Source organism: Lentibacillus songyuanensis (assembly GCF_039548255.1).
GTDB classification, from domain to species: Bacteria; Bacillota; Bacilli; order Bacillales; family Amphibacillaceae; genus Lentibacillus_C; species Lentibacillus_C songyuanensis.
The window spans coordinates 1-57,671 of the sequence record NZ_JBCLVH010000024.1 but is presented as its reverse complement, the minus strand read 5'-3'; the positions used below and the strand labels follow the sequence as shown (position 1 = coordinate 57,671).

Genomic DNA, 57,671 nt, shown 5'->3' with positions numbered 1-57,671 from the left:
ACAATGTCGTTTATTTAGAATAAACCTATGCTTAAAGACATAGAAAATGTGCTATATATCACAAGTTAATGTAAAAAGAACCAGTAATAAATACCCGTATAAAATAAATTATCGGATACTTTTACCGAGAATGAAGCAATCAAGTAAAATCAACAATATTTAATGTTTTTAGAAAGATACTGAGAACAAGGGATTTATGTTGAAATTACCCGCTCGTATTCCTATCTTGGTGGTAACCTCATGCCAGAAGCAGGTGCAGGCACTATTTTTGCTTAAAGTAAAGTTTTCGAATACGCTAATGGTGTAGGATTTCTATTTCCTTAAACAGATAACGTGAATGCTGTTTGTAGGTATAAAGTATGATATCCTATCTTTAAATGAACAACAATGAGGCATTTAACAAAAAAACAAATTCGTTGTAACAAATGAGTCAATTTCATAAATTCAAAAGCGGTATGTAATCCCGAACAACCCGAATATGTGCTAGGTCCGTTGATTTCCACTACAGGCGGACGCTTTTTAGCGGGCATGGCTTGAGCCTCCTCATTCGCTACGCTCACTGCGGGGTCTCAAGGCTCATGCTATTCGAGGCCACTGAAAAAGTGCCTTTCGTAATCGTTTGGAAGAAAACGGGATGGAACGTGCGGGAACGTCCTTGAAACGTGCGAGATCAGGGCTGATACGTGCGAGATCCGGCCCGAAACGTGCGGGAACCGACCCAAAACGTGCGAGATCCGGCCCGAAACGTGCGGGAACCGACCCAAAACGTGCGAGATCCGGCCCGAAACGTGCGACAACAAGTCCAATATGCGAGATGCATAGGTTTTCAAAACGAATCGATTTCACTTTTTCAGCAGCCTCCATGCTATTCCCGCAGGAGTCGCCGCCTTTTAGTTCCAATCAACAATGTTGTGCATGTAACGAACAAACATGAAAGCGATAATATGCTTTATTGTTCGGATTACAAATAAATTAAAGTACTTATGAAATTGACTCAAATAGCATAATAAAAAGAAAAGTTGGTGACAAAAAATGATATTTACACTCTCTGGAAAGAAAGAATCGATAGCCGCATTGGATAACCACGTGTATACCATTGAAGGTGTCAGTAATCGAGTCAATGAACTATTAAAGATGCTGCAAATTACGGATAAAGATTTCGAAAATGTGCAGAAGATCGATTCCATTATGGAGGAGCATGCATTTGAAATCGCGAAACGTCAATATGAGATGATCATGAACATCCCAGAAATTAAACAAATTATGGAACATAACTCAAACTTTGAACGGTACACCACGGCCATCACAACATACTTTAAGGAATTATCCAAGCCAAAGTTCTCCGCGGATTATGTCGAATACAGGAAAAAGATTGGCCGCATACATAGCAGAATAGGGTTAACGGATGAATGGTATATTGGTTCATATTTGCGAGTGTATGAGTATTTACTTCCGATTATTGTGAAGAAGTTTCGGCATTCAGCCAGTACCGTCTCGGAAATTGTTCTTTCACTGATTCGGATCATTACCTTTGATACATTGGTCGTTATTGGCTCCACACAGGATGCAAATGATTATTACCTCGTTCGAAATATAAGTAAGGTGATGGAATATGTGATCAGTGCCGATAAAATGAAGTTGTTATTGGATAGTGTCGATGCAACGATTACGGAAGCATCGGGTGTCAGTGCTGCTTCACAGGAGTTAAGTGCATCGATCGAACAAGTAACGGAAAATGCTATTCATGTTGCCGATAATTCCAAGAAAATGATCGTGGAAGCAGAAGAAGGGCAACAGGTCATTGAAGGAACACTAAATGGATTTTTGGAAATGGCGAACGAATTTTCAACGACAAAAGAAAAAATAGATACGTTAATCGATCATATGTCCAGCACAACACAAGTCATTGAATTTATTAAAACGATCGCCGATGAGACAAATCTATTAGCCTTGAACGCTAGCATTGAAGCGGCACGGGCTGGCGAACATGGAAGAGGATTCGCGGTGGTTGCCGAAGAGGTTCGAAAATTAGCAGAACAAACGAAAACTTCGGTGGAGGAAATTTCCACAACCATTCATCAAATCCAGGGAAACTCCAATGAGGTTGCCAGCGATGTGCAACGAATGTCGGGAGCATTACAGGATCGTGTCGGGTATGCCAGACAGTCGATTGAAAAGATGGATGTCATCACGAAGCAAATCAATCATGTGGGAGATGCCATCGAAAATATTGCCGCCATTACCCAAGAACAGGCATCAGCAACACAAGATATTACGAATCGCATGGGAACGGCCCATCAATATACCGAAAATATTCGACACCATGCGGAAGAAACCGGAGAATCCATTTACCGGGTAAGTACCGAAGTCAATGCTTTAAGGGAAGAAACCATCCGCAGTATACCAGAATTAACTCCAGAAGAAGTGATTCGGATTGTGCAAACGGAACACGCCCTTTATCAATGGTGGACCTATAATGCGTTATTAGGGTATCAATCTATTGAAGATATTCAGGACATCGATCATGATACGTGTCGATTTGGAAACTGGTATGACCAGATGAAACAAACGTCCATTGGTTCATTATCAACTTTTAAAGCGATGGAAAAACCCCATCGGGAATTTCATGAACTCGTTGCTGATGTGAAGCGATCGATTGTTCAGGGGGATAATGATGATGCAAATGAGATGCTTGGTCGTTTGAATGGGCAGACGAACGAGATTATTCAGTTGTTGAGGAAACTGCAGGAGGATGTTGTGTTATGACAAATGAAGGGAAGCTCAGCCTACTGCTTTAAAAATACCGGCAATCCCTGATTGATGTGGCAATAATGCTTGAAAAAAGTAAACCGCTGATAAATCTGATATTTTACCTATAAAGTAGAAGAAGAAACGTACAGATTTATAACAAACACCATGTTATAAATACCGGGGAACTTACATATGAGGCTTAATCACAACACTAGCGGTCTAAATACACTTAATAAAATGCGTACAAATAATGTAAAGGTTAATAGTGCGATGGGGAAATTAGCATCCGGAATGGGTATTATTAAAGCAACGGATGATTCTGTAGGATTAGCTATTTCGGAAAAATGAGGGCGCAAATTCGTGGGTTAGAGCGGGATGAAGGAAATATTTAGGACGGAATTTCACTTGTAAACACGGCAGAGTATGGTCTAGGTGAAATTGAGAGCCCCAATTTAATTCGCTTGCGTGAGTTAGCCAGTCAGGCTGCAAATGATACGCTTAGTTTCGATGACAGAGAAAAAATCCAAGAAGAAGTAAATAGGTTTTAAACAGTATTGATGATATCGCAAACGGAACTGAATTTAATACCATTCACCTGTTAAATGGGACGAATCCTTATCAAGCAACTAGTACTCGGGGAAATTATTCTTTTAATTAGGAAAATGCACTAAAGCTTCCACCGGTCAGTAGCAATGGATCTTTTATCTTCTGGACAAATGAAGGTTATTCAACGACAGATGCAGGTGATAATCAGACATTAGTTTATGGGGGCGGGGAAACATCGAAACCATCCGTGCGAATTAAAGTTATTATTTACAAGAAATAATGATGTACGTATTAGCCCTACTGTTGAAGAAAATGGGGGTTATAAAACTGTTTATACAATTCCCTCCAAGGACAATTTATCGAGCGTTGTAAAAGATAAGTATGAGATTAAGTATTCGATGAGAAATACTGAGATGCCCATTCTATTGGGTTCCAGTGAAAACGCAAACGGTGTATCGTACAAGTGATATCCCAGATAATTTCACAGTTCATAATCAAGGTACCGGAAAAGGCGTTAATGCTGAATTTCAGGCACAGGGTGTTATAAAAGGAGCAGGTATCATAGAAGAGCCAGATCAATTTGCAATTGGAAATTATAATGCATTAGCCGATTGGAATTTCAATTCAAATGTGGGCTCAGTTGGGGACAGCGGCTATAGCCTTAAGTGGAATCCAAGGACAACTGAAAGTGGTGGTTCTTTTTCGGCAAATACGTTCTACGGGTAATCCGTTCCACCAACAATAGATAATCCATCAGAGGTTGAAAAAGAAGCAGGTCTATATGATCTTATATTACAAGTTGGTGTCAATGCACAGCAACAATTTAAGGTGCAGTTATCCGACGTCAGAACAACCGCGTTAGGAATTGATGATTTAAATGTTCTTACACGCAATAGTGCTGAACAGGCAATTGCCAAAGCTGAACAAGCACGAGCGCTTGTAACAGCAGAAAGGACAAAATACGGCTCCTATAACAATGCATTAGAGCATATCCATAATAATGTATCAAATTACAAAGGTAATCTTACATCTGCATTATCACAGTTAAGAGATTTAATGTACTAAAAGAAATTACCAGGTTGACGAATGATACGATCCTCCTTCAAGCATCACAGGCAATGCTCGCCCAAACGGGACAGATGTCGCAGTCTGTTTTTGAGTTTGTGAAGTAGGTTGGTAGAGGTGTTGGGTTGTTTAATTTAACAAAGCAATAATTGGATGGGGAAGTGAGCTGCTGAAGAAGTTTTTCGGCGGCTTTTTACGTAATATAAGTTTCAAGATAAAATGTGTTTTTTATACGCCCTTGGACTAGATCAACTTTTAGACAAACGCGCTCAACTATGTGACTTGTTATGATCAACTTGGAACCAATTTAATTTTCGGTGTACCGCAGTCAAACTAGTCAATGTATATCCTAAGGAATTCTTTCAGCTGAATAATGTTCGTTCTCGTACTGGAAAATGTGCAGAGATTCATTTTGATAGGATAACATTTATTTATAAAACTTTAAAATTTACTTTAGATCGTATAAATATACAATTAAAGTCAGTAACAAGCGGCAGTATTGCCTTATTATACCGTTTTTCATTAATTTAACAATTGGTTTCTGTTTTATTTACAAATCTCCAATTTCATCTTTAAAAAAGTTTAATTCGTTCCATGGAGTAGGGTTTTCAACGAAATATTTGGTATATAAATAATTATTGTCTTTTAACTTTGATAGATTACCATTACGGTTTACCTTCCAAGGGTTACCATAACTATCAGTGAATGCTATCTCCAAACCAAAGGATAGATTCATTCCCCCCTCCAAAAAACCAAGTTCCTTTACAAATCTACCAGGTGGAACCTGTTTGAAAACTAAGTAGGGATATATAGGACGATAAGGTTTTTTGGAATTAGAATTCATATGATAATCGCTCTGGGCATCGTTATTCATTCTTATTGCTTCTTCACCATCTCCAGTTGCAGCCCCGGTTATTGCAACTGCTATTAAAAACACATTATATATTGGTGTTTTTGAATTGTTCTGTAAAACGATTAGGTTTCCTAGTCGTCCTTCAACTAACCAAGCGGAAATCTTTCTGGCTTGGTTCTCCTTTTTTATTTTTTTATCTTGGTTATTCTTTTGGGTTAATTGCCATACGCTCCAAGCAGCAATGATTGCTGAAATAAAAGCCGAAAATGCAGAAATATATGCTGGAATTGAATCTGTTATGGAATCTGAACAGAAAAAATTTATCATATCAAGAATCCCCTTATATTTTGAATGGGTGTTTTTTGTTTCGCTAATGGATAATTTGTACCCTATTATATTGACACCTTCAGTAAGAGTTGTAAAGATAGATCATAACTTGAATAAATTTGGCAGGTGTTTTGGTTTGATTTACATTCAAATAGAATAAGAAAATTATTAGGTTGCAAGCTGGTATTTTTTGAATGGGCGTTGTATATAATTTAAGTTAATAAATCTAGGTAAAAAGATTTAAACATTTCCTAATCCTGCCGATATAATGAGTGAATCATCAGGGAGGATGATTAGCCATGGCGTTGACGTTAGGAAGAAGACCAGGTGAAAACGTGTTTATTATCGATGAACGCGGCAGAGAAATTGAAGTAGAAGTGATGAAGGACAAGAGCAGCAGTATCAAAAATGCACTTAAACTCCGGATCACAGCTCCGCGGGAATTTAAAGTAGTTCGTGGAGAGATTTATGACGGTAATAACTCCTAATATGGGAGATATTATATAACTAGCATTTCAAATGGATAGGTCTTGCTAGTAAAAAACAAAACATGGAGGTAGATTTAGTTATGATTATTAATCACAACATTTCGGCACTTAACACACATCGTCAGTTAGGTGCGAACAACAATGCAACACAAAGTTCATTGGAGAAGCTTTCTTCGGGGTTAAAAATTAACAAGGCTGGCGATGACGCTGCGGGGCTTGCAATTTCTGAGAAAATGCGTGGGCAGATTCGTGGGTTGGATATGGCTTCTAAGAATGCGCAGGATGCAAATTCGTTAATTCAAACTGCTGAAGGTGCATTGAATGAGACGCATGATATTTTGCAGCGTATGCGGGAGTTGGCTACACAAGCATCCAATGATACAAACACTAAAACAGACCGCGGTGAAATCCAAAAGGAAATTAACGCATTAACTTCTGAAATTAATCGGATTGGTAATACTACCGAGTTTAATACGCAGAAGCTGTTAGATGGTGGAGGAAAGACAGCTGTTGAGGTTACTAGCACGGTTGATGGAAAAGCACCTACAAGTCCGGCGACTTCCGGATACTTGACTGCTGAAAACGTTACTAATACTTCAATTGATTTTTCATCAGAAATGACCGGTTTGGAAAACGATAATGAAATCTCGGTAAAAATTGATGATGATGTCAGTTATAAAGTAAATAATGATGCGTTAAAAGCATTAGGTAGTAGTTATTCAAAAGATGACCTTGTAGATGCTCTTAAAGCTGCAGAGGATGGAAGTGGAAATAAGTTATCAGATGTAGCAACAGTTGAACTAGATGAAAATGATAAAATTGTTATTACTTCAAATACAAAAGGTATTGAATCGAAAGTTGCAGTTACCGTTAGTGGTGAAGATAATTCAAATGTTAACAGTACATTTGGTTTTGGTTCAGATGTTTCAAACACTGGTAGTGCTGCATCAGGTGGAATACAAGGCCAATACACATTTGAGACAACAGTTCCTAAAGAAGGACAAACCTTTTTTGTTGATGATAAAGAACTTACTTTATCACTTGCCGATGGTGCGGATGAAGATGCAGTGGCCACTGCATTGAAGGGGGCAATTGAAGGAGACACAAATCTAAACGATAAATATACAGTCACAATTTCAAATGGTAATGAAGTAACCATAGAACAGAAAAGTGGTTACGAATCACCAGAAGAAGCGAAAGTTGAAATGGGTAGAGTGGGGGCGTCGAATGATGGCTTCACTGCTAACTTCCAAGTTGGTGCTAATGAAGGGCAAAGCATGTCAATTGAAATCAGTGATATGAGAGCATCAGCACTTGGATTGACTGGTAAGGCTGGTACTGGTAATTTTGCAGAATCCAATAATGTTACAGATGGTACAAACAATAAATCTGTTGAAGCAGGTCTTGATGTATCATCACATGAAAGTGCTGCAAAGGCAATTACTGCAATTAACGATGCAATCGAGAAAGTATCTGCACAACGCTCTGATCTTGGTGCTTACCAAAATCGTTTAGATCATACAATTAATAACTTAGGAACATCATCAGAAAACCTAACTGCTGCGGAATCTCGTATCAGAGACGTAGACATGGCGAAAGAAATGATGAACTTCACTAAGAACAACATCCTTTCTCAAGCGGCACAATCAATGTTAGCTCAATCCCAACAAATGCCTCAAGGAGTGTTACAACTTCTACAGTAATTTGATGGGAAGGGCGTCTAGTCTGGTAACGGATTAGAGGATAACTGGGTGAATTGCTGGAACTTCCTAAAGTGCTTCGTACCACAACGCAGCTGGAAACGGCAAACGTGAAGGTTGGAAAAACAAAGCAATAAGAGCAATGGATAATCAGCAGCCAAGCGCCTGTGGTGAAAACCTGGCGAAGGTTCAACGACTAGAATGTACTGCCTAAAGCTGCATGTCGGCTACGGCAATGAGATTCGTAGAGTGATGAAACATATCATTCGAAGTGCCCAGCCCCTAAGGATATTAGGGTGAAGATATAGTCTATTCTGTGATTGAAAAACACAGTGGCAAAGCAAGCCAACCAACAACCACAAGGAGTATTGCAACTTCTACAATAATTATGTATTATTTGGATGAGGCTCTAGTTATACTAGGGTCTCTTCTTATAAACGTATATATGGTTATTAGTAGGGAGGGAGAAAAGTGAATAAACCGATTATTTTAGATAGTGCTGTCTGTAGAATTGGTGAAGATACGAAAATATTTAATTATGACTATAGTTTAGATATGAATGTCGTAAAGACGGGTTCAGTTATAACCCCCTTTATTGACTATGGTGGAATCTCCAACGAGATGGTTACCAAAACGAAAGTAGAAAGAGAACGAGATGATGAAGATTTTAATTATAACGAATTATTCTCCAAAACTGAGGTGCATAGGGAAAGGGACGATGAGAACAACTTATTTTTGGAATTAGAATCAAAAACATTCGTAGAAAGAGAACGAGACGATGATAGTTTTAATTATAACGAATAAAGATGATGTGACGGTTGATTTTGTAGTTAAAGAACTTCAAAGAAGGAATTTGATCTATTATAGATTGAATACCGAGGACATACCCAATAAAGTTAGTATATCCTTTGACTTTGATAATAATAAGTTTGAAATATTTGATAAGGCAAAGAAACAAAGATACTCGCTATTAAATTTTAATTCTGTATATTATAGGAGACCCCAATTAAATAACTTTGATTTTATTGAAAAGCTAAGTACTTATGAGATTAATTATTTAAAGGGTGAGCTAAATTTTATTCTCGAAGGTATATATAAATTGCTTGAAGATAAATATTGGCTGAATAATGTTTATAGAGTTAGAGAGGCAGAGAATAAAATTTATCAGCTTCAATTGGCCAAAGAAATTGGTTTCTGTATCCCAAATTCACTAATTTCTAATCAATATAATACTTTAGTTAAATTTTATGAGAAAAGCGATAATAATTGTATTATTAAACCTATAAAGAGTGGATATATGCCAAACGATAGGGGTTCACAAGCTATATTTACAACAAAGGTTGAAGAAAGTATTTTTAATAATCCCGTTAGGGTTGAATCCTTTCCTTTGTACTCACAAAGGAACATTCCAAAGAAATTTGATATAAGGGTGACGGTAATTGGTCAAAAAGCATTTGCTGCTGAAATACATTCACAGATAAACGAAGATTCATCGATTGATTGGAGGAGGGGACTAAAGCCACTCGAACATTATGAACACAAATTGCCAATTGACATTAAAAGAAAATGTATTGAACTTACTCATAAGTTGGAACTAAACTATTCAGCCATAGATTTAATTTATACCGATGAGGATGAGTATATTTTTCTGGAGGTAAATCCCAACGGACAATGGGCATGGATTGAAAAAAGGTTACATTTCCCATTAAGTATGGAAATAGTAAATCTACTAGAAAATGGTGGTTAGGTTTGTGTTATAAGTGATTAAAGAGTTAGTTAAAAATATACGTGAAATTATATGGCCATTGTTAGAACCTATTGAAGAGCATGATATTTTACAAATAGGAGAGGAAGACTATGACTGGGAAGAAGAGGATTTGGACTTAATGTTGGAGTACGCTAACAAATACTATGAAAGTGAAGAAGAAAGGAAGAAGGATGTAGAATCAAAATCCACAATTTTTATTGGTACATTTGGAGTTACTGCAACCATTTTAATATATTTGTCGAAAGATCTGGTTTTAAATAATTCTGTTATTCAATCTCCTTTTATGATAATATTAGTCTTCCTTATGACTTTATCTATAATTTATTTGTGCAGAGCTATATGGTTTTCTATAAAAGCATTACAACGCCAAAATTATGATAGACTCTCTTTTCCACAGTTTATGTTGGAAAACAATGTGAATAAAAAGAAAAGGTTAATAGTAAAACTTTATAACTGCACAAAAAATAATTCTGAGACGATTAACTTAAAAGTAGATTTTATGACGATGGCTCAAGAATATTTTAAAAGGGTAGTAGTCCTCGTTGCGTTATTCTCTATTTTGGTTTTCGGAAGGTATCTCCTTTTATATAAAACAGTACCAAATAATATTTTTAGTACACTGAGCGATATTACTATAGGACAATATATATTTACTGCAATATTAGGTGCAATTATATTATTGTATCTCCTGATTATTATAATGTTCTATAAACTTTTTAAAAGATAAAATTAATGATCAGTAAATGGGACGGTGGGACAGGTTCATCGACTCCCTTAGTTTTCTATTTGTTAAATTTAAAACCGAAAGTGTTACCCAATGTTTTTTTAAAGGGTCAGACCCCCACTGCTTTCGCCATAATAACAAATATCGGCTTAAGCTGCCAAAAAATATTTTGACAGCTTAAAAGCTCCTTATCAATTATTAAACAGTGTGTTATCACGTGTCAAAAGGGAGTCAGCAAATGCAACGACACTTTTGGCGATTGCCTTCACATCGTAAAAAGTTTCAGGGCCATTAGGGTTTATCTCCATCAAGTGCAATTCCTTGTTATAATCAATCCCTATCACAAGCGCTACCTCTGATACTTTACCATATATCTTTTTCAAAGCCGAAGCAGCTCTTTTTGACAAATTTTTTATTTCCGTTTCAAGTTCCGCAGCAGCTTCCTCATAATTAATCTGTAGGAATGTTGTAAGTTCTTCCCGATTTTTCTCCTTTGCCCCATCGTGCGTTTCTGAATAACAGCTAACATAATCCCATTCATGATCTTTATTTAGCATATGATGCATATGAATGACAAAGGGTGCGCCGGTTGAATCGAACGATCTGTCATCTTCTTGTACAATAAAACGTTTCTTTTTTATCAGGTCCTTTAGTGTGTTCAATAAAGGAAATTCGTTGTATTCTCGTACAGTTTTACCTTTTGTTACAACATACTTTCCATCCGGGCGTTTTTCAATATACTGTGTTTCGTTTATCAAAGAACCTATTTCCGGTTTTAATAGAACTTTTTCATACTGCTCGATGAATCGAAATATGTCTCTTGTTCGAGCAACCTTTTGAAAAGGGGATAGAAGATCTTGCATGTCCTCTACGGCTTGAAGCCTCTCGTATATTTCAGAACGAGTGTGTGAATGGGTTGCCCATTCATTTGTAAATGGAATTTCTTCTAACTCTTCATATATCCATTTCGCATTTGCGTCACCTCGAAGCTTGATTCTGTCAAATATGACATCCGGATACGCTACTATTTTTGGTATCCATTCTCCCTCTTCGTAAAAATAACCCTTGATTAACATTTCGTCGTAATCAATATCCTGAGGTGTGAAGGAATAAAGTTGTATATTTTCCTTTTCAGCCGCTTGTGCCAACTCAATTGCAAGTTTGTCACTTACTATTTGTCCAGTCAGTATCCCAATCGTTGGTCGGTTCGTTGTCTCGCGAAAAGGCACTGTTGAATTTTTTGCTTGGAACATGTTAGTACTAGCTTTTCTAACGTTCTCAGTATGGACGATGCCATTCTTTGCGATGTATTTAGCATATGCAATGGTGTTTACCGCTCTTTTTTCTTCGTGATATGCCGTTTGTGGTCCATTGTTCGCTTCGTGCATCCAGTATCTTCCGTTCTCATCAATTGCAAAGTCGAGGCCAAGTTCATCTAGAGCAAGATCATGTAGCTTATCAAGATGTTGAGCGACTTCTATCGATAAACGAAGGATGTCTTGCTCGTATGTTGCACCGGTCTTGCCATATTCCTGTTCCAAAAAGGTGTGGAAGTCTTCAACTTTACCACCAGTTGAAACATTACTTAAGTTACTATTTTTATTTCCTACACTAGGGTAAATGTGCGTTAATACCCATTTACCTTCACCGTTTTTTTGCACATGGGCTCTGATATGATAGGGTTCATTGTCCTTTGTTCTCGTATGAATGTATCGCTGGACAATGTAGCTCCCACTATTTCTTAATATAACTGTCTGTAACCATTTATGGAAAGCCTCTTGATTAAAAACATGTTCTTTTTTATGTTCCAGTATCACATACCGGTTTCCCTTTTTCGTGACAAAAAAGATATTCTCGCCCCGGTTACTTGACAGTGCTTTAAAGACAACCTTGTTATTATTTTCTAGAAAGTCATGTATTTCTGTTGTATTACGACAAAGCCGGAAAGGAACGAGAAGCTTGGCGTACTTACGGTATTGTACCATTCGTTTTGGTAGGTAAAATTTATTTCCTACATGAAAGTTAGTAAACGGGATGATTCTTCGTAGTTTTCTCTCAATATGCGAACGTTTTCCTGCGCCTACATTATTAATGACATCAGGAAAAGGTGCGGTAATTCGTTGCCATTTCCCATTCACGCATACATCAGCGGCGACTTCATTTTTATCAAAATCCACGTCATTGGATGTTAAGAACAGTAGTTGCACATTCTGCTTTTCGCTTTCCTGGACTAGTGCATTTACACGCGGTTCTGGGTAAAAATCACGTGGATTGGCAAAGGATGCAAATACACCAATAGAGTATCTTTTGTTTTTGTTTTGATCGCCAAAATCCCTGTCTATCACGTTACACATTTTCTGTATAAGTGGTTGAAAAGAAAACTGAAGTATTTCACTGATCTTGATAAGATTTCCCTTTTCAAGTAGTTGGGCGATTTCAAGTAAATATGTCTCCATCCTGTTTTTCTGTTCGGGAAACGTTGTATTATTTAACGTTGGGATCAGATTACTAACCGACCCAAAGCCGTCAACGATGGAGCTGAAGATAAATACACTTTGTTTTATTTCCTTGTCTTTAATAAGTTTATGAAAATGTTCTGTAGCTTCAAGCAATGTATGAAAAATATTCGTTACTTGTATAAGTTCTTTGTCAGATAATGTGGTCATATGTAAATTCTCCTAAATATGATGTTGTCTATATAGTTATTATCGGTTATCAGGCGGGCAGATTGAAGTGGTTAGAGGAAAATGGCGACAGTTAGGATAATGGGCCAGCACTCCATTAATTTCGACAACCGGAAATAAAATTACAGCTGGAAGGATACATACTATTGATTATTAACCAATGGTATGTTACCATTGGTGATGAAATTAAGAAGAGGTGATTAATAATTATGGCAAGAGTATTTAAACCAAAGAAAGCTATTTTTGTGCCTGCTTCAGGTGGACACCCTAAAAACGCCGAATATCGAATTGCATGGGGAACTGAGCAATGGAATAAGCAAGTAAATGTTTCCAAAGTGCAAATGGTCTACAATGGAACGGTGGCAGGAATGTTGAGTCCCTCATTTCCAGATGAAACGTTAGATGAACAGGCTGTAATTTTTGCTTTACATCTATTAAAAGATAACAAATATGGGACAAACTCTAATACCATAAAAGATGTTTTGATTTTAAAACATATTGAAAGCAAGGATAACATCAACTCAGTAATTGATAAGGTGGAAGATGATATTAATGATATGACAATTGATATCTTTGGTTCAAAGAGAAACCCAATCCCAGTGATTGTCCACACTGAGTTACGCAAACAATTCAAATGTGAGGATTCAACTTATGCTTTTCTATTCAGAGTAGAGGTTACTCCAACCCGTTAAGTCAACAGGGTGAGAGGTGTTCCTTTTTTTAGAGCGAAAAAGGGGGATATCCAGCATTGCGGGTGACTACGGGTCGAATCCCATAGCTAAGGGTGTTTAGTCTGATAACTAATTGAAAGAAAACCGGGTCAATTGCTTGAACGGTAGTCATTTATTTAAGAAGTAGTCAGTATTTATTAATATAATTGACTAATATGATGACAAATACTATCGGACAGGAACAAGAATGAAGTAATGATTCCATCGTTTTGAAAATAAAGGAGAGAAAAGATGATATATCGTGGTAGGATTCTTATAGCAGATGAAGCAATAGAGTTTTACAAGAAAACGAATTTATCTTTAGCCTGGAAAGTAAAGGCTAGTTGGAATAGTGAAAGCCAATCGCTCATAGTCGATTGTGAACCATCAAATTTAAGTTTTAATTGGTCTTGGCGAGAAATTAATAGAATTCTAAATCTGGGGACTGATGTTAAGCCATCTTTTGCTTCTGAAGTTAGAAAAAAGGAGCTCAAGTTATAAGTTGGGTTCCTTTTGTTAAATTATAGGGGTTCTTTAACATATGGTTTAATTTAATGTTACATGGAAAGGTGAGATTTTGCAAAACTCCCTTTTTTTAGTAAAGTCTGTATTGCGGCTACCCCCGTTTCAACAACTGTCCGTCCAAATTATGATAATTTTCTTCACCAAATTTGTTACTTATGTAGTTTTCGATTTCAGCAAAACTACTGTCTGTACTTCTGTTGTCTGATAAATGTTAGAATTTGATGGATCGGGATGCGTATTTTTAGCATTAAGAATAGCGGATTTTGCAATTGCTTCCATTAAAACTTCCGCATTATTCGTGGTGATGTCAGTTACGTTCCCTTGTGTTGGTGTACCCATTTATCAAAGGAAGAAGGCGTTAAATCATATTCCTTGATGATTTCAGCTCGTGGCTTTCCAGATTCATGTAGCTGTACGATTTGTTCTTTCAATTCGTGTGAAAAAGTTCTTCTTTGCCTTTTGGTCATTTTCGATTCTCCTCCGACTACGTTGAATCAAGTCTATATGACCTTAACTAATCTGTCCAACTAAGTGTAACCGATTCAAGAGTGTTCGATTAGGTAGATTAATAACTTAAGTAACCTTACAACTGCACATTAACCGGTATCTGCTTTCAAATGGAATTCCCGACAAAAAGAATGATCACGATTTCGGACACCCACTCATACTTTATCCCTAGATCAATAGGTTCATTGTCATTATAAGAATTTAGAATTATCATTTACCTAATGACAATGGACTTTTTTCGTGTGCAAAGAAATGGGGTGATATGGTGGATACGGTAATTAAAGTGGAAAAGGATCCGATTAAGCAAGCGGTTTCAACTTTGAAACAATCTACCCAAGCTGTTGAGTCCTCCTTTCCTGAGGAGATGGAAGGCAAAAATCAGCTTGATCTGTTGAAGCAGCTGATGGAATTGAATGAAACGTATGCGGATATCTTGAAGTCATATCAAACTTTATTACTGCAGCATATTCAGATAACAGAGGATTCAGTTGCCTCATTCATTGAAATGGATGAAACGCTCGCAAACTATCTGTCCTTTTTGGAGTAACTGTTAAGAAATGGAATGTTCATTGAAGCAAATCGTTCACATTCGGGAGGGATGGAATGAAAACGTTAGATGTTGCCAGTTTGCACGACGTTATCGAAGCAACGAAAAAAGAGATAACGAATGTCACTGACAAGCTGACTGATGTGCAAACGGGTGTGCAGGGCATTATTGATCTGCAATACAGTTTAAAAGGAAAGACAGGGGATTCCATTCGATCCTTTTACGAATCCATCCATGAACCTTTTCTTATTTATTTGTGTGAATCACTAAGCAGTTATGCGGAAATCTTAGATCAGGTACAATCCGCTGTATCTGACTATGAAGGAAATGATCAAGGATTTGTAGAAGAGGAATTTTTGGATGTTGATGTGCAAAATGGCTTCGATAAGGTGGAAAAAATAGCGGGGGAGCTGGTTGATGAAGCAAATGCGATCCTCAGCAGCATTTCGGATCTGGTCTCGATTCCGGCTATTGACATGGAAGAGCTCGGGTCAGCCGTACAACAAGGAAAAAATAAAGGGAAAAACCAAATTGACCAGCTTCATGAACTGGATAACGACCAAATAAAGACATTAAGCCAGGTGGGTGAGGATCAACAGGTATTGAAGCAATAATAAATGAGATGTCTCGCACCTTTAAACAAGGCCCCTCCATCACAACCTTTGATGCCCTAACCGCATTGAAGCTGCCGACGCTCTCCACTATTTTAAAAGAAGTATACGGAGAGCCTAAGCCACTGGAAGAAGCAGATGATAGCTGGTGGGATAAGACAAAGGAAGGCACGGCCAATGCCGCGAAAGGTGTCTACCATCAGGCAAAAGGCACTGTAACTGGGTATGTCGATGTGGGAGTAGATACAGTGGGAGGGCTGTGGAATACAGTCAGGCATCCGATTGATACGGGAGAATCGATGGTGCGCATGGCAATTCACCCCATCGACACTTCCAAATATATTGGAGGTGCGATAAAAGATTCCTTCGTGCGCGATATGATTAATGGGGATGCCGAAAGCCGTGCGCACTGGACAGCATACGCAAAAGGAACGATTCTCACAACGGTATTTGGTACAAAAGGCACTGGAGCGGTAACCAAGACTGGGGTAGCAACCACGAAAGCAGGGGCAAAAACGGTTGCAGAAACGGCTGCTAAAAGTACAGACTTATCTCGGTTTTTACCTTATGCACCGCAACATCAGTTGGCAACGAATGGGGTTCATGTGCCGTATAATGTGTTTGACGGGTGGAATTTGCGGGATCAGGTGGTATTGAAGGCGGAAAGGGCGGAAGGGTTAGGGAAAAGTTTAAGTAGTGGTAAAATTGATTACGATTTAGCTAAGGATTATATTAGAGTTGTAGAGTATAAAACAGGATTAAATCTCGATAAAAGACAAATAAAGCTATTAAAAGCTGCTTTAAGGGAAAATAAGTATAAAAAAATGACGCCTTTAGAAACGTTAAAACATAGAAGTAAATTTAACAGTATGAAAAATAAACTGATTAGTGAATGGGAAGTACAAACAGGGCAAAAATGGCCAAGATATACTGAGGAAGTTTATGATAAAAGAGGTAGAGTAGTAAGGGATATTGGGCAACCTTATGATGCGCATCATATTATAGAGAATAATTTTGGTGGTCCTCATGAATGGTGGAATATACATCCTGCTAGATTCCCTGATGAACACCAATTGGGGATTCATGGTAAAGAGTCACCATCAAATAAATTATTTCCAAGGAGGTAGTTTTAATGGCTACATTTGATTTTATAAAAAAGAGCCCTCATACGTTTTATAAACTACAAGAAAATGAACTTATTAATGCGGAGGAGAGACTTGGATATTCATTTCCTAATGAACTTAGAGATTTTTACTTGGAAGTTGGCTATGGTTTTATAAAAGGAAATAATGTGGATGCAATAAATAGAATAATGGATCCAGATACAATAGCAGATATTACATTAAGAGAAGGTATTTACGAGTTTGACCCAGATTTAGAGGGGATATACGCGGAAGAAGATAAATTGGTTTTTTATGAAGTAAACGAGGGTGTATATTTAACACTTGATTTGAATATGCTTCAACAAACTCCTGTATATTTTTTTGAGACTCAAATAGCTGATTCACTGGAGGAGTTCATACGAAAAATTGATCAGGATACTGAATACTTTATGGATATGGTTGATTAATACCCTATATATAGATCAAATAGCAGCAGTCCCTCAGCGCCTATTGACAGTGATATTTCAATACTTTAATTTTGGTTTAAAGTACCGTGTGTCTTTGTCACTCCCTCTTTCATGTCCTATATTGTCGAATGACAGGCTTGGTTATGGTCAGTGGTGTTTCAACAGGGTGTTAGTCTGTTGTTTGATTACCTTGGTATATATTAAAAGTTAATCCTTTGTTAACAACAATTTTCTGACTTTTATGGGCGGCACAAAAGCCTGCATTTACCCATATGACCCAGATGGTAACGCTATTTGCTTGGATACAAAGGAACCCTATTATGAAAAAATATATTATTGGGATCATGAACAAGAACCGGACAACCCTAATAATATGATCAATATGTACTTTCTAGCGAACGATATTAATGAATTCCTTGATAAGTTATATGAAGACGATGAGGACTAAGATGATAAATGGGTAATTGATGAGGCTAGAACATACTAGAAAATGTTCCGGCCTATATTTTCCTTGCTGTATTGCCTAATCGGGAAAGTTACTAGGCATGAAAGTGAGCTATAGTATGGGTTGATGAAGCTCAAAAGATATTGAAGCAATATATAAATGAGAAGTCTCGCACTTTTAAACAAAGCCCCTCCATCACAACTTTTGATGCACTGACCGCATTGAAACTGCCGACACTCTCCACAATTTTAAAAGAAGTATATGGGGAGCCTAAGTCACTGGAAGAAGCAGATGATAGCTGGTGGGATAAGACAAAGGAAGGTACGGTTAATGCCGCGAAGGGTGTCTGCCACCAAGCAAAAGGCACGGTTACTGGTTATGTTGATGTTGGCGTAGATACAGTGGGAGGGCTGTGGAATACAGTCAGGCATCCGATTGATACGGGAGAATCGATGGTGCGCATGGCAATTCACCCCATCGACACTTCCAAATACATCGGAGGTGCGATAAAAGATTCCCTCGTGCGCGATATGATCAATGGTGATGCCGAAAGCCGTGCCCACTGGGTAGCGTATGCAAAGGGCACGATTGCCACAACAGTGTTTGGTACAAAAGGAGCTGGAACGGTAACCAAGACTGGTGTAGCAACCACTAAAGCAGGAGTAAAAGCAGTCGGAGAAACAGCTAGTAAAACCGCCAAAATACAGACTTATCCCGATTTTTCCCTTATGCACCGCAAAATCAGTTGGCGACGAATGGGGGTTATGTTCCGTATAATGTGGTTGACGGGTGGAATTTGCGGGATCAGGTGATATTGAAGGCGGAAGGGTTGTATGGGGGGTTAGGTAAGGGCAATAATGTACCTTCTTTTGGAAAGAAGTCAGTACCCAAAGGGCCTTATAAAGAAATTAGTGGTTTTCCAGTTAAAGTAAAGCCAGGTGCTCAAGAAAAGCACATTCCTCATACTCCAAATTACAAACAAGAAATAGCAAGTGGGAAAAATAAGAGTATCTTCTATGGGGATAATAAAACAGCATAAGAATTGCTTGATAAGTTTGCAGGGGAAGGCGAACTCTTAAAAAATGGTAGAGAAAGAGTAGACTTTGGTGAACCAATTGGCAAATTCTATGATATGAAAACTGGTAAGTATATAGAGACCACTAGAGGAATGATACATTATGGTAAAGAAGGTGCTCACATAGTTCCTTCAAAACCATTAGAACCATAAAAAAGGATGATGAAAGTGGAATATAATTCCTTGATAAGGATTTTAGATGAGTATGGGGGTTGTGAGTTGATAATAGAGTGGGAAAGTGGATTAAAAATTATCGGTAAACCAGACACCCTCTTTGAAACAGATAATGGATTAGTAGAAGATAGTATTAATTATACCGAGTATTATGCAGTTGCATTTCGGGTAAATCATATTTTGTCCCATCCTACCGCTAACGAAGGTAGTGTATATAATTGGTTGAGACAAAATAAAAGTTCATTGGTGGAAATATCTCTTTATGATGATCCACCAACTAAGGTTGCTCTAACTGACGGACAGAGTGTATGGAAGCGGGAAAGTCAAAAATAAAAGATGTTATTTTCACAAAAAACGTGTGGTCAATTTACTTTTAAAATTATTCAAAAAGTTTTATAATTAGTGTATAATAGTCCTGTCTAAATTCCTAGCTACCAGACGGATATTGGATCATTATGTCATAGAGATAGTATAAAAGTCATATATTCATCCGTTAAACACAACATGATGCGCAAAATGATAGGAAGTCATATATCGACGGCTTGGAACCCTCATTATTTTTTGTATTGATATTAACAGTTATCTTGCCGCCGGTTTTCAAATAAGTAAATGGAGGGGTGTTGACATGGCTTGGCTGACACGAAATGGGTTGAATATTCATTATGAATGGACAACATCGGAAAACCCGAATGCAGAGGATACGCTTATTTTGATTCACGCATTGGGAATGGACATGAACTCCTGGAACTTTGCGATTCCCTATCTTCGGAAAAACTACCACATCATGCGGTATGATATTCGTGGGCATGGAAAAACAAGTGCTGGAGAGATGAAAAGAACGGTGGATTTATTTCATGAAGATCTTTTATTTCTTATTGCTAAACTGAATATCCATTCCTATCATATTATCGCACATGGTCTGGGAGGTTTTTTTGGTGTGCAGCTTGCCGCCGGTGGAGATCAGGAGCTAAAGTCACTGATTATGATGAGTGTTTCTTTGCACTATCCTAAACATCTAGGAAATAAAGTAGTCGATCAGCGAAAGGAAGTGACAGCTGATAGGCAAAATATGCTGGAATTAGGACGGAGAGTCATGAATAACGCGTTTTACCCCCCAACGGAGGAAAAAGTGAAGGTTTTGTTGGATTCCTTTGAGCAGGTGTCCCCGGAAGTTTACTTTGAAATTTTTGATACCGATTTATTAGGAATTGGTGTGGACTTATTACGTAAAATAACCACCCCGATTTTACTATTGTCAGGGGCGGAGGATCCGATGTTCCCACCCGAATTGAGTAATGCCAGCTTGTATCTCAATTCGCATGCCAGGCATTATACCGTTCCGCAAGCATCGTTCATGATTCAGATGGATCAGCCAGAAATTATGACCGAGTGGATTCACAGCTTTATTCAAAAAGGAAAAAGTAACAAAACGCATGACATGTTGCCTGTTGATTATCAACACGAACTAACGAAGGAAATGTACGCGGAAATTGATGATATTCTTAATGAGCAGGAATATACGGCACCGACACTGCAGGTGAATGTGATGAACGGGTTTGCTGTCTATATAAATGGGCAACGGATTCATGACGGATGGGGGCAGCGAAAGGCAAAGCAGCTCCTTGTTTATTTGATCTTCCAGCAGTCCACAACCAGAGAAGAGCTTTGCGATATTTTCTGGTCTGAGGTAGATCTGGAGAGTGCTAAAAACAGGTTACGGGTATCTCTTCATCATTTGAAGAAACTATTGAATGCAGACAATGACGAAGCAGACTCTTCATTACTTGGGACGGAGCGGGAACATGTTTTTCTCCAGACCCACGTGCAGTCTGATTTGTTGTTGCATATGAAAGCTATCACAGATGCACATCGTATCGAGTCGTCAGTGGAAAAGGTCCAAGCATATAAGCGATTATTAAAAGATGTAACGGACAACCCAACTCCAGGATTGTATGAGGAATGGTTTCTGCAACTTCGCGATTCGATTGAGGGTGAGTGGGTAGAAATGGCACGATACCTTGCCGACATGCATGAGGGGCAAAAAGAATACGGGGAAGCGATTTATTATATAGAGCTCGCTTTACGTTATCATGTTGGTGCAGGTGAATTGATGGGACAATTGGATCGATTAAAGACAAGTTAAGAATGATGATTACAAAGTGAATTATTTATTTCGCTACCTAGCTACGTGAACTGTGAACTGGAGCTTACTTGCCTAAAATCATAAAAACCTCCATTCATTTACATAATTCCGACAACCAAATGATTATTTACGGCAAAAGTTCCTTATCCTTGTCTGTTTATTTCGGGTGTAAATCATCGTTTTAACAGATCGAGGATAATTTTTACTGTTTTTTTAAATTGCTTCCCTCCTCTGCTTTCCTTTTTATATCTGCATTAACATAATTGTGTTCATTTATCGTTATATTATTGTGATAATTATGTCAGTTTTTTCTTTTTAACATGTAATTGTAATGATGGTGTAATGGTTCTTATGATATCTCTGTAATAGGGGAAGAGGGCAAACATAGAGAAAAGGCATACAAACAAAAAACTGCCAGTCTACCTATAGAAATTTATTATACTTTAGGAGGTAAACATGAGCCATAAGGTATACGAGAAACTTGACCAGGAATGGGTAGATTTGATGTTGGAGGCAAAGAAGGCAGGACTGAATTTAGCTGATGTGCGAGCATTTTTTGTTGAGAACAATAAGAAAGGTATGTATTCTAAGGTGTCATATGAATTATGGCCAAATAACGGTTCTGCACATGGGAAAAAGAATATCTCTGTATAACATATTCCCGGTACAAAAGTAGTGGTATGGAGAGACCAAAAAATAATCTGTCGGTGGCAGATCAAATCGTATAGAGATTTGGTCTTTTCTTGTCGTCTAAGAAATTATAAATTTTTTATGCCTGTGGATAAATGGTGGCAGAGGAGAAGTTCAGCTAAGATCGCGACGTCCTGTCGCAACGCTGAACTGACCTGCATCCTGTAGCTCTTCGTCCGGCTCCAGCGCTAAAGCCAAGCAAGCTTCACACTTCTCCATGCAGATCAAGTCAACATCGGTTCAGGGGACAGGACGTGCCGAACATAGTCGGCGTTCCTTCGTCCGGGTGCTTTCGCCGTTGTTTTGTACTATATCCCTATTTAATTGAGACGACTAGGCACCAATGTGTGCATCGATGTACCTGTAAAGTATCAAAAACACGCATTTATTCCTAAAATAGGGATAAATTTTTCACTAACTCCATTTAAATGGCTGTATCGCTTGTATAATGTTATTTCCCATTCCTATCGCTTAAATACGCATGTAGGAGAGTATCGGGACTTTTGATACAATTAAGAATAGTTGTCAATCGTGAAATCCTTATCAAACAGGCTGTGACGATGATGATTGTTTGAACAAGTGAAAGAAAAGTAGGGGCAATTAAGGGACAACTATTACACAAATGAAGGGAGTTTTTTTTATCTTTGCTAAACGCAATTTTAAATTTAGTATGACAGTTTTTGCACTGCTTCTTATGCTGTCAATGCTCTTAGCTGCATGCGGGGGAAACGATGAAAAGGAAGAAGGTACTGGCGACTCGAATACGAATGATGCTGAAGCAAGCGAATCGCTCGAACTAGGTCAGGAAACGTTAACGATACCTTATGTGGCATGGGCAAGAGAAACAATTAGTACACATATGCTGGCTGCACTACTCGAGGAAGTTGGCTATAATGTTAAACTGAGCCAAGTGGAGGCCGGTCCGATGTTTACCAGTGTTGCCGATGGTTCAGCCGATTTCCATACATCTGCATGGCTGCCGGCTACGCATGCTTCATACTGGGAAAAATATGAAGATGATCTTGTGAAAGTAAACCAAGTGCTTGATAAGGCGCCATTGGCATTGACGGTGCCAAGTTACATGGAAGATGTCAACTCTATTGAGGATTTGAAAGATAATAAGGAGCTTGGGGATTCCGTTGACTGGAAGGTTATTGGAATCGATCCGGGCGCCGGGATTATGGAAAATACCGAAAAAGCATTTGATGAATATGGCTTGGATAATTGGGAGCTGACGACAAGCTCAGAAGCGGCGATGCTTGCTGAACTGCAGGCAGCCATGGAAAATGAAGAGCCAATTATCGTGCCGCTTTGGAAACCCCATTGGGCATTTGGAGCGATGGATTTGAAAATGCTCGATGATCCCAAAGAAGTTTACGGCGGAGATGGCGACCAGATTTACACGGTAGCCCGCAAAGGTTTGGAAGAAGATGCCCCAAGAGCGTACAAAGTATTGGAGCAATATGAAGAGAATTATGACATGATTGAAGAAATGATGCCTCCAGTTTATGTGGATGATAAAGATCCAGCTGATGTGGTCAGAGAATACATGGAAGATAATCCGGATCAAGTTGATGAATGGCTTGACGGCATACCAACTGAATAAAGAAGAATGGAGCAAGGATGTTGGACATTCTTGCTCCATTTTTAATAGCAGAAAGTGTGACACGCAGTGTAAAAGATATCAGTGAAGCCTTTCTAGACCAATCTTAGCTACCACAAATGAAGCTGTACAACATATTTTTAAAAAAAGTTAAATTGCCTATTGACACGTTCTTTATAATGAACTATTATAATCTATAACGATCGGGAATAAAGTCCCGAAATATAGAATAATAAAAAGATGCATATACGACTTTTTGACCTGTCTCTTCTCTATGGATAATTTTTGAAAAGACAACCATCCATGCACATGCACGTGCGACCAGCCGGTTAAGGAAAAGGTTTTGCCTTATCGTTCGTTATATTGAACAAAAGGGTGTAAAAGTGAATGTATTCCCATTTCAAAACGAAATTAGGTGTCTCATATGATGAAAGAAAACCAGGATAATTTCATTAAAAATATGAAGGGCAGGGAAATTAGCTTAAAGGAGTACTATGTCGTCGTCAAAAAACGTCTATGGCTGATTGCTCTTATTACTGTCATTACAACTGTTGCTGCATATTTTTACAGCAATTGGCATAATACACCGCTTTATCAGACATCGACAAGGGTCGTTATTGACTCGGACAGTGGGAATATGAAGACATTAATGGTTATGATTAAAGATCCAATTATTATGGAGAATGTGAAAAACGAATTACAGCTGACCCGCTCGGCTGATCAACTGGCTGAGCAAATTGGTGTCGAGCAGCTCGATGAATCACAGGTTGTTAAGATTTCGGTTACGGATGATAATCCCGAAATGGCGGTGCAGATTGCGAATACAACAGCGGAAACCTTTAAGCGGGAGATTGTGCATATTTTAAATTTTCGTGATGTCCAATTACTTTCAGACGCCAAAGAAAACCCATATCCAATTAATAGTACACAAAACCGAACGATTATCATTGCCGTTATTTTTGGCGTGATCACCGGCATTGGTTTGGTATTTTTGCTCGATTCACTCGATGGAAAGATACGGGAAGAACGAGAAGCGGAAGATATTTTAGGCGCACCTGTTCTGGGGTTCGTTTCTAATATGACGAAGAAAAAGGCAACGAAGAAAAAGGTGAAAAAGCGTGAACAGGTAGTAGCATTAGGGGGTGAGGCAGTTGATCTCAAAAAGAAAAAGGCAGAGGGCTACTAGTATAAAAGGGCATCTTGTTACCTATTCCAACCCGGATTCAGTTGTTTCTGATGAATTTCGGGCAATCCGCACTAACATTAATTTTTTGACCGAAGAAAGGCGGAATCGAACGTTTATTATTACATCACCGGAGATCGGGGAAGGGAAATCAACGATTACGGCAAATTTAGCTGTTTCGATGGCCCAACAAAAAGAACGAATCCTTTTAATTGATGCAAATCTAAGGGGTCCTGTTATACACGATATATTTAAAATCCCGAATGAGGTTGGGTTAACGGATATCCTTTCCGGTAAGGTCCATATGGAAAGTGCAGTCCAGAAAGCGTCAATTCGTCACCTGGAAGTTCTGACAAGTGGTGCGATTACCGCTAATCCTGCTGAGATCTTGGGAAATGTGTATATGAATGACTTACTAACATCCGTTGCCGCTACCTATGATGTGGTGTTAATTGATTCTCCACCGGTCCTAACGTCGACGGAAACAAGGGTGCTGGCAAACCAGTGTGATGGTGTCATTATTGTCTTGAAACGGGGTAAAACCGAATTGGAAAAAACAACGGAAGCAAGTCGTGTGTTAAAGCTTGCCCGGGCAAAGTTGGTTGGTTCGATTATGAACGAAAAATAGTTCCCGGTTATTTTTTTTAAACTTGTTGTTCGTTATTAGGAATATTATGTACGCTAAAAAGGTTTTTTCTTATGCCGCGAGCTTTTTTTTAGGAGTGAGTCTATGAAATTAAAATATTGGATTGAATGCCGTATATTACGAAAACACCGTTACAGCTATTATGATGACCGTTGCATTGTTTGCGGCAAAAAGTCGAAACGGGCGGTATAACATGTATCGCAAAACTAAAATACGTAGCAGTTAAATAAAGAGCAACATAAAATCTGGTGATGTCTGCTTACCAATAGCAATGCAGGCACTCGGTCATGCTGTGGGTTGAAAGAAACCTTAGACGCGCTCGTTGTCGAAAGTGTGATGTGAGGGTGGGTTTGATGCCCGTATACATAATTTTGTTCCTAAATTCAATTGAGAAAGGGGGGAGCACATGACCTACCATCAACGGTTATCGTTATTTATCATTTTTGATTCAGGCATTGTATTAACAGCTATTTTTATTAGTCAATTCCTGGTAACCGCGGCTTTATACACTTTCACCTGGCCAATAATCATCAGTTCCGCTGTTATTTTACTAAGCTATTATTTCTTTTCTCTTAAACTGAAGCTTTATAAAAAGGCCTGGGAATATGCGAGTGTTGGAGAATTAGTCATCATTTTCCAAGTCGTTACCTGTTCCATTTTGCCTGTTTTAGTCGTTCAACAGTTTTTCTTCCAGGATGTATTGTTGCGACTGCTTACGGTCACATGGCTGCTTGAAATGATGCTGATCGGCGGGTCACGCTTTATGTGGCGGCTGTACCGCGATTTTGTTCTGCTAAAACCAATAAACAAAAAACGAACACTCGTCATTGGCGCTGGATCAGCTGGAACAATGGTAGCGAGACAACTTTTAAAGAACAAGGATAGCGATCTGATTCCAGTGGCGTTTATTGATGACGATATAAAAAAGCAGCAGCTGGATATCCTAGGCATCCCGGTCACTGGCGGGGTCAAACAAATTGCATATGCAGTCAGGGAACTAGCGATTGAAAACATTATTATTACTATCCCATCGTTAAGCAGGAGAGAACTAAATATTATTTTTCAGGAATGTGCCAAAACGAAAGCCAAAACAAAAATTATGCCGATGCTGGAGGATTTGGTGACTGGAAAAGTAGCGGTTAGCGAGTTTCGCGATGTACGGGTGGAAGACCTGCTGGGCAGGGCTCCGGTTGATATGGATATCGAAAGCATCTCGGAATATGTGACCGGAAAAGTAGTGCTTGTGACTGGTGCAGGTGGTTCGATTGGCTCGGAAATATCCCGTCAGCTTGCGAACTTTCAGCCGCGGCAGCTTATTTTGCTTGGTCATGGAGAGAACAGCCTTTATTCGATTGAATTGGAGTTAAAGGAGCGTTTTAGCAAAAGCCACATTAACGTTGTTGTAGAGATTGCGGATATCCAGGATGCCGAAAAAATGATGCGGCTTATGGAAAAATACCAGCCTGAAGTTGTGTACCATGCCGCAGCACATAAACATGTTCCATTGATGGAGCGCAACCCGGAAGAAGCGGTGAAAAATAATATGATTGGTACGCTAAACATTGCCCGTGCAGCCGATTGGAATTATGTGCAAACGTTTGTCATGATTTCAACAGATAAAGCAGTTAATCCGACAAGTGTGATGGGTGCATCGAAAAAACTGGCCGAAATGATTGTCCAAGGCATGAATCAAACCAGTAAGACGAAATTTGTCGCGGTACGGTTTGGCAATGTCCTGGGAAGCAGGGGTAGTGTGATCCCGCTATTTAAAAAACAAATTGCTAAAGGTGGTCCAGTAACCGTAACACACCCCGAAATGGTGCGCTATTTTATGACGATTCCGGAAGCGTCCCGGCTGGTTATCCAAGCTGGCGCATTGGCGAATGGTGGTGAGGTGTTTGTTTTGGATATGGGCGATCCGGTAAAGATTGTGGATCTGGCGAAAAATCTAATCAAATTATCCGGCTATTCCCTTGACGAAATTGGCCTGGAGTTCACGGGTATCAGGCCGGGGGAAAAGCTTTTTGAAGAGCTGTTAAAAGATGATGAAGTTCATGACCAGCAGATTTATCCCAAAATTTACGTTGGAAAAATGACAACGCTTTATTCACAAGAGATCGATGACATAATCGAAACCTTTATGGTAATGGATCGCGATACGCTAAGGGAAAAAATGATTGACCTGGCAAATCGGAAGCCCGCAAATAAAGCAATGTCAGCTGTTCCGATATCAAGTTAGAAAAAGAGGGGATATACATGGTTTTAAAAATACTCTTTTGTGCAACAGTGGATTATCATTTCAAGGCCTTTCATTTACCATATATGAAATGGTTTAAAGAACAAGGTTGGGATGTTCATGTCGCAGCAGGGGGTAAATTAACATTGCCATATACAGACATAAAATATTCGCTCCCAATTCAACGGTCTCCTTTTTGTGTGTCAAACATGGAAGCGTATCGACAGCTGCGAAATATTATTGAGGATAATAACTATGCGTTAATCCATTGTCATACACCGATAGGCGGGCTGCTTGCACGGCTGGCGGCACGCGAAGCAAGAAAGTGTGGTTCAAAGGTTGTCTATACTGTACACGGGTTTCACTTTTGCAAAGGGGCACCGATCATAAACTGGCTGATGTATTACCCCATTGAAAAATCTTTGGCCCAAATAACCGACTGTCTGATCACAATTAATCAGGAGGACTATGCACGGGCGGTGGCTAAGCGATTTCGCGCAGGGAGGATTGAACAGGTTCACGGTGTCGGTGTTGATACAGAAATGTTTAAGCCGATTGATGCTCATACAAAAAATAAACTGCGAAATGTCTTTGGCTATCAAGCGGATGACGTTTTATTATTTTATGCAGCCGAATTTAATAAGAATAAAAATCAGCAATTTCTGCTTTATGCATTGGCATTGCTGAAAAAAGAAGCCCCACATGTCAAATTACTGCTGGCAGGTGTTGGACCGTTATTGGAAACATCCAAGCGGTTGGTAGCGGAACTTGGCATTGAAAAAATGGTCGATTTCCTCGGCTTTCGCAACGATATTGACAGGCTGTTGCCAATGTGTGATATAGCGGTCGCTTCGAGCAAGAGGGAAGGGCTGCCAGTTAATGTTATGGAAGCAATGGCCTGTGGATTGCCGGTTATCGCTGTTACAAACCGGGGGCACAAAGAATTAATCGACGATCGCGAAAATGGGTTTCTTGTAGAGACTTGGGATCCTGAAGAATTTTCGAATCAGCTGCAAACGCTTGCTGAAAATAAGGTGATGCGGCGTAAATTTGGTCGCAATGGCAGGAAGAAAATCGTGGCAACCTACAGCATAACGAACGTTTTGAAGGAAAAAACAGCCATATATCGATCACTGATGATAGAACAGGAGGAAACAGGATGGGCGGTCCAATAAGGGTCTTGCATGTGGTAGTCAACATGAATCGCGGCGGTGCAGAAACGCTAATTATGAATCTATATCGGAATATCGACCGCACAAGCGTACAATTTGATTTCCTGACGTTTAAGGAAGGCGTTTTTGACGCAGAAATTATCAAAATGGGTGGGAAGGTTTACCGAATACCCTATATTACCGACGTCGGGCATATTGGCTTCATCAAACAGGTGACAGCATTTTTGGCCGCACATCCAGCGTACAAAATGGTTCATTGCCACATGGATAAAATGGCTGGACTCGTTCTGCGAGCTGCGAAAAAACAGCATGTCCCGATCCGAATCGCCCACAGTCATAATACCAAGAGTGAAGGTGGCTGGTTACAGCGAATGTATAAGAGCTATGCCGGGAGTCATGTCAAGCGTTCAGCTACCCATTTCTATGCCTGTTCCCAAGCTGCATCGAAATGGTTATTCGGCGCAAAGTCAAAGCAGGCATGGATTGTAAAAAATGGGATTGAAGCGGATAAATTCAGCTATTCCAACCAGGTCAGGAAGGAAATGCGAAGGGAGCTTGGGGTTGCTGAGGATTGTTTTGTTTTGGGGCATGTTGGCAGGTTTGCACCGCAAAAAAATCACCAGTTTTTAGTGCAGGTATTTGCAGCCGTCAAGAAACAATTACCAAATGCTGTTCTAATTCTGGCTGGTGACGGGCCGTTAAAAGTCGAAATTAGCAAAACAATAATGCAACTAAATTTGCTAGATCATGTTCGGTTTGTCGGCGTCCGGAGTGATATTGAAAAAGTTTTGCAGGCGGTTGATTTATTTGTTTTTCCATCCCTGCATGAGGGACTGCCGGTGACGTTGATTGAGGCACAAGCTGCTGGTCTGCCCTGTGTGATTGCAGACACGATAACAAAAGAAGTGGACTTGGGTGTCGGATTGGTTAGACGGCTGCCATTAACGGACAGACAGACTTGGATCAAGCTGCTTGTCCGCATGGCAAAACAGGAAAGTTCAAGAAAATCTGCCAACGGGGGATTAGCCAATAGCGGGTATGATATCTGCCAGACTGCCAAGCACATGCAAACTTCCTATCGGGACCTGGGGGCGTTGGTTACATGAAAAAATTGACGATTTTTACCCCGACATATAATAGAGCGTATTGTCTTGGTGTTTGTTATGCCAGTTTAAAGCGGCAAACATGTCAAGACTTTATTTGGCTAATCATTGATGATGGTTCCACCGATCACACGAGGGAACTGGTTGCGGAATGGATCAAGGAGGCCAGCATCGATATTCAGTATTACTGGCAGCCAAATCAGGGCATGCATGGCGCACATAACACGGCATACGAACGAATCACGACCGAATTAAATGTTTGTATTGATTCTGATGATTACATGCCGGACGATGCTGTAGAGAAGATCCTTTCGTTTTGGGAGAATCATGGTAGTGAGGATGTGAGCGGGATCATTGGTCTTGATGTTGGTACTGATAATCAGGTTATCGGGACGCGATTGCCAGATGAAAGGCGTTCATCCACATTGTTTGCTTTGTATAACCAGCATGGTGTGAAAGGCGACAAGAAACTGGTGTACCGGACGGAATTAACGAGGAACTATCCATATCCAATCTTTGGGAATGAAAAATATGTTGGGCTCGCTTACAAATATTACATGCTTGATAAAGACTATGAATTGCTGTTGATGAATGACATTTTATGCTGTGTGGAATATCTGCTAGACGGCTCATCCACTAACATGTTAAGCCAGTACCGCAAGAACCCGAGAGGCTTTGCTTTTTACCGGAAAGCACTGATGAAATTGCCTTTTGCCGGTTCTTTTTTTAAATTCAGGCAGGCGATCCATTACGTTTCCAGCAGCCTACTGATGAAAAACGGTGCCTTTTTACGTGAAACGCCAAGTAAAATGCATACGATTCCGGCTATTCCATTTGGTTGGGCATTATCCGTCTATATCAAAAGGAAAACCAGGTCTGCATAGATTCGGGATTTAGAAAGGGTAGTTCACATGACGTTACTATGGATCAATCTTGCCATCGTTTTTGGTTGTTCATTTCTTGCAAGGTATTTTGCTAGACCTGTTCCAGTGACTGGATTATTCTTGTCTGTTAAGCCGAATAAGTTGTTTGTTTTATTCGCATTTGCATTCACTGTAGCCGTATCAGGACTGCGGGCAAATATTGGGGATACGTATTTCTATAAGCATATCTATAAAATAAACGATTTTACCTGGGACTTCATATTATCAGAGAAGGATATCGGATTCGGTGTTTTACAAATGCTGTTAAAAACCTTGCTATCCGAGGATCCGCAAGTTCTTATTTTCGTAACAGCGTTCATAACCAATGTGATTATTTTTATCGTTTTATATAACTATTCCCGCATGATTGAGCTAAGTTTATATGTCTATATAACGGGCGGATTATTTTTGGTGTCGATGAATGGGATCAGACAGGCTCTTGCCGGGGCGATTGCTTTTACCGCGATAAAGTTTTTAAAAGAAGGGAATTGGCTTAGTTATTTTATCGTCGTTTTAGTTGCATCATTGTTTCATCAAAGCGCACTTATTCTGCTGCCGGTTTATTTTATTGTCCGCTTCAAGGCATGGTCCAAAGCGACGGTTGCACTGTTAATTTTCGCTGTTTTGATCGTAATCGGGTATGAAAAATTTTCTTCCGTGCTGTTTACGGTTATTGAGGATAGCCAATACGGTGACTATAAAAATTTCGCGGAGGGTGGGGCGAATAGTTTGCGGGTGGCAGTGAACGCTGTACCACTGATTATTGCCTACCTGGGAAGAGAAAAGCTGAAAAAAAACTTTCCGAATAGTGATTTTATCGTCAATATGAGCTTGATTGGCTTTCTTTTTATGGTTATCTCAACGCAAAATTGGATCTTTGCTAGATTTTCCATGTATTTTGGACTCTATCAATTAATTCTTATTTCCTGGATTGTCAAGCTGTTCAGGGAAAAGGATCAGAAGTTTATCTACTTTGGGATTATCGTTTGTTACCTTGCATATTATTATTATGAGAATGTTGTCAGTCTGAATATTATGTATCGGAGTGATTATTTTGGGTGAAGGCCGTTAGTACCGATGCCTTTGCAGGGGTTGCTTAAAAAGGGGATCGCTGATAAAAGTGAGAAAATCGCTGATAAAGGCGGACAAATCGCCGATAAAGTGGTGCAAATCGCTGATAAACTGCATCAAACCGTTGATAAAGTCATCGATATCGCTGATACATGTTTCATGCATAGGTTGGTAGACAATAACAGCCTTCGTTAAAGAGGCTGCTTTAAAAAGGAAGAAGGTGTTGTGATGGCCATTCTTGTAACAGGTGGTGCCGGTTATATTGGGAGTCATACGTGTGTAGAGCTGCTCGATGCCGGATACGAAATTGTTGTGCTCGATAACTTTTCCAATAGTAGCCCGGAAGCACTGAAGCGGGTAGCAGAAATGACGGAGACCAATTTCAGCACGTATCCGTTTGATCTTATGCATAAGGAGAAGCTGAAACGAGTTTTTTCAGAAAATAGAATTGACGCGGTTGTTCATTTTGCTGGATTGAAATCAGTCAGTGAATCGGTTGTACACCCGCTTGAATACTATCAGAATAACTTAGCGGGGACGTTGAACCTTTGTGAAGTAATGGACCATTACGGGGTTAAAAAGCTTGTATTTAGCTCGTCAGCTACAGTATATGGCACAACAGACAACGTACCGCTAACGGAGGACGCTAAATTAAGTGCCATTAACCCATATGGCCGTACCAAGCTGATGATTGAAGAAATGCTTGCGGATTTGCATCGCTCTGATCCGACTTGGGGCATTGCTGTTTTGCGATATTTTAATCCCATCGGTGCCCACCGTAGCGGCCATATTGGCGAAGATCCCCGGGGCATCCCGAATAATTTATTGCCATATATAGCTCAGGTAGCTATCGGAAAACAACAGCGGCTGCTTATATTCGGAAATGATTACCCAACAAAGGATGGAACCGGGGTACGCGATTATATCCATGTCACCGATTTGGCAGTAGGGCATTTGCGGGCATTGGAAAAAATTCAGTCAGAGCCTGGCGGGATTGCGGCTTACAATTTGGGAACCGGCAGTGGCTATAGTGTACTAGAAATAGTCGAGGCCTTTGAAAAAGTTTCCGGTGTGACGGTTCCCTATACGATTACTAAAAGACGCAGCGGGGACACGGCGATCAGCTATGCCAATCCTGCCAAGGCAAACAAAGAATTAAATTGGCAGGCCACGCGCGGAATTGAAACGATGTGTGAAGATGTATGGCGCTGGCAGCAGCATAATCCGCATGGGTATGCACGTGGTGAAGTGGAGAGCATTGCATGGAAGTGAGAACTTGGGTGATGGAATTGTCCGCCCATTGATTTCGTTGGTGACACGGCTTTTTTGCATACAAATAAATAAACAAATAGAACTCCCGTTGTAATATGCAGCGGTTTTTTTATGTCTGAAAAAGGAGCGGTGGTGCATGAAACGGGTCATCGATATTTTCGTTTCTTTAACCATAATTATTTTGTTATTTCCGATTATAATTGTTACCGGATTAACAATCAGGTTCGTGATGGGGTCACCAATTTTGTTTAAACAAATGCGCCCAGGTTTAAATGGGCAGGGATTTTATCTTTATAAATTCCGAACGATGCAAAACAAAACCGATCTTCATAGTAATGCAGCCGATGATGAAGCGCGTATCACCCCGTTAGGCATGTTTATCAGAAAGTACAGCCTGGATGAACTCCCGCAGTTGTTTCATGTGTTAAAAGGCGAGATGAGCCTGGTTGGTCCTAGGCCACTTTTAATGGATTATTTGGCCCTTTATAGTGAAGAGCAAAGGTTGCGCCATATTGTAAAGCCTGGGATTACTGGATGGGCGCAAATCAATGGCCGTAATGCAATAACCTGGGAGGAAAAATTTAAGTTAGATACGTGGTATGTGAAAAACCACAGCACATTATTAGACTGCAAGATTATAATGCGGACGATTGTAAAAGTCTTAAAGAGAGAAGGAATCAATCATCAAGGTTCCGTGTCGATGAAAAAATTTGAAGGTACAAAAAACGTACGATGACAGCGGTAATCATACTTGGAGATGGCGGACATAGCAGGGTGATCCAAGAAATAATCGCCGGCAATGCAGCCTATCAAATGAAGGCGATTTTGGATGATAAGTACAATGCAGGATTTCAACAAAAGGGAATTATTCATGCCCCGATTGCTTTTTTACCGAAAGTCTTTTCTAAAGGCAGCAAAGTGGTGGTTGCCATTGGCGATAATCGAACAAGAAAGCGGATTGTCCAGAGCCTCCATTTATTACCGAAACACTATTTAACGGTCATCCATCCGAGCGCTATTGTAAGTACCTCAGCCCGAATTGGATGTGGGACAGTGATCATGCCCAGCGCTGTCATTAATGCCAATGCTGAAATTGGCGCGCATTGTATCGTCAATACATCGGCAATTGTGGAGCATGACAACGAAATTGACGATTTTACCCATCTTTCCCCAAATACGACGCTGACAGGAAATGTAACTACGGGTGTTGGAGTGCATGTTGGGGCGGCAGCGACAATTATACCGGGGAAGCATCTTGGCAGCTGGTCGGTAATTGGCGCAGGGTCAACGGTCATTGAGCATATTCCAGCATATAGCAAGGCTGTTGGAAATCCAACGCGAATAATCGAACAGATATTGATGAACTAGCTTCTGGTGCACCATAGAAAGATACCAAAGTCAATCGAGAATTTTACAAAAAAGGCGGTGGTTTTATTGACAAAACCAAGGGTCCATCTTTCGTTGCCGCATATGAGTGGGAAGGAGCAGCTTTTTTTGGATGAGGCATTTCAAACCAATTGGGTCGCTCCGCTTGGGCCACATGTGGATGCTTTTGAACAAGAAGTTGCGGAATATGTTGGCATGAAAGCGGCTTGTGCTGTTAGTTCCGGCACAGCCGCGATTCACTTGGCACTTGCTCTATTAGGGGTGAAAAGCGGTGACCGGGTGTTTTGCTCGACACTTTCGTTTGTAGCAAGTGCCAATCCGATTTTGTATCAGGGTGCCGAGCCTGTTTTCATCGATTCCGAGCCGAATACCTGGAACATGTCACCATCTGCACTGAAACATGCATTGCACACAGCTGCAATAAAAGGAAAATTGCCTAAAGCGGTCATTGTTGTCCATTTATATGGTCAAAGTGCCAGGATGGATGAACTATTAAAATTATGCCAGACGTACGGTGTTACGCTGATCGAGGATGCAGCCGAATCCCTTGGGTCGACATACAAGGGAAAAGCTAGTGGTACATTCGGTTATTTTGGTATCTATTCGTTTAATGGGAACAAAATTATCACAACATCTGGTGGTGGCATGCTTGTCTCAAATGATGCATTGGCCATGGAAAAGGCACGATTTTTAGCGAGTCAGGCACGGGATCAGGCAATCCATTATCAGCACAGCATGATGGGGTATAATTACCGGCTAAGCAATCTCCTGGCCGGTGTAGGGAGAGCACAATTACAAGTGTTGGACGAGCGGGTGGATGCGCGAAGAAGGATATTCAGCCGTTACACTGCAGCATTGGCCGATCTCGCTGGAGTGGCTTTCCAGCCGGAATTGGCGGAATCGAGGTCAAATCGCTGGCTTACGGTCTTAAGCCTTAACGAAAACGAAACAAACGTAACCGCACATGAATTAGTAAAAGCTTTTAGACAGGAAAACATCGAAGTCCGTCCGGTGTGGAAACCGCTTCATATGCAGCCACTTTTCCAAGCTGTTGATTATTATCCGCATTATGACGGTGAGCATGTGGCTGAACGCTTGTTTCAATCGGGGATCTGCCTGCCATCCGGATCCAATTTAACCGATGTAGAACAAACACGTGTTATTGCCTGTTTTCGGCAGACGTATCGGATCGCAGAAACAAGCCGGAAGCGGATGGTCTTATCCCGTATTAACGGGCTGTAATACCTCTGCTGAATGAAGTTTCACTTTATCCCACTCTTAACGGATAGTTAGGCACCTACTTCAAGATTTTGAGGTGAAACCCAAAAGGATAAGTGGGAATCAACTGTTCGTAAAGGTTCGATTCTGTTCAACTAAATAAAGTTTCATTTTATGAAAGTACGAGGTAAAAGCCATGATAGGAACAACTATTAAACAGATTCGAGAGTTGAAAGGGTTAACGTTATCCGAATGTGCTGAACGAGCGAATGTATCTAAATCATATTTAAGCAATATCGAGCGCAATTTTAATCGGAATCCGTCCATTCAAATTGTCAAAAAAATTGCCGCCGGATTGGACGTTGATTTGCGGACACTGATTGGAACAACACCAGTGACCAGACTTCTGGATGATGAATGGCTGACGTTTGTTCAAGAACTGCAAGAATCGGGTGTCGACAAAGATCAGCTTCAAGAATATAAAACAGTGATTGAATTTGCGAAGTGGCAAAACGATTTGCAGGGCAAAAAAGAAAAGTAAGGTGGTTGCATGAAGCCAGTCAAAATTCTACACGTCGTCGGCGCAATGAATCGTGCCGGAACCGAAACAATGCTGATGAACATCTATCGGGATATTGATCGTACGAAAATACAGTTTGACTTTATTTCCTACAGCGATCAAGAGGCGGATTATGACCAGGAAATTGAACGCTTGGGTGGAAGGGTGATCAGGCTAGGGAAAACGACATCGATTAAACAAATCTATCAGGCAATAAAAATGTATGGCCCCTATCATGCGATCCATGCCCATACCCTTTTTCACTGCGGGATTGCCAGTATTGCCGCTCGTTTAGCAGGTGTGAAAATTCGTATCGCCCATGCCCACACAACGTTGGATAAAAGTGATCGATTGCTTAGAAAACTGTATATTCGCTTCATGCGTAGACTTATCAAGCGATTCTCGACACATCTGTTGGCATGCAGCGCTGGGGCAGGAAGGTATTTATTTGGGAAAAGTGCGCTTACCAAATCAACATATACGTACTTCCCGAATGTGATCGATTTTGAAAGTTTCCTTGATGTTTCGAAAACGGCCATTGGGAAGTTCAAATTAGAAACTGGTCTCGGGAAACATTTGATTATTGGGCATGCCGGCAGATTTATCGAGGCAAAGAACCATGCTTTTTTAGTTGAAGTAACCAAGTTCCTCCAAGAAAAGGATCCGGCTGTTAAGGTGTTATTTGCTGGTGATGGCGACCTGAAAGACCAAATGGTAGCAGAAGTAAAAAAAGCAGGACTTGGTGATACGATTCATTTTTTGGGGAAACGAAACGACATTTCGACCGTGTTACACAGTATGGATGTGTTTGTTTTTCCATCGCTATACGAAGGACTCGGCCTTGTTTTACTGGAGGCACAGGCGAGCGGCATTCCGTGTGTGGTATCGGAGGCCATTCAGCCAGAAGCCGATATCGGTCTTGGGCTGATGAAAGCATTGCCTTTAGCGGTTGGCCCCTCCGCCTGGGCTGATAACATTATCTCATTAGCAGCAAACAAGGGCAGGAGCCAACATGATATTATTACAGCTTTTGAGCAAAAGAGGTATTCCATCATCCAAGGAATTGCAACATTGATGGAAATCTATCAACTAAAAGCAGGTGGAGTATATGAAAGAAATACTGGTCGCCTCTTTTGATATGGAAGTCGGTGGTGTGGAGCGCAGTCTGATCAGTATGCTGGATCACTTTGACTATGAAAACTATAAAGTTGATGTCATGCTTTATCGGCATCAAGGCGACTTTTTGAACCAGCTTCCGGACAAAGTGAACATATTGGAAGAAATCCCGCAATATGCAACGTTTCGTAAATCGATTAAAGAAATCATCGCTGAAGGAAACCTTTGTTTGGGTGGTTCGCGGATCATCGCCAAACGAATTGCCGATAAGCGAGGGAAAATAAGAGGTTTGGAGGAACCCGGTTATCAGCAAATGCAGCTAATGTGGAAATATGCTTTACCTTTCCTGCCAAAAATAAAAAAGAAATATGATGTGGCAATTAGTTACCTGTGGCCACATTACTTTGTTGCAGAAAAGGTACAGGCGGCGACAAAAATTGCCTGGGTTCATACGGATTATTCTACCGTTGAAACGGATATCAAAGTCGATGTAGAAATGTGGCGAAAGTTTGATCATCTTGTTGCTGTATCGGAGGGGTGCCGGGCATCATTTTTGGAAAAATATCCGGAACTAAAACAAAAAGTTCAGGTGATCGAAAATATCAGCTCACCGGAATTAATTCGAAGTCTGGCGGATCAACCAAGTGCTGACAATTCAATGGTTGCAGACCCTCGATTTAAAGTGGTTACGGTTGCCAGGCTGTCCCACGCTAAGGGCATTGATCAGGCGGTAAAGGCATTAAAGCTGTTAAAGGATAAAGGCTATGAAAATATCGCTTGGTATGTTGTTGGCTATGGCGGGGATGAAAAAGTGATGCGGAAATTAATCGTGGATAACGACCTGACAAATTCATTTTTCTTATTAGGAAAACAGATAAATCCCTACCCATTCATGAAAGCGGCAGATCTTTACGTGCAGCCATCAAGGTATGAGGGGAAGGCGGTTACGGTTGGTGAGGCCCAAATCCTTGGGAAACCGGTGTTGATCACAAATTACCCTACTGCTAGGAGCCAGGTTAACGATGGGTTGGACGGAGTGATTTGTGGCAAGTCAGTTGAAGGAATTGCGGATGGAGTGGAGCGTTTATATAAAGATGCTGAGATGCGAGGGCGGTTGGCGGCTGCCTGTTTGAATTTTAATTACCAGCAAAATGAATTAAATCGTTTGTATAACATAATGGAATAGATGAAAGAAGTGATTTGTATGAAGGTTTACACCATTACTTGTCATGATGTCTATAATCACGGTGCTTCCCTGCAAGCATATGCCTTAATGAAGTATCTGACAGCGTGCGGGCACAATGTAGAAATTATCGATTATAAACCAGATTATTTAAGCAATCATTATAAACTATCAAGGATTAATCACCCTCACTGGGAAAATAACAAACTGAAGAAGGTGATCTATTTAGCATATAAGTTGCCAGGCAGATTAAGAGGTCTGCAAAGGAAAAGGGCATTTGATACGTTTACATCGACATATATGATACGAAGTCGTAATCGTTATTGTTCTAATGAGGAATTAAAGAAACATTTACCGCCTGCTGACGCATACATATGTGGCAGTGATCAGATTTGGAATAGTCTTTACGAGAACGGAAAAGATCCAGCATTTTATTTAGATTTTGCACCTGAGGATAAAATAAAAGTATCTTATGCTGCAAGTTTTGCCACTGATACCATTTCTGCTCAAAGCATACCTTTCGTACAAAAGCATATGAAACGCCTGAATCATATCAGCGTAAGGGAAAAAAGTGGCGTGGAAATAGTAAAATCGATGAATATTTCCGGAGCAGTAAATGTTGTTGATCCTGTATTACTTTTGAATGAAATAGAATGGAACCTGGTAGGAAATCAAAAATTTACCGAGGACTATATTCTTGTTTATGACTTCGATAATAGCAGGTTAATTAAGGATGCAGCAACTGAGTTAGCAAAAGCAACAGGCTATAAAATTTACAGCATCAACCCTTTACATTTGAAGTATGCTGATAAGCAGTTTACGTATGCTGGTCCAGATGTGTTTGTGTCCATTATCAGAGATGCAAAATTTGTCATTTCTAATTCATTTCATGCTGCGGTTTTTTCGGTAATATATAAGAAGAATTTTGTCATTGTTAATAGAGAAGAGTCTATTAATACAAGAATGAGAGATTTTTTACAAGATCTGGATCTGAACGATAGGCTAATTAATAAAAGTTATAATCTTCAATCGCTCATGCACCCAATTAATTACCAAAGAAGACAGGATATTCTTACTGATAAAATTCTATTCTCGAAAAGGTTCTTATGTAACATGCTTTTAAGGGAGAAGGTGGAGGTTTCCTATGCGGAAGAAGGTGTTGTTTGTAATTGATTCCCTGAATAGTGGAGGAGCAGAAAAAAGTTTGCTATCCATGTTGACTTTATTCAATTATGAAAGATATGACGTCAGCTTACTCACGTTTTTATCGGATGGTCATTATCAGCCATTACTGCCCAAGGAGATTCATATATTGGATGTTCCAGCTTATTTTAACGTGCAACAGCATGGAATTAAATATTTGATAAAAACGGGAAGGGTGAAAGAGTTATTTTTGCGAATGATGACTTCCTTTTCACTGCGAAATCCCATGCGAAAAAAAATGCACAAAGCACAAATTAGCTGGATATGGACGACAAAGGGATTGGAAAAGTCAACGATTGAATATGATATAGCTATCGCCTATAGTCAGGGGACGCCGACATACTATGTTGCCGAGAAGATTAACGCTAAAAAGAAACTATGCTGGGTAAATACAGATTACAAATTGGCGGGCTATAACCAAACCTACGACAAAAAATATTATAAGCAATATGATCAGATTGTTACTGTTTCTAGATATAATCGGGACGTTTTTATAAAAGAAATGCCCATTGCTGCAAAAAAAACAATCGTCATCAACGATATCCTATCATCAGACTTAATTTATAAAATGGCATCAAAGGCTAGTGTATTTAAAGATAGTAGCGATATTAAGATTGTAACAGTTGGCCGATTGGTAGAAGTAAAAGGATATGATCTAGCCATCGAAGCGTGCAAAGAATTAAAACGGTCAGGTCTTTCGTTCAAGTGGTATGTCATAGGGGAAGGACCCTTGAAAAATGAACTGAGCGACATGATTCATAAATATGAGTTAGCAAATAATTTTATCCTGCTGGGTGTGCAGCAAAATCCTTATAAATATATAAAAAACGGTGATCTCTATGTGCAACCTTCACGATATGAAGGGTTTGGTCTCGCATTAGCAGAAGCTCGTATATTAAATATCCCTATTGTGGCTACAAATTTTGACGCTGTATATGAGCAAATTATAGATGGTGAAAATGGCATAATTACGGACATGAACAGTCATGCCTTGTATGAAGGAATTATGAATTTAATTCATGATAAACCTCTTAGAAACAATATCATTGACCATTTAAAACGTGAGAAAAAAGGAAACATGGGAGAACTTGAAAATGTTTATAAATTGATAGGATGATGAAAAAACAATGAAAACGAAAATTGTATTCATGGTTATTAATATGAATGTTGGTGGGACAGAAAAATCCTTATTAAATTTAATTGCAACATTGCCTGAAGATAAATATGAAATAACGATTGTCATGTTGGAGAAATGTGGTGGCTTTTTACCGTTCATTCCAAAAAGAGTACATGTCCATTATATAGATGAATATCCAAAAATAAGACGGATGATTCATGACCCGCCAAAAAAGGTAATGAAGCAGCTTGTTCAAGAAAAGCAATTTATAAAAATACTAACATTTACAACCGTACTTCTTCTTTCAAAAGTGTTAAAAAGAAAAAATGTATTTTTGAATTATGTACTGAAAAACACTCCGGATTTAGAAGGTAAATACGACGTTGCAATGGCTTATGCTGGTCCAATGGATCTCATAAGCTATTTTATTATCAAAAAAGTAAACGCTAAAAGGAAAGTTCAATGGGTGCACTTTGATGTCACAAAGATCGGTTTTGATAAACAATTTGCTACAACATGCTACCGAAGTTTTGACCGAATTTTGGTTGTTTCAAATGAGGGAAAGGACATATTAACAAGTACGCTTCCCAGATTATTTTATAAAATTGGTACCTATATCAATCCAATTTCAAGTGATCTAATTATTAAAATGGCTAATTCTGGGGAGGGATTTGAACAGAACAGTCACTTTAATGGCGTTCGAATACTTACTGTCGGTCGTCTGTGCAATCAAAAAGGTCAGGATCTGGCCATACCTGTTTTAGCTAGACTAAAAGAGGCCGGTTTTTCGGTTAAATGGTACTGCATCGGTGAAGGAAGTGCTAGAAGGAATCTTGAAGAGCGCATTAAAAAATATGGAATCGAAAAGGAATTTATTTTACTTGGTACTAAAATAAACCCATATCCATATATGAAGCAATGTGATCTCTACGTCCAGCCATCACGACACGAGGGTTATTGTATTACACTTGCAGAGGCAAAGTGTTTCGATAAGCCAATAATAAGTACTAATTTTACGGGAGTACATGAACATATTACCCACGAGAAAACAGGGTTGGTTGTTAGTTTTGATTATGAAGAGGTATATACTGCTATCAAACGTGTAATTGGAAATGGGCTTCGGATAAATCCAGAACCGAAAACGGCAGGGGATCGTCAATGAAGAAAAAAATATTATTTATGATTACAACAATGGATGTTGGTGGTGTGGAAAAGTCGCTATTGTCCTTGCTTTCTGTTATACCGGAGGATAAGTACGATGTAACCATTCTCTTTTTGGATAGACAGGGTGACTTCCTTGATGCAATACCTGATTGGGTAACAATCAAAGAGGTCAGTTGGTACAAAAAAGTTTGGGCAGACATTATTACCCCGCCACCAGATACATTGCATGGCTATTTAAAAGATAAAAGGTACATGAAGGCTTTTAATTTCGGACTTCATTATTTTTTGTCACGTGAATTGGATAATCGATATATCTATTACCGGCATATTTTTAAGTATGTTCCGAATAACGCTGAACAATATGATGTTGCCATCGCCTTTCAAGGACCTACCGACATGATTGATTATTACATTGCCTATAAGGTAAAAGCAATAAAGAAAATTTCATGGGTCCACTTTGATGTTTCGAAGCATTATATTAACGCAAATTTATATGAACGATTATATAAAAGTTTTGACCGGATTTTCGTTGTTTCAAATGAAGCTAAAAAACAATTAGTTACAAAGATTCCAGGTATCGTTCATAAAACTGAGGTGTTTAAGAATATCGTTTCAGAAAGTCTGATTCATGAGCTGGCAAGGGAAGACATTTCATTTGATAAAAATTATCGAGGCATACGAATTGTAACAGTTGGAAGGTTATCGATTGAAAAGGGTCAGGATATAGCTATTAATGTTTTGGCAAGATTACGCAACGAAGGTTATGAGATAAGATGGTATTGTATTGGCGAAGGTCCACAAAGAAGGAAATATGAAACATTGATAGAGGACTACGGATTAACGGAAGACTTTATTCTGCTGGGATCAAAATTGAATCCATATCCCTATATTGCAGACTCGGATATGTATATTCAGCCGTCGCGGCATGAAGGGTATTGCATAGCTTTAGCTGAAGCCAGATGTTTAAAAAAACCGATTATCGCGACAGACTTTATAGGTGCGCACGAACAAATTATTAATGGTGAAAACGGTTGGATCGTTAAGGCTACAGAAGAGGAACTTTATGAGAAAATGAAATTCTTAATCGATTATCCGCAACAACAAAAAAGGTTAAGAAGGAATTTGTCCAAAACGGAAATTGATACGTCAGCTGAAGTGGGAAAATTAATTGATTATATAAAGGTGTGACTTGCATGTGGGTAGTTATCAATAAGCTACTATCGTTTTTCAAAAAAAAAGAAAAGAAAAAACTGCTAATCTTGTTGTTTATGATGATTATAGCTGCCATATTGGAAACCGCCGGAATTGGGTTAATCATTCCGCTAGTTGGGATTGTAACTGAACCAAGTCTAATTCAAACGCAACCCATTTTAGCTTTTATATTCCGGTTGTTTCATTTTGATTCCAATCGGGTTTTTATCATATTTTCCGTTGTTTCGCTCCTGTGTGTCTTCGTAATAAAAAATTTGTATTTACTATTTTTTAATTATGCACAGGTCAGGGTTACGTCCAATCAGAAAGTTAAACTTTCTAAAGCGCTATTTAAGGAGTATTTAACCAAACCTTATACATTCCATTTAGAACGCAACACAGCGGAATTACTCAGGAATGTAAAAGATGAGGTTTCAACAGTATTTCAAGGAATTGTTATATCCGGGTTTCAGTTATTCACGGAAATTCTAGTAATTATTTGTATTTCTGCATTATTATTGGTGGCCGCCCCAATCGCCACGATAACAGCATTTATCTTATTAGGTGGAAGTGTTTTTACGTTTTTTAAACTGTTCCGTAAAAAGATAAGGCAATTAGGAAAAGAACAACAAAAAGTCAAAGGTGAAATGATCAAATGGGTCAATCAAGGATTAGGAGCAAGTAAAGAGGTGAAAGTATCCGGTAAGGAAAACTTCTTTATTAAATCTTTTGGTGAAAAGAGTCAAATTAGTGCCAACAATAGCAGGTATATGGAGATGTTGGAAGTTGTGCCGCGGTTATTTATCGAAACATTGTTAGTTGGAATTGTTCTAGTTACGTTATTGATTATTGTTTTCCAGGATACAAATACAACACAACTTGTCTCAACAATGGCTGTGTTTGCAATGGCTGCATTTAGGCTTATGCCTTCGATCAACAGGGTGATGGGACTGGTTACAACGATTCGTTATAGTCTGCCAGCTTTAAATGTTGTCTATCACGATTTAATTGTGACGAAAACGGGATTGGTACCTACCATGAATCCTTTTCATGTTATTAATCGTGGGAAAAGGGTTTTTCATCATTCCATAGATTTACATAATATCTATTTTCGTTATCCAGGTCAAAACAATTACGCTATAACAGGCGTGTCATTATCAATCCCGATCAACCATTCTGTTGCTTTTGTTGGGGAGTCAGGTGCAGGAAAAACAACGCTTGTGGATATTATTTTAGGACTATTAGAGCCGGAACACGGGGACATTTTAGTTGATGGAAAACATTTACACGAACAAAAGAGCCTATGGCAGCAAAAAATTGGCTACATTCCTCAATCTATTTACTTGTCAGACGATACGATTCGGGGAAATGTGGCCTTTGGTTTAGAAAAAAGTGAGGTAGATGATCTAGAGATTTGGCGGTCATTGGAGCAGGCACAGTTGAAAGAGTTTGTGGAACGGTTGCCTGGTAAATTGGATTCTTTTGTTGGTGAACATGGGGTTCGACTTTCGGGTGGCCAACGACAGCGTATCGGGATTGCCAGGGCTTTGTATCATAATCCGGAAATATTGTTCATGGATGAAGCAACTTCTGCATTGGATAATGAAACAGAAACGGAAATTATGAAAGCCATAGATGGATTAAAGGGTGAAAAAACATTAATCATTATTGCCCATAGACTTTCAACAATTAAAAACTGTGACACAGTATTTAAGATAAACAATGGTGAATTATTGACTACCACGAAAAAGTTGGCAGGGACGGGTGTGTAGGATTGGCTTACACATAGAAAATAAACGGGGGAAACGGTAGTGAGAGTAGACAATAAATTAACATACTATAATATCTATGATCTTTTTATTTCTGCAGAAAAGAATTATTTGATGTTGGGATGGTATTTATTGATCCGAACTAGAACATTTAATCTCCATGCACCCGCGCAAAGGAGCTATTTAAGATGGGTGCCTGGCAAGATTATCAAGGTTTATCGTGTTATTCGTATCATATACAGGCTCTTTATATTAAAAAATATTTATAGAAACAATAGAAACAATAGAAACCAATTTATTCAAGTGCCGTTTGAAGGTCATATTACTTTAGAAACTTGTAATGGTTATAAAGTGTTTGATTTACAAAAAAGGGTGGTTGTAACCCAATACGAGTTAGGGTATAAGGAGGAAATGTTTAATCAAGTTGCGAGAGGGTTTAAGGCGGTTAGTGAATATGGTGTATCCGCATCATTAAAATGGATTGATTATAAAAATAAATGTATCTATGAAGAATATCTGAATCTATATAGAGCAGATCCATTTTTTCCATTTTCGACGTATTTTTATAATCACATACTCCCTGTTTGGGAGCGAAACCTCACATTGTTCCCTATGAAAAAAGTAGATGCAAGAACATATATTTTACAACAGCGGTCCTTTATAACTAACAGTATAGAACAATTAAAATCTAAAGGATATGATCAAGATAAACTAGTATATATTGACAACTTTGCAAATAAATTAACAGAGAGATTGCTAACAAGGGAAGGTCAGGAATCAATTTACCTAAGTTTGACACATGGGGACATGCACTTCAAGAATATTTTGTTAGGTAAAAAGTACGGTTTAATGATTGACTGTAATACGTTTGAAGAGCGTTCTATTTTTCACGACTTATGTTTTATGTTTTTTTATCATCTAATTAAAAAACCTTCGATAGATTCCATAGATTTAATAAATAAACTGGAGGGCTACGCGAAATGGTCAATAGTTAAAAATGACTGGGGTGAATACTGTCCGACCTTTGCTGCAGTTAAATTTTATAGACAACTTTTTTACTTGGAGCATATTGTCACTGCATTTGAATTTAATATCAACATATATGTCGAAGAACACACGCAAGGTGAAAGCGAATTAAGTTACTGGAATCATGTAATCAAAGTAATAGACAATGCTGATAGAAAGCAAATATTAATTGATTTGAAAAATGATAAAGTAGCTAATTGAAATGATTAATTTTATAGAGAGATTGGGAGCATTCTATTAAACAAGGGGTGATTCATATGTCGATTATACACAATACCATTAGTAAATTAATGGATCGAAATATTGGTATGGACAAAATGATTAAACTGATTGAATATACAAGAGGATTATATCGATATCCATCAAGGATGATAGGCAGGAGGATAAAGAAAGACACAAAGAATAGTACGGATATTCTCGTTATTGCTGCACATCCGGATGATGAAATTTTAGGTGTTGGCACTACAATATACAGACACATAAAAAACGGTGATAATGTGACAGTTGTTTATGTGACAAATGGTTCAGGTGGAGATGGCGCAAGTTGGAAAACAAAGATAAATGACACACATCATATATCAGAAATTAGGTATAGGGAGGGAATTAAAGCCTTGTCTCTGATTGGCATGTTTGCCCAAGATGTGATTTGTTTAGGATACCCTGATGCAGGAACACATCGTTATGTAGACCATATAGCGCATGATGTTTTATCGCTAATACAAAAGTTGAAGCCCGAACGAATTTATGTTCATTGTATAGAAGGTGGACATAGTGATCACGATTTTACGAGTTTCATTGTAAAAGCTGTTTGTGGAAAAATAGAATTTAATAATGTGTATGAATGGGCGGAATATAATCGTTCTCAGCCTTTAGGTACCAAGGATGTGAAATTCTTAGATAATGGATCACATTGTTCAAAGTCAATCAACATAGACATAACTGACAGGGAACGTTTGTTAAAGAAAAAGATGCTGGCATGTCATAAATCACAGGGTGTTGTAGCCCATTTCACGATGGGTGAAGCTATACGTCAAGCAAATTTAACCAATATGGAAGTGGAGCTATTGAAGTATTCTCTGTTTCCAAAAAAGAGACTAAGGCCAATTATGAATCAGTTGTTAAAATACATTGAGCGAAGAAGATCTTGCAGTATAGATTGTAGTTGCTAAAGTGGCTAGTGGATTATTATTGTGTTATTTATAAAATTGAGAGGTGTGAAGGATTTGGAAGCAATCATTCACAAACAATTTGACATCCTAGAAAAAACACTGCCGAAATGGGAAATATTGAAAGAAGAGTTTCATGATATAACGATTTTTCAAGATATTGAATGGATTAAAAGCTGGTGGAAGTATAAGAACAAGAACAAAATCTATACTCCATATATTGTTCAAATAAAAAAAGGAAGCAGAACAATAGGTATTATTCCCTTCTATATTTCGAATAAAAAGTTTATAAATGTAACATTTAAGGTTTTAATACCCTTGGGTGCAAAACACTCAGACTACTTAATACCAATGTTATCAAAAAAATATTCAGCAAAAAAACAGCTTGAAAAGGGGTTTGAAAAAATATACAGTGACAGAAAGAATTGGGATTGCATTGACTGGGGGAACATCCCTAAAGGATCTGTTTTTGATTCTATGTTGAACAGCAGAATAGCATATGACAGTAAAATAGAAAAAAAAGAGGGTTTTTATATTTGTCCATATCTGTTCCTAGGTAAAGATGCTGAAGAAACAACACGAAAATTTGATAAAAAACTTGTTAAGGAAATTTTAAAAAAGGAAAAGAAATTAAAGAGAAATGGCCAATTGGCTTTTAGAAAGGTGCAGGAAGAATTTGAAATAGAACCTATAATGAATGCATTTTTTGAATTGCATTGTATCAGAAATGAAAATACAAATTCATTAAGCCGATTCAGATTCAAAGAGGATAGAGAATATGTACTGAATATAGCTAAAATCCTATTTAAAAAAAATTTATTACATTTAACTTATTTGAGCCACAATAACGAAATTGCAGCAGTTGAATTCGCAATGGCAGATGAAGAAAAGATATACCTGTATCTTACAACTTTTAACATGAAATATAAAAAATACTCTGTTGGAAATATTCTATTATATAAAGTTATTCTTGATGCTTGTGGACAGGGATATGAAATAGTGGATTTTATGAGGGGCGCTGAAAGCTATAAAAAACAATGGGGCACCATCAAAAAGTTTAATGTAAGGTATGTCTTTTTTAATAGTACGATGAGATCCTTGTTGTACAAAATGATTTCTAGATCCTACTATTCACAGAAGTTTTATGAGAAGTCTAACGCTGAGCAATTTCTTACCAAATCAATAATTAGGGTTGCTGCATTTATCTGGGGTATTCCCAATATGTTTAAGGGTTTTTTTAATCCTGTCAAGTAAAGGCAAAAAATTATATGTTTGTTACGTAACTAATGGGGGGTGTGAAGAATTTGAAGACAATCATACACAAACAAATAGATACCTTAGACAAAATCCTACCGAAATGGGAAACATTAAAAGAGGAGTACCGTGAAATTACGGTATTTCAAGATATTGGTTGGCTTAAGAGCTGCTGGGAATATAACAAGAAGGAAAGAAATGTCTCTCCTTATATTGTTGAAGTGAAACATGATAATAAAGCAGTCGCTATTATTCCCTTATATATATCATATAAAGAATTGGCGGGTTTGAATTTTCGGGTTCTAAAACCGATTGGTTCGGACTTTTCCGATTATTCGATTCCGATCTTATCGAAAAAATATTCACCGGAGATACTATTGAGAGCAGCATTAAAGGAAATATATAGGGACAAGAAAAGTTGGGATTATATAGACTGGGGGGATCTGCCAGAAGACACTGTTTTTGATTCATTTTTAAATAGCAATTTACCAGATGGATATGAATTAGCCGAAAGAAAAAGAAGTGATATGTGCCCTTTTTTAGTGCTCAACAATGATCTTGAGAAAGTTAAAGGCAGAATTAATGAAAAACTTTTGAAGGAGATCCAATACCTAGAAAGAAGACTGAAAAAGGAAGGTGAGATTAAATACTATAAAGTTAAGAATGAGAATGAGATAGAGCCCATAATGAATAAATTTTTTGATTTACATTGCGAAAGATGGAAAAACACAAATACCCCCAGTGAATTTCAAGATGTTAGGGAAAGAGATTATGTTATGGAGGCAGCCAAAAATCTGTTCAAAAGCAATTTACTATATTTAGCTTTATTAAGCCATAATGATGAAATAATGGTTGTTCATTACGGAATGTCAGATGGGAAAAGGAACTATCTATATCTTCATGCCATGAATATGAAGTACAAAAAATACTCTCCAGGTAAGCTTTTTGTATATCATCTTATTCTTGATTCATGCAGGGAAGGTTATGATATTGTAGATTTTTTAAAGGGCGATGAAGGGTATAAACATAAATGGGGTACATCAGATAAATATAATGTTAGGTATGTACTTTCTAACCATTCTATACGGTCTATATTATTTAAAAAAATCTACCGGACCTATTACTCAAAAATGTTTATCCAAAGAACAAAAATAGAGCAGATTCTATCAAAATTAGTGATAAGATCTACGGTATTACTACTCATGCTTACAAAAAAATTAAAAGCAAATAAAGGTGCGTTGTAAGGAGAGAGGTAACATATGAGCATAAAAACGATCTTAAAGAAAAACAAGTTCAGTCATAATTGCATTTTGGGAATAAGGGAAATACAATACAGGTATTTACCTCATATACGCAATCGAAGTATTTTTAAAATAAAAAAAGCGCTAAGGCTAATGCGCATCGATAAAAATAGTCCTTATGAGAAATTAAAGGAGGTAAAAAATAAACATAAAGGTGAAAGGTGCTTTATTGTTGCTACAGGCCCAAGCCTAACAATAGAGGATCTTGAAAAGCTGGAAAGTGAGACGACGATAAGTATGAATTCCATCTGTTTGGCGTTTAATGAAACAAATTGGCGCCCTACGTATTATGGCATTCAGGATGACAGTGTGTTTCTCAAAATGAGAAAGTACATTGAAACACTGGATGTGGCAGGGATATTTGTTAGTCATACAGTGCCGCAACAGCTCAACGAAAAGCTGTCTGATGACTATTATTACTTCCCTATCGATATGTTTTATCACTCTATCGAACGCAAAAAATATAATACAAAGTTTAGCGACAATTCGTTTGCAGCAGTTTACAATGGATACACAGTTACATATTCCCTTATTCAAATAGCGGTGTACATGGGTTTTAAAGAAATTTATTTAATTGGTGCGGATTGCCATTATGGAAATGATATGAACCATCATTTTATAGATTATGATCATTTGGATCCAACCTATGCTTCAGCAGGTGATATGATGACTAGTGGATATAAAGTAGCAAAAAAATACGCTGACCAAAATAATATTAAAATTTACAATGCAACAAGAGGTGGCATGCTGGAAATATTTGAACGAGTGGATATCGATGAATTGCTAAGAGCAAAGAAACAAGAAGTTGGCTAGTAAAAGGCCATTATTTTATGACCCCATTGTTCATTATAAAGAACAATATATATTATTTTAAAATAAAGACGAGGTGTGAAAAGTGAGAAAAAAAGTTATCGCTTTTGTCCCAATTAAACTAAACAGCCAGAGATTGCCAAATAAAAATATACTTCCCTTAGGCGAACACTGCTTAAGCTGGTATATCTTTAACACCTTATTGGGGATCGAAAAAATTGATGAGGTTTGTGTGTTTTGCAGTGACGAAACAGTCATGGATTACTTGCCAACGAGTGTGAAATTTGTGAAACGAGACCGTGCTCTTGACAGGGATATGGTGAAAGGCAATGAAATATATGAATCTTTTATCCATACGGTTGATAGCGATCTTTATTTACTTGCCCACACGACATCACCTTTTATGGAAAAAAATTCAGTTGAAAATGCCCTCACGAATGTTTTGCGTGGAGGTTATGATTCTGCCTTAAGTGTTCAAAAGAAGCAAACGTTTATCTGGTATAACGGACAGACATTAAATTATGAATGTAACGATATACCAAGGACTCAGGATATAGAACCGATTTATATTGAAACAAGTGGATTTTATCTATTTGAGAAAGAACACTTTTTAACGCACAAACGAAGGATAGGATTTACCCCGTATTTTCAAGAATTAAATGATATGGAAGCAATCGATATTGATACGAAAACGGATTATGAATTTGCCTTAAAAATGCTACAAAATAATGCTATGCCGTTGAACGTCTAAACGATGAATTGGGGTTGATTAGAATGGTTAAAGAAATTACATTGCGGGATAACATAATATTTGGTGGCAATCGACCATTTGTATTAATTGCCGGGCCTTGTATGATTGAAAGTGAAAAGCTGGTAATGGAAACGGCTGAAACCATTAAAGGTGTTACCGAAAAGCTAAACATACCATTTATTTTTAAGGCATCATTTGATAAGGCAAATCGATCTTCTATTTATTCACATAGAGGTCCTGGAATGATTAAGGGGTTAAGGATCCTGGAATCCGTCAAGGAACAATATAATGTTCCAGTAACAACGGATATTCATGATGCGGCTCAAGCATTTTCTGTTGCTGAGGTGGCAGATATCATTCAAATTCCAGCTTTTCTATGCAGGCAGACAGATCTATTAGTTAACGCTGCAAAGACAAATAAAATAATTAACATAAAAAAAGGACAATTTTTAGCTCCATGGGATATGCAAAATGCTGTCGTAAAAATAAAGGAATCGGGAAATGATCAAGTTTTACTAACGGAACGAGGTACGACATTTGGTTACAACAATTTGGTTGTTGATATGCGTTCATTACCAACGATGAGGGAATTTGATGCACCAGTTGTATTTGATGCTACACATAGTGTGCAAGTCCCCGGGGGTTTAGGCACAAGTACAGGTGGAAAAAGAGAGTTTGTGCCATATCTATCCCGTGCAGCGATTGCGGTTGGTATTGATGCATTATTTTTGGAAGCTCATCCCGATCCTGATCACGCTTTGTCCGATGGCCCTAACATGATTAAACTTGCTGAATTGGAAAAGTTTCTTAAGCCTTTAGTGGAAATTGATAGATTGGTAAAAGGAAATCAACCAAATGAGGAGGTCATGATTAGTGGAAAATATTGTGACAGCTAATGATCATGTCGCCACGATTCAAGGGGTCTTAGAGCAGGAATCTCTGGCTATTATGGGCTTAAAAGAAAATATAGACCAAGGGATCGAAGCTATTATTGAAATGATTCTCGCATGTAAAGGAAGGGTAATTATTACTGGTGTGGGGAAATCCGGAATTATTGGGCGGAAAATCACGGCAACGTTAGCAAGCACCGGGACTCCAGCCTTATTCTTACACCCCGCTGAAGGGCTTCATGGCGACCTGGGAATGGTGACAGATTCAGATGTCATCTTGGCATTATCCAAAAGTGGAGAAACGGAAGAGGTCATTAATATTGTTCCTTCTATTAAACAGATAGGTTCAAAACTTGTTGCTTTTGTAGGAAATAGACAGTCTACATTAGCAAATAAAGCGGATCACGTCATCGATATAGGTGAAACAAAAGAAGCTTGCCCTTTAGGATTGGCACCTACTACAAGCACGACCTTGATGCTAGCGTTAGGTGATGCCATTGCCGTAGCTTTATTAAAAGCACGAAACTTCTCACCTCAAGACTTTGCTATTTATCATCCAGGCGGTTCCCTTGGAAAACGATTATTACTCACCATCGATATTATCATTGACGTTACAAAAAGAAATCCGATTTTAACAGAAACGAGTACAGTAAAAGATGCCATTTTTAATATGACAGAATCAGGATTAGGTGCAGCAAGCGTAATCGACGATGGCGGTAAATTAGTTGGTATTTTAACAGATGGGGATATTCGGCGCTCTTTAGGAACTGTCCAAAATTTTATCGACCTCTCTGTAGAAGATTTATTTAACAAAAATCCCTTAACGATTAAGCAGGACTCCTTGGCAGTTGAAGCGTTGAACTTGATGGAAAATCAAAAGGTAAATGTCTTACCGGTAGTGAATGATTTGAATGAACCGATTGCGATGATTCATTTACATGACATAACGAGACTGGGTATATAAATAATGAATAAATCTAAAATTAAATTAATCGTTTTGGATGTTGATGGCGTGCTAACAGATGGGAAATTATTCATCGGCTCCGATGGTGTTGAATATAAAAGTTTTCATGTGAAAGACGGGATGGGGATTAGTCTTGCGCGTTATTATGGTATGAAGGTTGCCCTTATTACCGGAAGAAAATCAGAGGCTGTAAATATTCGCTCAAAAGAGTTGCATGTTGATTTTTTATACGAAGGAACTACCAATAAAGAAAAAGCTTTAGATGAAATTATGACAGCGTTACATATTACTTCAGAGAATGTATTTTATATGGGTGATGACATTAATGATTTGTCTGTAATTAAATTCGTTGGATTTTCAGCGGCTCCTAAGGATGCTGTGGAGATGGTTAAAAGATCTGCAGACTTTGTAAGTAATTTTGCTGGTGGTCATGGGGCTGTTAGGGAAGCAATTGATGTAGTCTTATCCAGACAAGTCGATTACGATTCCCTGATAGAGAATTATTTAAGTAGAAAAAAGACGCAGCAGTGAAACTTATCATAATGGCATGCTAAAATTATACGCAGTCACAGGCTTTATCCCGCCTTAACGAGCAGTAAGACCACCACTTCAAGGTTTTGAGGTGGAACTAAAAAAGATAAGTGGGGGATTAACTGACCATAGAGGTCCGATTCTGTTCGGGTCAGCGCGATGCAGGTCACAAAGGCGTTGCAACAGGACGTTTCGAACTTAGCCTTTGTTCCTCTATTCAGAGGGGGAGAAAGGAAAACCCCCTCCGAATGAAGTTTCACTTTATATGCATACTTCCTTAGGATTAGATACACATCGACAACGAAATGCATATGCGGAGATAAACATAATTATTGGAGAGTGATAATAATAAAAAAAATACGTAAAAATATTTTAACCGGTCTTATCATTGTGTTAGCGATGCTGACCGGTTATACATACTGGGACAACAACCGCGTTATCGTTGCCGAACAGGATATCGAAATAACCGATTTACCTGAGGAACTGAATGGGTTTACGATCCTGCAAATTTCCGACTTGCATGAGCATGAATTTGGCAAAAATCAGAAGCGGCTGGTTGAACAGATTAATACGATTGATTTTGATGCAATCGTATTCACTGGTGATATGCTTAATGATGCGGATAGCACAAACTATGGACCTTTTTATACGTTAATCGAGGGTATTCAGAATAAGGAAAACATGCTGTATGTTCCCGGCAATGATGACCCAGAAAGCTACACTTTAGATCCTAATTTCTCAAAAAGCGCCTTTGTGCAAGGGATGGAAACCCGTGGCGTAAAAATGCTGGAGTCCATTAATACCATTAAGCGAAATGAGGCAAGTATTCACTTTGTTGATTTTGAGTTATCTATAAGAGATGGTATCCCGGGAGTTAACGAAGGAATGCCAGCAACATTGTATGCTACAGCACAAGCGTTTCTTGATTATCAAAAACAGTTGTTGGACGAATTGACTGTTTTAGATGATTTACCGGATTCAGAAGTGGTCATTGCGCTCAATCATTATCCGGTTGTTGATGCCCGATTTGACCATATTATGGATACCTCCAATTTGAAATTGCGTGATTACGACCTATTAATAGCAGGACATTACCATGGTGGGCAAATCAGGCTGCCATTTTTGGGAGCACTTTTTGTGCCCGAGGCTTGGTATGGAAATAACGGCCTGTTCCCTCCAAATGACCGGGTCAAAGGTTTATGGGTATACAAGGGTATCAAGCAATATGTGAGTGCCGGCCTGGGGAGCAGTGATGAGGGATTCCGTTTATTTAACCCACCGGAAATTAATGTGCTGACGTTAAGGAAAGAACGTGGCGTTCGTATCAATGATTTTTAAAGATTGATACGAACATCGATATTAACATACAAGTAAATCTCAAGCGCTAATCGTTGACTGTACGAGCCTTCATGGTATAATAAAGGCAAAATTCTGATTCCAACGAGAAAGGTTGTGACCAATTGACAGCACCTACATTTATCCTCGAACCAAAAGCCTCCTACATCGACCATGACCGCTTATTCAAGGAGTTGATCCAAACTTCAGGAGTTCATGGAGTTGTTTTTCCCAGAAGAGCATGCCAACATCAATTATTCTACCGTAACGTTTTTGGAACAGGAAGTAGGGCATGCAATACAGCTGTTTAAGATGTAAAAATGAAGCAACTACTATTAAGACTAATGAAAGGGGTTGCATAATGACGACTCATCATAATGATAAAGTAAAAGTAGCTGCCCTTCAGCTTGAACCAATAATCGGGGATCTTCATGCAAATATGACCGCCTGTGAGAATATGGCAAATGAGGCAGCAAAGCAAGGTGCAAAGTGGATTATGCTTCCAGAGTTTTTTACAAGCGGAATGGCGTTTGACCCGAAAATTAAAGATGCGATTCAACCTCCTGGTGGGAAGGCGCTCGACTTATTGCTAGACCTGGCAAAAAGGCATCAAGCCCATGTTGGAGGATCATTTCTTATACGTGATAATGATAACGAGGTCCGGAATGCATACTTCCTTGTCTCGCCAGAAGGGTTATTAGGCCGACATGACAAAGATATTCCAACGATGTGGGAGAATTGTTTTTATGTAGGCGGTCAGGATGACGGGATTATCGAAACACCTGATTATAAAGTTGGGGCCGCAGTCTGCTGGGAATTCATGCGATCGCAAACAGTCAGACGATTGCAAGGAAAAGTTGATCTCATTGTTGGCGGCAGTTGCTGGTGGAGCGTACCATCATGGGTGCCAAAACTTGTTACAGGGCACTGGGAAGATAAAAACGAATGCACAGCACTTGAATGCATACGATCATTTGCTACGTATGTAGGTGCACCGATTATCCATGCCGCGCATACCGGTCCTGCTGTGTGTGATATGCCTGGGATGCCTATGCAGTATAAGGGCCACTATGAGGGCGGTTCGATGATTGTCGATGGGCAAGGGAACCGAGTGGCTTTTCGTGATCACCGTCAAGGAGAGGGAATCATTACGGGAGAAATCAAGATTGGCCAAACCAAGCCCTCTAAGGTAATCTCTGATGCGTATTGGCTTCATAACCGAGGTCCAATTCCATCCATTGCTTGGAACTATCAGCGCTGGCACGGGAAGCGTTGGTATAAAAAGCATGTCGCAGCTAAATAATGATAGAGTATAAGATTGATATGAAGGGTAAACTAATGAAGTCAAACAAGCAAGACCCCTTTCATTTGCTTTTTGGCATTCATATCATGAAGAAAAGCTGAACATAAAAAAGCAGATACCTACCTATGTAAGCATCTGCTTTCATTTATTCTCCCATAATATGATATCCAGAATCCACGTGCATGACCTCACCAGTGACACCCCGTGATAGATCACTCATGAAAAATAATGTGGCATCGCCGACTTGGTCTTGATCGATATTGCGGCGCAATGGGGCTTTCTCCTCAATAACCGAAGCTTTTTCACTAAAACCGGACACACCCTTTGCTGATAGGGTGCGAATCGGCCCTGCTGAAACGGCATTAATACGAATGCCATATTTACCGATGTCCTCGGCTAAATACCGTACACTGGCTTCCAAGGATGCTTTTGCGACACCCATTACATTGTAGTTTTTAATGACTCGTTCTGCCCCGAGATAGGTTTGCGTGACGATACTTCCACCCTCGGTCATTAAAGTTTTAGCAGCATTGGTAACGGCAACTAAAGAATAAGCGCTTATTTCTTGTGCCAATAGGAAACCATCCCGGGAGGTTTCTGCATATTCCCCTTTTAATTCTTCCTTATTTGCGAATGCAACAGAATGGATCAAGCCATGAATAACACCCACATTTTCCTTGATTTCCTGAAAGGCGGATTGGATACTCTCGTCACTAGCAACATCACAGGAAACAATCAGTGTTGCCCTAATTTCATTCTCATCTAATAGCTTTTCCAATTTTTTGCGGGAGCGTTCCTGCCGGTTGGTGAAAATTAAATTTGCGCCAGCTTTATGTAATGATTTGGTGATTCCCCAAGCGATACTGCGTTGGTTTGCCACGCCCATGATAACAATATTTTTTCCTTTTAGTAATTCAGACATTTGGTTACCTCCATTATTCAGATATCTTTAAAATAGTATAACCTAAATTCAACGCGGAAAGAAACGATAGGTCAATGATTTTTGTATAGACTGTAAAAAAATATATAAAAAAAGAAAAAACCTCTTTACAATTATATGTAATCTGTATATAATAAAATTCGTCGGTTTGCGACAAGTTTTTCAGAAATTAATAGTAAAGACCGTGCAAGGCCCGTTGGTCAAGCGGTTAAGACACCGCCCTTTCACGGCGGTAACACGGGTTCGAATCCCGTACGGGTCACCATAAAATAGTGTGGAAGTATGTTGCGCAACGGCAATACGTACGGAGGATTAGCTCAGCTGGGAGAGCACCTGCCTTACAAGCAGGGGGTCGCAGGTTCGAGCCCTGCATCCTCCACCA

Annotated in this window: 58 protein-coding genes, 2 tRNA genes and 2 pseudogenes; 58 read left to right on the top strand and 4 right to left on the bottom strand. The window is 38.9% G+C overall.

Annotated features, from left to right (window positions below; translation table 11 throughout):
• Positions 1-634: 634 nt before the first annotated feature.
• The 7 genes from WMZ97_RS18225 (at position 635) to WMZ97_RS22000 (ending at position 4,469) form a co-directional block, all read left to right on the top strand.
• The gene (locus WMZ97_RS18225) at positions 635-934 is read left to right on the top strand and encodes a hypothetical protein (protein WP_343273520.1); all 300 of its coding nucleotides are present in this window, start codon (positions 635-637) and stop codon (positions 932-934) included.
• Positions 935-1,032: 98 nt separating this feature from the next.
• Entirely contained in the window at positions 1,033-2,766 is a 1,734-nt protein-coding gene (locus WMZ97_RS18220) for a methyl-accepting chemotaxis protein (protein WP_343273519.1), read from the top strand.
• Between the two features lie 177 nt (positions 2,767-2,943).
• Positions 2,944-3,099, top strand: a complete 156-nt coding sequence (locus tag WMZ97_RS18215) for a flagellin N-terminal helical domain-containing protein (protein ID WP_343273518.1) — start codon at positions 2,944-2,946, stop codon at positions 3,097-3,099.
• Between the two features lie 50 nt (positions 3,100-3,149).
• Positions 3,150-3,299, top strand: coding sequence for a hypothetical protein (locus tag WMZ97_RS18210; protein ID WP_343273533.1), 150 nt, complete (start codon positions 3,150-3,152; stop codon positions 3,297-3,299).
• Positions 3,300-3,732: 433 nt separating this feature from the next.
• Positions 3,733-4,023 carry a hypothetical protein gene (locus WMZ97_RS18205; RefSeq protein ID WP_343273517.1) on the top strand — a complete coding sequence of 97 codons (291 nt, stop codon included), beginning with the start codon at positions 3,733-3,735 and terminating at the stop codon, positions 4,021-4,023.
• 102 nt (positions 4,024-4,125) lie between these two features.
• The gene (locus tag WMZ97_RS18200; RefSeq protein WP_343273516.1) at positions 4,126-4,362 is read left to right on the top strand and encodes a flagellin; all 237 of its coding nucleotides are present in this window, start codon (positions 4,126-4,128) and stop codon (positions 4,360-4,362) included.
• A 14-nt stretch (positions 4,363-4,376) separates the two neighbouring features.
• The gene (locus WMZ97_RS22000; protein ID WP_405027717.1) at positions 4,377-4,469 is read left to right on the top strand and encodes a hypothetical protein; all 93 of its coding nucleotides are present in this window, start codon (positions 4,377-4,379) and stop codon (positions 4,467-4,469) included.
• 443 nt (positions 4,470-4,912) lie between these two features.
• On the opposite strand, the gene WMZ97_RS18190 is transcribed toward WMZ97_RS22000, so the two are convergent.
• Positions 4,913-5,542 carry a hypothetical protein gene (locus WMZ97_RS18190; protein WP_343273515.1) on the bottom strand — a complete coding sequence of 210 codons (630 nt, stop codon included), beginning with the start codon at positions 5,540-5,542 and terminating at the stop codon, positions 4,913-4,915.
• Positions 5,543-5,841: 299 nt separating this feature from the next.
• Here WMZ97_RS18190 and WMZ97_RS18185 point away from each other — a divergent pair, with 299 nt between their 5' ends.
• The 5 genes from WMZ97_RS18185 (at position 5,842) to WMZ97_RS18165 (ending at position 10,225) form a co-directional block, all read left to right on the top strand.
• Complete coding sequence (locus WMZ97_RS18185; protein ID WP_343273514.1) at positions 5,842-6,030, top strand: carbon storage regulator; 189 nt, start codon at positions 5,842-5,844, stop codon at positions 6,028-6,030.
• A gap of 80 nt (positions 6,031-6,110) precedes the next feature.
• Positions 6,111-7,733, top strand: coding sequence for a flagellin N-terminal helical domain-containing protein (locus WMZ97_RS18180; protein ID WP_343273513.1), 1,623 nt, complete (start codon positions 6,111-6,113; stop codon positions 7,731-7,733).
• Positions 7,734-8,201: 468 nt separating this feature from the next.
• Positions 8,202-8,534, top strand: a complete 333-nt coding sequence (locus WMZ97_RS18175) for a hypothetical protein (RefSeq protein ID WP_343273512.1) — start codon at positions 8,202-8,204, stop codon at positions 8,532-8,534.
• Positions 8,509-9,477 (top strand): MvdC/MvdD family ATP grasp protein, encoded by a 969-nt coding sequence (locus WMZ97_RS18170; protein WP_343273511.1) that lies wholly within the window; start codon positions 8,509-8,511, stop codon positions 9,475-9,477. The genes WMZ97_RS18175 and WMZ97_RS18170 overlap by 26 nt, the downstream gene beginning before the upstream one ends.
• A 13-nt stretch (positions 9,478-9,490) precedes the next feature.
• Positions 9,491-10,225 carry a hypothetical protein gene (locus WMZ97_RS18165; RefSeq protein WP_343273510.1) on the top strand — a complete coding sequence of 245 codons (735 nt, stop codon included), beginning with the start codon at positions 9,491-9,493 and terminating at the stop codon, positions 10,223-10,225.
• 188 nt (positions 10,226-10,413) lie between these two features.
• Here the strand turns inward: WMZ97_RS18165 and WMZ97_RS18160 are convergent, their stop codons facing one another.
• A complete protein-coding gene (locus WMZ97_RS18160; protein ID WP_343273509.1) occupies positions 10,414-12,888 on the bottom strand; it encodes a YheC/YheD family protein in 2,475 nt (824 codons plus the stop codon).
• A 227-nt stretch (positions 12,889-13,115) separates the two neighbouring features.
• Here WMZ97_RS18160 and WMZ97_RS18155 point away from each other — a divergent pair, with 227 nt between their 5' ends.
• Entirely contained in the window at positions 13,116-13,598 is a 483-nt protein-coding gene (locus WMZ97_RS18155) for a hypothetical protein (protein ID WP_343273508.1), read from the top strand.
• Between the two features lie 270 nt (positions 13,599-13,868).
• Positions 13,869-14,117: a hypothetical protein gene (locus WMZ97_RS18150; protein WP_343273507.1), complete on the top strand. Its 249-nt coding sequence runs from the start codon at positions 13,869-13,871 to the stop codon at positions 14,115-14,117.
• 338 nt (positions 14,118-14,455) lie between these two features.
• Here WMZ97_RS18150 and WMZ97_RS18145 read toward each other — a convergent pair.
• A pseudogene (locus WMZ97_RS18145) lies at positions 14,456-14,608 on the bottom strand (transposase); the annotation flags it as partial.
• Positions 14,609-14,910: 302 nt separating this feature from the next.
• Between WMZ97_RS18145 and WMZ97_RS18140 the strand changes: the two are divergent.
• From WMZ97_RS18140 to WMZ97_RS17940, 42 genes and pseudogenes are all read left to right on the top strand, one after another.
• Positions 14,911-15,195 (top strand): YwqI/YxiC family protein, encoded by a 285-nt coding sequence (locus WMZ97_RS18140; protein ID WP_343273506.1) that lies wholly within the window; start codon positions 14,911-14,913, stop codon positions 15,193-15,195.
• A 56-nt stretch (positions 15,196-15,251) separates the two neighbouring features.
• Entirely contained in the window at positions 15,252-15,809 is a 558-nt protein-coding gene (locus WMZ97_RS18135; RefSeq protein WP_343273505.1) for an LXG domain-containing protein, read from the top strand.
• A gap of 8 nt (positions 15,810-15,817) precedes the next feature.
• Positions 15,818-16,933 (top strand): hypothetical protein, encoded by a 1,116-nt coding sequence (locus tag WMZ97_RS18130; protein ID WP_343273504.1) that lies wholly within the window; start codon positions 15,818-15,820, stop codon positions 16,931-16,933.
• A gap of 5 nt (positions 16,934-16,938) precedes the next feature.
• Positions 16,939-17,376, top strand: a complete 438-nt coding sequence (locus WMZ97_RS18125) for an SMI1/KNR4 family protein (RefSeq protein ID WP_343273503.1) — start codon at positions 16,939-16,941, stop codon at positions 17,374-17,376.
• Between the two features lie 241 nt (positions 17,377-17,617).
• Entirely contained in the window at positions 17,618-17,824 is a 207-nt protein-coding gene (locus WMZ97_RS21995) for an SMI1/KNR4 family protein (RefSeq protein WP_405027716.1), read from the top strand.
• A 218-nt stretch (positions 17,825-18,042) separates the two neighbouring features.
• Positions 18,043-18,633, top strand: a complete 591-nt coding sequence (locus tag WMZ97_RS18120) for a hypothetical protein (protein ID WP_343273502.1) — start codon at positions 18,043-18,045, stop codon at positions 18,631-18,633.
• A gap of 41 nt (positions 18,634-18,674) precedes the next feature.
• A pseudogene (locus tag WMZ97_RS18115) lies at positions 18,675-19,049 on the top strand (polymorphic toxin type 50 domain-containing protein); the annotation flags it as partial.
• Positions 19,050-19,064: 15 nt separating this feature from the next.
• Entirely contained in the window at positions 19,065-19,403 is a 339-nt protein-coding gene (locus tag WMZ97_RS18110) for a hypothetical protein (protein WP_343273501.1), read from the top strand.
• A gap of 292 nt (positions 19,404-19,695) precedes the next feature.
• A complete protein-coding gene (locus WMZ97_RS18105) occupies positions 19,696-21,213 on the top strand; it encodes an alpha/beta fold hydrolase (protein ID WP_343273500.1) in 1,518 nt (505 codons plus the stop codon).
• A 456-nt stretch (positions 21,214-21,669) separates the two neighbouring features.
• Entirely contained in the window at positions 21,670-21,867 is a 198-nt protein-coding gene (locus WMZ97_RS21990; RefSeq protein WP_405027715.1) for an anti-repressor SinI family protein, read from the top strand.
• Positions 21,868-22,525: 658 nt separating this feature from the next.
• Positions 22,526-23,509 (top strand): glycine betaine ABC transporter substrate-binding protein, encoded by a 984-nt coding sequence (locus WMZ97_RS18095; RefSeq protein WP_343273499.1) that lies wholly within the window; start codon positions 22,526-22,528, stop codon positions 23,507-23,509.
• A gap of 421 nt (positions 23,510-23,930) precedes the next feature.
• Positions 23,931-24,692 (top strand): YveK family protein, encoded by a 762-nt coding sequence (locus WMZ97_RS18090; protein WP_343273498.1) that lies wholly within the window; start codon positions 23,931-23,933, stop codon positions 24,690-24,692.
• Positions 24,649-25,317 (top strand): CpsD/CapB family tyrosine-protein kinase, encoded by a 669-nt coding sequence (locus tag WMZ97_RS18085; protein ID WP_343273497.1) that lies wholly within the window; start codon positions 24,649-24,651, stop codon positions 25,315-25,317. Before WMZ97_RS18090 ends, WMZ97_RS18085 begins: the two co-directional genes overlap by 44 nt.
• A gap of 424 nt (positions 25,318-25,741) precedes the next feature.
• A complete protein-coding gene (locus WMZ97_RS18080) occupies positions 25,742-27,574 on the top strand; it encodes a polysaccharide biosynthesis protein (protein ID WP_343273496.1) in 1,833 nt (610 codons plus the stop codon).
• Positions 27,575-27,591: 17 nt separating this feature from the next.
• Complete coding sequence (locus WMZ97_RS18075) at positions 27,592-28,746, top strand: glycosyltransferase family 4 protein (protein WP_343273495.1); 1,155 nt, start codon at positions 27,592-27,594, stop codon at positions 28,744-28,746.
• A complete protein-coding gene (locus WMZ97_RS18070) occupies positions 28,731-29,849 on the top strand; it encodes a glycosyltransferase family 1 protein (protein ID WP_343273494.1) in 1,119 nt (372 codons plus the stop codon). The genes WMZ97_RS18075 and WMZ97_RS18070 overlap by 16 nt, the downstream gene beginning before the upstream one ends.
• On the top strand, positions 29,846-30,730 hold the full coding sequence (locus tag WMZ97_RS18065; protein ID WP_343273493.1) for a glycosyltransferase family 2 protein: 885 nt from the start codon (positions 29,846-29,848) through the stop codon (positions 30,728-30,730). The genes WMZ97_RS18070 and WMZ97_RS18065 overlap by 4 nt, the downstream gene beginning before the upstream one ends.
• Positions 30,731-30,757: 27 nt before the next feature.
• A complete protein-coding gene (locus WMZ97_RS18060; RefSeq protein ID WP_343273492.1) occupies positions 30,758-31,831 on the top strand; it encodes an EpsG family protein in 1,074 nt (357 codons plus the stop codon).
• A gap of 15 nt (positions 31,832-31,846) precedes the next feature.
• A complete protein-coding gene (locus WMZ97_RS18055; protein ID WP_343273491.1) occupies positions 31,847-32,035 on the top strand; it encodes a hypothetical protein in 189 nt (62 codons plus the stop codon).
• Positions 32,036-32,068: 33 nt separating this feature from the next.
• A complete protein-coding gene (galE, locus tag WMZ97_RS18050) occupies positions 32,069-33,112 on the top strand; it encodes a UDP-glucose 4-epimerase GalE (RefSeq protein WP_343273490.1) in 1,044 nt (347 codons plus the stop codon).
• Positions 33,113-33,248: 136 nt separating this feature from the next.
• The gene (locus tag WMZ97_RS18045; RefSeq protein WP_343273489.1) at positions 33,249-33,848 is read left to right on the top strand and encodes a sugar transferase; all 600 of its coding nucleotides are present in this window, start codon (positions 33,249-33,251) and stop codon (positions 33,846-33,848) included.
• Positions 33,845-34,480: an acetyltransferase gene (locus tag WMZ97_RS18040; protein ID WP_343273488.1), complete on the top strand. Its 636-nt coding sequence runs from the start codon at positions 33,845-33,847 to the stop codon at positions 34,478-34,480. The genes WMZ97_RS18045 and WMZ97_RS18040 overlap by 4 nt, the downstream gene beginning before the upstream one ends.
• Positions 34,481-34,582: 102 nt before the next feature.
• Complete coding sequence (locus WMZ97_RS18035; RefSeq protein WP_343273532.1) at positions 34,583-35,740, top strand: DegT/DnrJ/EryC1/StrS family aminotransferase; 1,158 nt, start codon at positions 34,583-34,585, stop codon at positions 35,738-35,740.
• Positions 35,741-35,912: 172 nt separating this feature from the next.
• Positions 35,913-36,257 carry a helix-turn-helix domain-containing protein gene (locus WMZ97_RS18030; RefSeq protein WP_343273487.1) on the top strand — a complete coding sequence of 115 codons (345 nt, stop codon included), beginning with the start codon at positions 35,913-35,915 and terminating at the stop codon, positions 36,255-36,257.
• Between the two features lie 9 nt (positions 36,258-36,266).
• Positions 36,267-37,412 (top strand): glycosyltransferase family 1 protein, encoded by a 1,146-nt coding sequence (locus tag WMZ97_RS18025; protein WP_343273486.1) that lies wholly within the window; start codon positions 36,267-36,269, stop codon positions 37,410-37,412.
• Positions 37,384-38,577 carry a glycosyltransferase gene (locus tag WMZ97_RS18020; protein WP_343273485.1) on the top strand — a complete coding sequence of 398 codons (1,194 nt, stop codon included), beginning with the start codon at positions 37,384-37,386 and terminating at the stop codon, positions 38,575-38,577. Before WMZ97_RS18025 ends, WMZ97_RS18020 begins: the two co-directional genes overlap by 29 nt.
• An 18-nt stretch (positions 38,578-38,595) precedes the next feature.
• A complete protein-coding gene (locus WMZ97_RS18015) occupies positions 38,596-39,747 on the top strand; it encodes a polysaccharide pyruvyl transferase family protein (protein ID WP_343273484.1) in 1,152 nt (383 codons plus the stop codon).
• Positions 39,719-40,894: a glycosyltransferase gene (locus WMZ97_RS18010; RefSeq protein WP_343273483.1), complete on the top strand. Its 1,176-nt coding sequence runs from the start codon at positions 39,719-39,721 to the stop codon at positions 40,892-40,894. The genes WMZ97_RS18015 and WMZ97_RS18010 overlap by 29 nt, the downstream gene beginning before the upstream one ends.
• Positions 40,895-40,904: 10 nt before the next feature.
• A complete protein-coding gene (locus WMZ97_RS18005) occupies positions 40,905-42,056 on the top strand; it encodes a glycosyltransferase (RefSeq protein ID WP_343273482.1) in 1,152 nt (383 codons plus the stop codon).
• Positions 42,053-43,246: a glycosyltransferase gene (locus WMZ97_RS18000; protein ID WP_343273481.1), complete on the top strand. Its 1,194-nt coding sequence runs from the start codon at positions 42,053-42,055 to the stop codon at positions 43,244-43,246. Before WMZ97_RS18005 ends, WMZ97_RS18000 begins: the two co-directional genes overlap by 4 nt.
• 5 nt (positions 43,247-43,251) lie before the next feature.
• Complete coding sequence (locus tag WMZ97_RS17995) at positions 43,252-45,021, top strand: ABC transporter ATP-binding protein (RefSeq protein ID WP_343273480.1); 1,770 nt, start codon at positions 43,252-43,254, stop codon at positions 45,019-45,021.
• A gap of 39 nt (positions 45,022-45,060) precedes the next feature.
• Positions 45,061-46,245 carry a hypothetical protein gene (locus tag WMZ97_RS17990; RefSeq protein ID WP_343273479.1) on the top strand — a complete coding sequence of 395 codons (1,185 nt, stop codon included), beginning with the start codon at positions 45,061-45,063 and terminating at the stop codon, positions 46,243-46,245.
• Between the two features lie 56 nt (positions 46,246-46,301).
• Positions 46,302-47,213: a PIG-L deacetylase family protein gene (locus WMZ97_RS17985; RefSeq protein WP_343273478.1), complete on the top strand. Its 912-nt coding sequence runs from the start codon at positions 46,302-46,304 to the stop codon at positions 47,211-47,213.
• Between the two features lie 54 nt (positions 47,214-47,267).
• On the top strand, positions 47,268-48,464 hold the full coding sequence (locus WMZ97_RS17980) for a GNAT family N-acetyltransferase (protein ID WP_343273477.1): 1,197 nt from the start codon (positions 47,268-47,270) through the stop codon (positions 48,462-48,464).
• 50 nt (positions 48,465-48,514) lie between these two features.
• On the top strand, positions 48,515-49,708 hold the full coding sequence (locus tag WMZ97_RS17975; protein ID WP_343273476.1) for a GNAT family N-acetyltransferase: 1,194 nt from the start codon (positions 48,515-48,517) through the stop codon (positions 49,706-49,708).
• A 15-nt stretch (positions 49,709-49,723) separates the two neighbouring features.
• Complete coding sequence (locus WMZ97_RS17970) at positions 49,724-50,578, top strand: 6-hydroxymethylpterin diphosphokinase MptE-like protein (protein ID WP_343273475.1); 855 nt, start codon at positions 49,724-49,726, stop codon at positions 50,576-50,578.
• Between the two features lie 82 nt (positions 50,579-50,660).
• Positions 50,661-51,326: an acylneuraminate cytidylyltransferase family protein gene (locus WMZ97_RS17965; RefSeq protein ID WP_343273474.1), complete on the top strand. Its 666-nt coding sequence runs from the start codon at positions 50,661-50,663 to the stop codon at positions 51,324-51,326.
• A 23-nt stretch (positions 51,327-51,349) separates the two neighbouring features.
• Positions 51,350-52,222 carry a 3-deoxy-8-phosphooctulonate synthase gene (gene kdsA, locus WMZ97_RS17960; protein ID WP_343273473.1) on the top strand — a complete coding sequence of 291 codons (873 nt, stop codon included), beginning with the start codon at positions 51,350-51,352 and terminating at the stop codon, positions 52,220-52,222.
• Positions 52,200-53,180: a KpsF/GutQ family sugar-phosphate isomerase gene (locus WMZ97_RS17955; protein ID WP_343273472.1), complete on the top strand. Its 981-nt coding sequence runs from the start codon at positions 52,200-52,202 to the stop codon at positions 53,178-53,180. Before kdsA ends, WMZ97_RS17955 begins: the two co-directional genes overlap by 23 nt.
• A gap of 3 nt (positions 53,181-53,183) precedes the next feature.
• Complete coding sequence (locus WMZ97_RS17950; RefSeq protein ID WP_343273471.1) at positions 53,184-53,711, top strand: KdsC family phosphatase; 528 nt, start codon at positions 53,184-53,186, stop codon at positions 53,709-53,711.
• A 339-nt stretch (positions 53,712-54,050) separates the two neighbouring features.
• Complete coding sequence (locus WMZ97_RS17945; RefSeq protein ID WP_343273470.1) at positions 54,051-55,049, top strand: metallophosphoesterase; 999 nt, start codon at positions 54,051-54,053, stop codon at positions 55,047-55,049.
• A 358-nt stretch (positions 55,050-55,407) separates the two neighbouring features.
• Entirely contained in the window at positions 55,408-56,349 is a 942-nt protein-coding gene (locus WMZ97_RS17940) for a carbon-nitrogen hydrolase family protein (RefSeq protein WP_343273469.1), read from the top strand.
• 145 nt (positions 56,350-56,494) lie between these two features.
• Here the strand turns inward: WMZ97_RS17940 and fabI are convergent, their stop codons facing one another.
• Positions 56,495-57,271 carry an enoyl-ACP reductase FabI gene (fabI, locus tag WMZ97_RS17935; protein WP_343273468.1) on the bottom strand — a complete coding sequence of 259 codons (777 nt, stop codon included), beginning with the start codon at positions 57,269-57,271 and terminating at the stop codon, positions 56,495-56,497.
• Positions 57,272-57,479: 208 nt separating this feature from the next.
• Between fabI and WMZ97_RS17930 the strand changes: the two genes are divergently transcribed.
• Positions 57,480-57,554, top strand: a tRNA-Glu gene (locus tag WMZ97_RS17930).
• A 41-nt stretch (positions 57,555-57,595) separates the two neighbouring features.
• Positions 57,596-57,671 (top strand) — tRNA-Val (locus tag WMZ97_RS17925).

Bases quoted from the DNA above. Each gene is read 5' to 3' on its own strand.
- WMZ97_RS18225 (WP_343273520.1), top strand. From the start codon at position 635: ATGGAACGTGCGGGAACGTCCTTGAAACGTGCGAGATCAGGGCTGATA.
- WMZ97_RS18220 (WP_343273519.1), top strand. From the start codon at position 1,033: ATGATATTTACACTCTCTGGAAAGAAAGAATCGATAGCCGCATTGGAT.
- WMZ97_RS18215 (WP_343273518.1), top strand. From the start codon at position 2,944: ATGAGGCTTAATCACAACACTAGCGGTCTAAATACACTTAATAAAATG.
- WMZ97_RS18190 (WP_343273515.1), bottom strand. From the start codon at position 5,542: ATGATAAATTTTTTCTGTTCAGATTCCATAACAGATTCAATTCCAGCA.
- WMZ97_RS18185 (WP_343273514.1), top strand. From the start codon at position 5,842: ATGGCGTTGACGTTAGGAAGAAGACCAGGTGAAAACGTGTTTATTATC.
- WMZ97_RS18180 (WP_343273513.1), top strand. From the start codon at position 6,111: ATGATTATTAATCACAACATTTCGGCACTTAACACACATCGTCAGTTA.
- WMZ97_RS18170 (WP_343273511.1), top strand. From the start codon at position 8,509: ATGATAGTTTTAATTATAACGAATAAAGATGATGTGACGGTTGATTTT.
- WMZ97_RS18160 (WP_343273509.1), bottom strand. From the start codon at position 12,888: ATGACCACATTATCTGACAAAGAACTTATACAAGTAACGAATATTTTT.
- WMZ97_RS18155 (WP_343273508.1), top strand. From the start codon at position 13,116: ATGGCAAGAGTATTTAAACCAAAGAAAGCTATTTTTGTGCCTGCTTCA.
- WMZ97_RS18150 (WP_343273507.1), top strand. From the start codon at position 13,869: ATGATATATCGTGGTAGGATTCTTATAGCAGATGAAGCAATAGAGTTT.
- WMZ97_RS18140 (WP_343273506.1), top strand. From the start codon at position 14,911: ATGGTGGATACGGTAATTAAAGTGGAAAAGGATCCGATTAAGCAAGCG.
- WMZ97_RS18135 (WP_343273505.1), top strand. From the start codon at position 15,252: ATGAAAACGTTAGATGTTGCCAGTTTGCACGACGTTATCGAAGCAACG.
- WMZ97_RS18130 (WP_343273504.1), top strand. From the start codon at position 15,818: ATGTCTCGCACCTTTAAACAAGGCCCCTCCATCACAACCTTTGATGCC.
- WMZ97_RS18125 (WP_343273503.1), top strand. From the start codon at position 16,939: ATGGCTACATTTGATTTTATAAAAAAGAGCCCTCATACGTTTTATAAA.
- WMZ97_RS21995 (WP_405027716.1), top strand. From the start codon at position 17,618: ATGGGCGGCACAAAAGCCTGCATTTACCCATATGACCCAGATGGTAAC.
- WMZ97_RS18105 (WP_343273500.1), top strand. From the start codon at position 19,696: ATGGCTTGGCTGACACGAAATGGGTTGAATATTCATTATGAATGGACA.
- WMZ97_RS21990 (WP_405027715.1), top strand. From the start codon at position 21,670: ATGAGCCATAAGGTATACGAGAAACTTGACCAGGAATGGGTAGATTTG.
- WMZ97_RS18095 (WP_343273499.1), top strand. From the start codon at position 22,526: ATGAAGGGAGTTTTTTTTATCTTTGCTAAACGCAATTTTAAATTTAGT.
- WMZ97_RS18090 (WP_343273498.1), top strand. From the start codon at position 23,931: ATGATGAAAGAAAACCAGGATAATTTCATTAAAAATATGAAGGGCAGG.
- WMZ97_RS18080 (WP_343273496.1), top strand. From the start codon at position 25,742: ATGACCTACCATCAACGGTTATCGTTATTTATCATTTTTGATTCAGGC.
- WMZ97_RS18075 (WP_343273495.1), top strand. From the start codon at position 27,592: ATGGTTTTAAAAATACTCTTTTGTGCAACAGTGGATTATCATTTCAAG.
- WMZ97_RS18070 (WP_343273494.1), top strand. From the start codon at position 28,731: ATGGGCGGTCCAATAAGGGTCTTGCATGTGGTAGTCAACATGAATCGC.
- WMZ97_RS18065 (WP_343273493.1), top strand. From the start codon at position 29,846: ATGAAAAAATTGACGATTTTTACCCCGACATATAATAGAGCGTATTGT.
- WMZ97_RS18060 (WP_343273492.1), top strand. From the start codon at position 30,758: ATGACGTTACTATGGATCAATCTTGCCATCGTTTTTGGTTGTTCATTT.
- WMZ97_RS18055 (WP_343273491.1), top strand. From the start codon at position 31,847: ATGCCTTTGCAGGGGTTGCTTAAAAAGGGGATCGCTGATAAAAGTGAG.
- galE (WP_343273490.1), top strand. From the start codon at position 32,069: ATGGCCATTCTTGTAACAGGTGGTGCCGGTTATATTGGGAGTCATACG.
- WMZ97_RS18045 (WP_343273489.1), top strand. From the start codon at position 33,249: ATGAAACGGGTCATCGATATTTTCGTTTCTTTAACCATAATTATTTTG.
- WMZ97_RS18040 (WP_343273488.1), top strand. From the start codon at position 33,845: ATGACAGCGGTAATCATACTTGGAGATGGCGGACATAGCAGGGTGATC.
- WMZ97_RS18035 (WP_343273532.1), top strand. From the start codon at position 34,583: ATGAGTGGGAAGGAGCAGCTTTTTTTGGATGAGGCATTTCAAACCAAT.
- WMZ97_RS18030 (WP_343273487.1), top strand. From the start codon at position 35,913: ATGATAGGAACAACTATTAAACAGATTCGAGAGTTGAAAGGGTTAACG.
- WMZ97_RS18025 (WP_343273486.1), top strand. From the start codon at position 36,267: ATGAAGCCAGTCAAAATTCTACACGTCGTCGGCGCAATGAATCGTGCC.
- WMZ97_RS18020 (WP_343273485.1), top strand. From the start codon at position 37,384: ATGAAAGAAATACTGGTCGCCTCTTTTGATATGGAAGTCGGTGGTGTG.
- WMZ97_RS18015 (WP_343273484.1), top strand. From the start codon at position 38,596: ATGAAGGTTTACACCATTACTTGTCATGATGTCTATAATCACGGTGCT.
- WMZ97_RS18010 (WP_343273483.1), top strand. From the start codon at position 39,719: ATGCGGAAGAAGGTGTTGTTTGTAATTGATTCCCTGAATAGTGGAGGA.
- WMZ97_RS18005 (WP_343273482.1), top strand. From the start codon at position 40,905: ATGAAAACGAAAATTGTATTCATGGTTATTAATATGAATGTTGGTGGG.
- WMZ97_RS18000 (WP_343273481.1), top strand. From the start codon at position 42,053: ATGAAGAAAAAAATATTATTTATGATTACAACAATGGATGTTGGTGGT.
- WMZ97_RS17995 (WP_343273480.1), top strand. From the start codon at position 43,252: ATGTGGGTAGTTATCAATAAGCTACTATCGTTTTTCAAAAAAAAAGAA.
- WMZ97_RS17985 (WP_343273478.1), top strand. From the start codon at position 46,302: ATGTCGATTATACACAATACCATTAGTAAATTAATGGATCGAAATATT.
- WMZ97_RS17970 (WP_343273475.1), top strand. From the start codon at position 49,724: ATGAGCATAAAAACGATCTTAAAGAAAAACAAGTTCAGTCATAATTGC.
- kdsA (WP_343273473.1), top strand. From the start codon at position 51,350: ATGGTTAAAGAAATTACATTGCGGGATAACATAATATTTGGTGGCAAT.
- WMZ97_RS17950 (WP_343273471.1), top strand. From the start codon at position 53,184: ATGAATAAATCTAAAATTAAATTAATCGTTTTGGATGTTGATGGCGTG.
- WMZ97_RS17940 (WP_343273469.1), top strand. From the start codon at position 55,408: ATGACGACTCATCATAATGATAAAGTAAAAGTAGCTGCCCTTCAGCTT.
- fabI (WP_343273468.1), bottom strand. From the start codon at position 57,271: ATGTCTGAATTACTAAAAGGAAAAAATATTGTTATCATGGGCGTGGCA.